Source organism: Roseococcus suduntuyensis, assembly GCF_014196305.1.
In the GTDB taxonomy this organism is placed as follows: domain Bacteria; phylum Pseudomonadota; class Alphaproteobacteria; order Acetobacterales; family Acetobacteraceae; genus Roseococcus; species Roseococcus suduntuyensis.
Genome location: NZ_JACIDJ010000006.1, coordinates 219,059 through 265,233, shown reverse-complemented (window position 1 = coordinate 265,233; position 46,175 = coordinate 219,059). Strand labels below are relative to the sequence as shown.

The window sequence follows — 46,175 nt, the reverse complement described above, 5'->3', positions numbered from 1 at the left end:
CACCCCAGCTCGCCAGCCCTCTCAGACCAACAAACCAAAGCAGATCACGTCAGCACTTACTATCTGCATAACCAGATGTGATTTTGAAACAACGAGGTATCTTCAACCGCGAAGCGATTGAAAGCACCTTTCCCAACCGTTTGGCTAGGACCCGGCTCCGACCGAGTGAGCCATCAAGCTTACCGAAACCGGCGGACTTGTCAACTCAAACCGTCCGAAGAACCGGAGGGACCGGATCGCTCCGGCCCCCCCTATCTATGGGGGACAGACGGTCCTGTAAATCCCCATCCGCACTCAAGCGCGCATGGCCCCCATGCACGAACCCGGGTTGCGGATTCGTGACACTGGAGGCGGTGGCGCGGTCAGCTGTCCGCGCGGATGTTGTTGTCCGTGATCACGCGGCCCCATTTCGCAATCTCCGCGTTGATGAAGCGGCCGCATTCCTCCGGGTTCGAAGCCACAACGTCGCAACCCTGCGCTTCGATGCGTTCCTTGATGGCGGGCTCGTTCAGCGCTCGCACCAGCGCCTCGTTCATCTGGTTCACCAGCGCGGGCGGTGTCCCTGCCCGGCCCAGCAGCGCCCACCAGGTCGGTGCCTCGAAATCCCCGAAGCCCTGCTGCGCGAAGCTGCGGGTGTTGGGCACATGGCGCGTTTCGCCCCTGGTGGTCACACCCAACGGACGCAGGGTGCCGGCGCGGATATGCTGGCTGACGATGACCACATTGGTCATGAACAGCGGCACATGGCCCGCCACGGCATCCTGCACGGCAGGCCCGCCCCCCCGGTACGGCACATGGACGATCCGGAAATTCCCCTGCTGCTGCAACAGTGTGGTCGACACATGCGCGAGGCCGCCCACGCCCGAGGTCGCGTAATTCAGCGCGTCCGGCTGTGCGCGCGCGGCCGCCACGACCTCCTCGAAGCTGCGGTAGGGCGTACTGTTGTGCGCGACCATGGCGAGCGGCCCCGAGGCCACATGACAACAGGGCACGAAGGCCTCCCCCGTGCGGAAGGGCAGGCGCATCACGGTCTCGTTGGTCGCCTGGGTGTCATATACGAAGAGCCAGGTGCTCCCGTCCCCCGGCGCACGCGAGGCCTCGATGGCCCCTGTCGCCCCCGAGGCCCCGCCCCTGTTGTCGATGATGACGGGCTTGCCCAACAATTCCGCCAGGCGCGACTGGTAGAGGCGCGCGATGGTGTCGGTGGACCCACCCGGGGGCCAGGGCACGATCAGCCGGATCGGGCGGTCGGGGAAGCCGGCCCCCAGGCTCTGGGCACGCAACACCAGGGGGGTGGCGAGGCCCGCGGCGGTGGCGGCCAGCAGGTGACGACGATTCATGAAGCGTTCCTCCAAGCTATGGAATGAGTGTTCCCGCGTGGAAGCCTTACCGCAAGCTGGTTTCTGCGGGGTTCACACCGAGGCTCCTACACCTCACAGGCGAAGTTATTTGCGACTCACTCGCAATTGCATTAGAAGGAGGGACCAACGGAGAGCACAGCATGGCGACACGAGGATTGCCCGCCTGGCCCCTCATCGGCCAGGAAACCGACACCTTGCCGGAACCGGAGCGGATGGTGCTGGACGCCGCGCGCGCCTGGGCCGGAAGCGGTTCGGCTGGCCCGATGGGCGAGGCCGCGCTGGTTTTGGCGGCAGCGGGAATGGAGGGGGCAGCGCTGCCCTTCGACGCGGCCTTGCGCGCCCTCCCGGGGCTGCACATGCAATGGCCGCTCTGTCCCGTCGTGTCCCGTGAGGAGGCCACGTTGCTGATGGGGCTGGCCGTGGTGCAGTCGGGCCGCCGGGCCGTGGCCCTGGCGCTTCTCCATCGCCTGGCTCCGCCGCTGAGCGCCTATCGCGCCGTGGCGGAGCTTTCGGTGATGGGATGCGTGTTTCGGCGCGGCGGGATTTGCCTCACAGCGCCGCTGTGAGGGTCAGTCGCCCTCGTGCTGCTCGGGGGCGGCGGCGCTGTTGAGCTGGATGTAGTTCTGCAGGCCCATCTGCTCGATCATGTCGAACTGGGTCTCGAGGAAATCCTCGTGCTCCTCCTCATTGGCGAGGATGGCCTTCAGCAGGTCGCGGCTGACATAGTCCCGCACACCCTCGCAATGGGCGATGCCTTCCTTGAGGTCGGCCAGCGCCTTCTGCTCGAGCTTGAGGTCGCACTCCAGCACCTCGCGCACGTTCTGGCCAATCAGAATGGGGTTCAACCGCTGCACATTCGGCAGGCCATTCAGGTAGAGGATGCGCTTGATGAGGTCATCCGCGTGGCGCATTTCCTCGATGCTCTCGGCATATTCATGCTTGGCGAGCTTCGTCACACCCCAATCGTCCAGCATGCGGGAATGCAGGAAGTATTGATTGATGGCAGTCAGCTCGTTGGTGAGCTGAATGTTGAGGTGTTCAATGACCTTCGGGTCGCCCTTGGGCATCGCCTGCCGCTCCTGATGTTGGCGCCGGGTATATGTCCCGGCGCCAAGCAGGATCAAGCACCATTCGCGGCCGTCGGTGCCTCGCGCAAGATTTGCAGCACCGTCGCGGTGCAGCACCCGCATTGGGCGCGCCCGCCGCAACAGGCATAGACATCCTTCGGCCGGGCGGCGCCGGCGGCGACGGCGGCGCGCACGTCACCGTCGCTCATGGCGTTGCAGAGGCAGATGATCATCGCCTCAGCGCCAGCCGGCGCGCTGCATCACGCGCAGCGCCTCGGGCGAGAGGGAGGCCGCGCGGGCCACGTTCAGCGTGTCGCGCTTGAAGTCGCCCAAGGACCGCAGGAAGGCGTTGGGCTGCACATCGGCGACCACCGGGTATTCATTGTTCCCGTCGGCGAAGATGGACTGAGCGGCGGGGCCGCTCAGGTATTCGAGGAAGGCCTTGGCCGCCTCGGGGTTTGGCGCGGTGCGGACCACGCCCGCGCCGGCCACGTTCACATGGGTGCCGCGGTCGCCCTGGTTGGGGAAGAGCACGGCCATGCGCTCGACAATGGCGCGGTCCTCCGCGCGCTGCGACCGCGAGAGGTTGCCCAGGTAGTAGGTGTTGGAAATGGCAAGCCGCCCCTGCCCGGCCGCCACGGCGCGGATCTGGTCGGTGTCGCCGCCCTGGGGCGGGCGGGAGAGGTTGGCGGCGAGCCCGCGCGCCCAGGCCTCGGTGGCCTCCGCGCCATTGGCGGCGATCATGCTGGCCGTCCAGCCGATGTTGTAGATGTTGCTGGAGCTGCGAACCGAGACCATGCCGCGGAACTCGGGCTTGGCCAGGTCCTCGTAGCGCGCCAGGCCCTCGGGCAGGCCGCGGGCGCGGTCATACATCACCACGCGCGCACGGGTGGAGAAGCCGAACCAATGCCCCTCGGGGTCCCGCAGCGAGGCCGGGATGCGCGAATTCAGCACATCGGACTGCACCGGGGCCAGCACGCCCAGCTCCTGCGCGCGCCCCAGGCGGCCGAGATCCACCGTGATGAGCACATCGGCCGGGGAATTGGCACCTTCGGAGCGGATTCGCTCCAGCAGCTGGTCGGCATTGGCCTCGATAAGACGGACGCGAACGCCGCTATCGCGGGTGAAGCCGTCATACAGCTCCCGGTCCGTGTCGTAGTGGCGCGAGGAGTAGAGGCTCAGCACCCGGTCTTGCGCGCGCACCAGCGAGGGGGCGGCGAGAAGCGCGGGGGTGGCGGTCAGGAGCAGTCGGCGTTGCATGGACATCCTCGAGTGAAGGCGTTCGGTTTGCATCTATCGCAACTGCGAGCCAGTCGCAAGAGAAACGCAAATCATTCGCAATTGCGAACGCTATCCTGCCCAAACCATCCCGCGCGGGCCTTGATCCGCCGCAAGGCCCGCGCGCGCCGCCTCGGAGACCGTTTGGGAACACTGGCGGCGGAGGATGCGCGAGGAATTTTTCGGCCCTGAAAGGCGCCGGCCTTGCCGATGCTGGTGGCATCGGCAAGGCCGGCAACGCATCAGCGGCGGAAAAGACCCGCACAGCCAACCCGTCAGCGTTCTCAAACGTTCTCTCAGCCGAGGCCGCGCAGGAACTTCGCCCGTGCCGAGGCCGCGGCCATCAGGAAGGAATGGTCATTGCCGCTCAGGATGAAGCGGGCGCCGAGGCTGATATAATCGCGCGCCGTGGCCTCGTCATAGACGCCACCCATGCCCATCACCTTGCCGTGCCTGGCGCAGGCAGCCCCCACCTTTTCATAGGCCGCACGCACCTCCGGGTGGGCGATCTGCCCAGGGATGCCCATTGTGGCCGTCAAGTCGCTGGTGCCGAACATCAGCACGTCCACCCCCGGAACGGCGGCGATGGATTCGGCGTTCGTCACCGCCTCGGGCGTCTCGATCATGCAGGCGATCAGGATGCTCTCGTTCAGCTCGGGCTGGGCCGTGGCGGGGGTCACCGCACCCAGGTCATAGGCGTAGGGCGGGCCGCCCCAGCTGCGCGCGCCGGTGGGCGGGAAGCGATAGGCCTGGACGATGACCGCGGCTTCCTCGGCATTGTCCACATGCGGCACGACCACGCCCATCGCGCCATTGTCGAGCGAGCGCGTGCCCTCGAAGATCGCATCCTTGCACACGCGCACAATCGGGGTGACGCCCTGGCTGAGGGCCGCCATGGAAATCTGCGCGGCATCGGCCACGCTCAGCGCGCCATGCTCCATGTCAATGAAAAGCCAGTCGAAGCCGGTGGCGGCGGCGATCATTCCCGTGGCGCTGCCGCGCAGGTGATGCACCCCGAAGCCGAGGGCGAGGCCGCCGGATGCGAGGCGCTGGCGGCAATGATTGGTCACGATGGGCATGGTGTTTCCTCCGATGACGCGAAGCGCAGCATCGGGGCGGCGGCGGGTCAACCGGCCAGGCTGCCCGCCACGATGGCCTCCACCGCCTCGACGCGGTCCGCCTCGGCGGCGGGCTTGTCGCGGCGGATGCGGGCGATGCGCGGGAAGCGCAGCGCATAGCCCGACTTGTGCCGCGTGCTGCGCTGCGCGGCGTCGAAGGCCACCTCCAGCACCAAGTGCCGCTCCACCTCCCGCACAGGGCCGAAGCGGGCGGTGGTGTGATCGCGAATCCATTTGTCGAGCCAGACCAGCTCCTCATCCGTGTAGCCGGAATAGGCCTTGCCGACGGGGACCAGCTCGTCGCCGCGCCAAACGCCGAAGGTGAAGTCCGAATAGAAGCTCGATCGCTTTCCATGGCCGCGCTGGGCGTACATCAGCACGCAGTCGAGCGTCAGCGGGTCGCGCTTCCACTTCCACCACGGCCCCTTCACGCGGCCGGGCGTGTAGGGGCTGTCGCCGCGCTTCAGCATCAGCCCCTCGATGGCGGCCGCGCGCGCGCCGTCGCGGATGGCGGCCAGTTCCTGCATGCTCCCGAAGCCGATGAGCGGCGAGAGGCTGGTGAGGGGCGGCCGCGCGCGCTCGTGCCAGGCTTCCAGCCGGGCGCGGCGGGCGTCGAAGGGCAGCGGGCGCAGGTCGTCTTCGCCCTCGAAGAGCAGGTCGTAGAGGCGCACCGCGGCGGGAAATTCCTTCAGCATCTTCGCCGTGACGGTCTTGCGGTTCAGGCGCTGCTGCAGGTCGGCGAAGGGCGCCACCTCGCCATCGCGCACCACCAGCAATTCGCCATCCGCCACCGCGTGGAAATCCATGGCGGCGATGATCTCAGGGAAGCTGCCCGAGATGTCCTCGCCCGAGCGCGACCACAGCCGCCGCCCGCCGGGCCCCGCCGTGAGCTGCACGCGAATGCCATCCCATTTCCACTCCGCCCGCCAATCCGGGGCATGCAGCGCCTCGAAATCCTTGGCTTCCAGCGGGTGGGCCAGCATCAGCGGGCGGAAGATGGGTTGGCCGGCGGGGTCCGGGCGCGGGCCCTTGCCTTCGAGCCAGGCGAAGAGCGGCAGGTAGGGCGGACGGACGCCGTGCCAGACCTCCTCGATCTCGCCCACCTCCTGGCCGGCCCACTCGGCCAGCGCCACCTTGGCGAGCCGGGCGGACGCCCCCACCCGCAACCCGCCCGTCACCAATTTGATGAGCGCGAGCCTGGCACCCGAATCCAGTGCGTCGAGCCATGCGGCGATGATGGCCGGCACCTCGCCGCGCCCCGCGCCATCCAGGGTGCGGACCACCTCGGCCAGGCCCGGGGGCGGCGCGTTGCTCCGCGCATCCTCGGGCCAGAGCAGGGCGATGGTCTCCGCCAGGTCGCCCACATAGTCGTAGCTCATGGCGAAGAGCACCGGATCGGTGCGCGTGGCGATGAGTTCGCGCAGCAGCGCGGGCTTGGCCGTGCGGAAGTTCAATTCGCCCGCCAATGCGGCGAGCCCGATGCCGCGATCCGGGTCCGGCTGGGTCGCGAACCATTGGCGAATGAGGGCGACCTTGCCGTTCCGCCCCGGGGTGAAGAGCAGGCGTTCCAGCAATTCGGCGAAGGCCGGGACGCTCATTCCGCGTCCTCCTCGCCGCGGCCCACCAGATGCAGCGCACGGCCGCGAATGCCCTGCTGGCCAAGGGCATGGATCAGCGCCTCCTCGCGTCCATGGGTGATCCAGACCTCACTTGCCTCCACTTCGGTGCAGGTTTCCAGCAATTCCGGCCAGTCGGCATGGTCGGAAATCACCATGGGAAGTTCCACCCCGCCCTGCTTGGCGCGCTGCCGCACGCGCATCCAACCGCTGGCGAGACAGGGCACCGGGTCGTTCAGCCGCCGCGCCCAGCGGTCGGCGATGGCCGAGGGCGGGGCCAGCACGATGGTGCCGGCCAGCTTGTCCTTGGTTGCGACCGTCGCCGGCACCAGCGGGCCGAGCGGCACGCCCAGGGTTTCATAGAGCGTGCAAAGCCGTTGCAGCGCGCCATGAATCGGGATGGGCGCGTCCCAGCCCGCCTCTCGCAGCAGCGCGATCAACCGCTGCGCCTTGCCCAGCGCGTAGCAGCCGATGACATGGGTGCGGTCCGGGAATAGGGCGAGGCTCGCCAGCAGCCGGCCGATTTCCTGCGCGGCGGGCGGATGGCGGAAGACCGGCAGGGCGAAGGTCGCCTCGGTGACGAAGACGTCGCAGCGCTCGGGCTCGAAGGGAGGGCAGGTGGGGTCGTGGCGGCGCTTGTAGTCGCCGCTGACCACGGCGCGGCTGCCCTGCCATTCCAGGCAGACCTGCGCGCTGCCCAGCACATGCCCGGCCGGGCGCAGCCAGACCCGCACGCCGTTGACCGTCAATGCCTCGCCATAGCCCAGGGCCTGCTGCGTGGTGCCGGCCCGGTCCTCGCCCATGCGTTCGCGCATGATGGCCAGCGTCTCGGGCGTGGCCAGGACATGGGCATGGCCGGGCCTGGCGTGGTCGCTGTGGCCATGGGTGATGATGGCGCGGTCCACCGGGCGGGTGGGATCCACGAAGAAACCGCCAGGCTCGCAATAGAGCCCCGCCTCGGTCACGCGCAGCCAGGTCTCGGGGTGGGGTGGCATTATCCGAATCATTTGCTCTGGTTTTCGTCCGTGTCCATGCTGCCTGCATTCAGGAGAACTCTATGCCGCGCTTGGAGGATGATCTGGCTGCCTCATTTCGCCAGGGCGTGCATCTGGCCCAGCGCGATCCCGCGGTCTCGTCCGAGGCCCTGCTCTTTGGTTGCCCCACCAGCCCAGGCGGGGTGTGCTTCCCGCTCTCCGCCCTCTGGGTCACGCGGCACATGTGGTATCGCGGCGAAGGCCCGGCGGGCCGCGCCGCCTACCTGGCGAGCGACAACAGCATGCGCGCCGCCATTGCCACCCATCGCGACGCCTCCATGCGCGCCCGCTTCACCCTTCCGCCCGCCAAGCCCTGGGAGAATTACCGCCTGCGGGTCTTGAACGCCTCACGCCTGGCCTGGATGCCGCTGCCACTGGGCGAGTTCCGCGCCGGAGGCAGAAGCTTCGATCGGCAGGCAGCGGGCATCCTGGCCAGCCTCACCTCCAGCCACAGCTATCATTTCATCTGCCTTCACGGCGGCGCGCCGGCAAAGGGACACGCCATGGCCTCCTACACGGCCAGCACCGTCTCGCAGGACCGGCCCTTGCTGTACCTGTTCGACCCGAACTGGGGCGAGTTCAAGGTCAGCGCCCGGCATGCCCAGCAGTTCCTGGCGCGGCTGCTGGCCTGGTATGATGGCCATCGGGAGTTCGGCCCGATGACCCAATTCTCACTGGGCCGGCTGAGGCTCCGGTCCTAAAGCCCGCGGCCCCCCTTTCCGCTGGATGCCGCAGATGGCATGCGAAGGCCCGGATGGTGGCCCTGCCCGACGCATTCCAGCACTGGTTCGCCGCACGGGGCTGGCATCCGCGCGCGCACCAGCTCGACATGGTGGCCGCGGCCGAGGCGGGGCGCTCAGCCCTGCTCATCGCGCCCACCGGCGGCGGCAAGACGCTGGCGGGATTCCTGCCATCCCTGATCGAATTGCACGCTGCCCCGCGCGAGGGGCTGCACACCCTGTATGTCTCGCCCTTGAAGGCTTTGGCGGTGGACATCGCGCGCAACCTGATGGCGCCCATCGAGGAGATGGGCCTTCCCATCCGCGTCGAAACCCGCACCGGCGACACCCCCGCCAACCGCCGCGCCCGCCAACGCGAGGCGCCGCCGCACATCCTGCTGACCACGCCGGAGAGCCTGGTCCTGCTGCTCTCCCTGCCCGAGGCGAACCACCTCTTCGCCGGGTTGCAGGCCGTGGTGGTGGACGAGGCGCATGCGCTGGCCGGCACCAAGCGCGGTGACCAGCTGGCACTGGGGCTGGCGCGCCTCTCGATGCTGGCGCCCGCGGCGCGGCGGGTGGGGCTTTCCGCCACGGTGAACCACCCCGAGGCGCTACGCGCCTGGCTCTCCCCCACCGCGCGGCCAGGGGATGTGGCGCTGATCCGCGCCGCCCCGGGCGCGGCGCCAAGGCTGGGCGTGCAATTGCCGGCCGGCCGCCTGCCCTGGGGTGGCCATATGGGCCTGGCTTCCGCGCCCGAGATCATGGAACGCATCACGGCCGCGCGCGTCACCATCGTCTTCGTGAACACGCGCGCCCAGGCGGAACTAATCTTCGCGGCACTTTGGAAGCTGAACGAGGAGGCGCTGCCCATCGCGCTCCACCACGGGTCATTGACCGTGGAACAGCGCCGCCGCGTGGAGGCCGCCATGGCGGAGGGAAAGCTGCGCGCGGTGGTCGCCACCTCCTCCCTCGACCTCGGCATCGACTGGGGCGATGTGGACCAGGTGATACAGGTGGGCGCGCCCAAGGGTGTCGCGCGGCTGCTGCAGCGCGTGGGCCGCGCGAACCACCGGATGGACGAGGCCTCCTCGGCCTGGCTCGTGCCCGCCAACCGCTTCGAGGTGATCGAGTGCGCGGCCGCCCTGGAATCGGTGGCCGCGGAGGAGCTGGATGGCGAACCACCCCGACCCGGCGGCCTGGATGTGCTGGCGCAGCATGTGCTGGCCATGGCCTGCCACGCGCCCTTCCACCCGGATGCGCTCTATGCCGAGGTGACGCGCGCGGCGCCCTATGCGGAGCTGTCGCGCCGCGACTTCGACGACGTGCTGCGCTTCGTGGAGGATGGCGGCTATTCGCTGCGCAGCTACGACCGCTTCCGCCGCCTGTTCCGCGACGCGGAGGGGATGGTGCATGTTCGCGGCCCGCTGGTGGCACGGCAGCTGCGGCTGAACCTCGGCACCATTGTCGAAGCCCCGCTGATGAAGGTGAAGCTGCGGGGCGGCCCCGTTCTGGGGGAGGTGGAGGAATGGTTCCTCTCCACCCTCTCGCCCGGCAACGCCTTCCTCTTCGCGGGCCAGGTGCTGCGCTTTGAACGCATCGCGGGTGTCACGGCGGAGGTGACGCGCGGCGGCGAGGGCGACCCGCGCGTGCCCGCCTATGCGGGCAGCCGCATGCCGCTCTCCACCCACCTCGCCAGCCGCGTGCGCGCCATCCTGTCCCGACCCGGCGCTTGGGACATGCTGCCCGAGAGCGTGCGCGAGTGGCTGCGCCTGCAACAGCTCAAAAGCGCCCTGCCCCGCGCCGACGGGCTGCTGGTCGAGACCTTCCCGCGCGGGGGCAAATGGTTCCTGGTGGCCTATTGCTTCGAGGGGCGCCTCGCGCACCAGACGCTGGGCATGCTGGCCACGAAGCGGATGGAGCGGCTGGGCTGGGGGCCGCTCGGCTATGTCGCGACCGATTATGTCATGGCCATATGGTCGGCTTTCGAACCGGCCGACCCGTCCGCCCTCTTCGTCGAGGATCTGCTGGGGGAGGAGCTGGAGGAATGGATCGCGGAGAGCAGCATGCTGCGCCGCACCTTCCGCAACATCGCGACCATCGCCGGGCTGCTGGACAAGCAACTGCCCGGCGTCGAGAAGAGCCGGCGGCAGATGAGCATGAATTCCGACCTGATCTACGACGTGCTGCGGCGGCATGAGCCTGACCACATCCTGCTGCGCGCCACCCGCGCCGAGGCGGCCTTTGGCCTGACAGACGTGCATCGCCTGGGCACCATGCTGTCCCGCGCCAAGGGCCGGGTGCAGCACATGCGGCTGGACCGCGTCTCGCCGCTGGCGGTGCCCGCGCTGATCGAGATCGGCCGCGAATGGGTGGCGGGGGGTGCTGAGGATGCGCTGCTGGCCGAGGTCGCCGCCCTGGTGGCCGAAGCCACCGATGGCGCCGAGATATTCGAAGGCCAATTGCCGGAAGCCCCCGAGGAACGACCCGCGCCCCCGCGCCGCAGCCGCTTCATCCGCAGCGCGCCACGCGGGAAGGTGGTGCGATGAGCCTTGCCCCCCTGCACATGGCGGGAGAGCGCATCATGCTCTGCCCGCTGGGCGTGGCGCTCTGGCCGGCGCGGGCCACGCTGATCGCGGCGGACCTGCACCTGGAGAAGGGCAGCCACTTCGCCGGGCGCGGCCGCCTGGTGCCGCCCTACGACACACGGGCCACGCTGGAGGCTTTGCAGCGCGCCCTGCGGCGCCATGCCCCGAAGCGCGTCATCCTGCTGGGCGACAGCTTCCACGACGCGAATGGCGCCACGCGCCTCTGCGCCGAGGATGCCGCGCTGCTGGGGAGACTCATGGGGGAGCGCGAGCTGATTTGGGTGCTGGGCAACCACGACCCGGTCGCTCCGGCAGGGCTGCCGGGAAGGGCCGTGGAGGAACTGCTGGAGGGGCCGCTCGTGTTCCGCCACATCGGGAGCCCGGCCCTCGCCCGACATGGGATGGGGGAACTCAGCGGGCATTATCATCCCAAGGCCAGCGTGCCGACGCGGGCGGGGCATGTGACCCGGTCATGCTTTCTGGGCGATGGGCGTCGTCTCGTCCTGCCGGCCCTGGGCGCCTATGCGGGCGGGCTGGAGGCGAGGGACGCGGCCTTCGCGCCCCTCTTCCCGCGCGGGGCGCGGGCATTCCTGCTGGGGCAGGAACGGCTTCACAGCCTGCCCGTCATGCCCCAGCGCGGTGTCGTCTCAGCCTGACCGCATCAGGCCCTGGCATCATCAGACCAGGATCGGCAGGCTGATCGGCCAGACCACGCCATTGGTGGCGCGGATTTCCGCGACCTCGATGTTGCGCTGACGGCCCTCGATGCTCAGGCCGCCGGCGCCCTGGCCACCCTGCATGGTGTCCAGCACGCGCACGGCCGTGCCGGGCTGCGCCTCGATCACGATGACATTGCCGTTGCGCGTCCGCAGCTCGGTGTTGCGGCCCATGATCGCCGACAGCCGCAGGTCGCTCTGCACAATATGGCTGTTGGCGAAGGCGCGCAGGCGCTCCGGATCGCCGGAGGACTGCTGCCCCGTCGGCTGGGCGGGGGCCAGCTGGGAGATGAAGCTCTGCGGCGCGCGGTTCAACGCAACGTCGTTCGGCGCCAGCAGGATGAAGGGACCCGCGCCGCGCAGCTGCTCGATCACGCCCGCGCGCTGCAGGAGGCCCAGGAACTGGTTGAACCCACCCGCGGAAGCGAGCGTGTCCACCACATTCGTCACTTGGCCGCCCTGGACGGAGGGGGTGGAGAGGGGCGCGGGCGCGGTGGTGGTGCCAACGGTCTGGGCGAAGGCGCCGCCGGCGACCAGGGTCGGCAGGGCGGCAAGCATCAGGCGTCGGTGAAGCATGGGGGGTTTCCTTCTGCGCATGTGTGGGTCCTGTTCGGACCCGTGGAAAACCAACGCCCAAGCTTTGTGCCGGTTGCGGGGTTCCGGCTCCGGCGGATCGGCCCCACATCTGCAATGACATGACACCCGCCCTCATCTGGTTCCGCCAGGACCTCCGCCTCGACGACAATCCGGCACTTCATGCGGCCCAGGATCGGCCGCTTCTGGCCTGCTACATCCTGGATGACGAGGCGGCCGCCGGATGGGCCCATGGCGGCGCCCAGCGTTGGTGGCTGCACCACAGCCTGGCCGCGCTGCGGGATGCGCTGGCGTCGCGCGGCGCCACGCTTCACTTGGCGGTGGGAAGGGCGGAGGCGGTGGTGCCACAGCTCGCCGCCGCCATTGGCGCCTCGGAAGTCCATGCGGGCCGGCTCTACGAACCCTGGGCGCGGCGGCGCGACGAGGCGGTGGCCAAGGCGCTGCAGGCGGAAGGGCGCCGGCTGGTGCTGCACAGCTCCAGCCTGCTGCACGAGCCGCACCGGGTCCGCACCGGACAGGGCAAGCCCTATTCGGTCTATACCCCATTCTCCCGCGCCATCTTCGCGCTGGGAGAGCCGCCCCCGCCCCTGCCCGCGCCGGGCAAGCTGCACGCCCCGGCCGATGCGGCCGAAGGGGTGCCGCTGGAAACGCTCGGCCTGCTGCCCGAGCGCGACTGGTGGCGTGAGTTCCCCCGCCATTGGACCCCGGGCGAGGATGGCGCGCGATCACGTCTCCGGCGCTTCGCCGCGCGCGCGCTGGAGGGTTACGACGGCGCCCGCAATACCCCGGGCGTGGAGGGCACTTCCGGCCTGTCACCCCACCTGCGCTTCGGCGAACTCTCGCCCCGGCAGGTCTGGCACGCGGCGCGGGAGGCCGGCGCCAAGGGCGAGGCCACCTTCCTGAAGGAGATTCTCTGGCGGGAATTCTCCTACCACCTGCTCTGGCACCGCCAGGAACTGCCCGAGGCGCCGCTCCAGGCCAACTTCGCACAATTCCCCTGGCAGCCGGACGCGAAGCTGTTGCGCGCCTGGCAGCGGGGCCGCACCGGCTATCCCATCGTGGATGCGGGGATGCGCCAGCTCTGGCGCATGGGCTGGATGCACAACCGCGTGCGGATGATCGCGGGCTCCTTGCTGGTGAAGCACCTGCTCCAGCCCTGGCAGGCGGGCGCCGCCTGGTTCTGGGACACGCTGCTCGATGGCGACCTCGCCTCCAACAGTGCCTCCTGGCAGTGGGTCGCGGGCTGCGGTGCGGATGCGGCGCCCTATTTCCGCGTGTTCAACCCGACGCTGCAAGGCGAGAAGTTCGACGCCGATGGTGCCTATGTCCGGCATTGGGTGCCCGAACTGGCAAAGCTGCCGGACAAGTATCTGCACAAGCCCTGGGAGGCACCGGACCTCGTGCTGCGCGGCGCAGGGGTGCGGCTGGGCGCGGACTACCCACGCCCCATCGTCGAACACGCCGCCGGGCGGGCACGGGCGCTGGACGCCTATGCGGCCTTGCGGGCCGAGGCCGCGCCGGCGTGACACCTGACCTGGCCGGGCTGCGGGAGAAGGGCTTCACCGGGCTGCGCGTGGTGGGCGATGTGCATGGCGACGCGCCGGCCTTCCGCGCCGCGCTGGAGGGCGCGCGCGCAGCGGGGCGCTTCGTCATCCAGTTGGGCGACCTGACGGATTACGGCCCGGACGCGCCCGGCGCGCTGCGGATGGCCTTCGCTATGCGGGAAGCGGGCGAAGGCGTCTTCCTGCTGGGCAACCATGACCACAAGCTGCGGCGCGCCCTGATGGGCGCCCGCGTCCGCAGCCCCGCTGAGGCCGTGCCGCGCACGCTGGACCAGCTGAGCGCCGCCGAGGATGGCGAGACCCTGGCACGCTGCGCCATCCGCCAGATCAGCCTTGCACCAGCCTGGCTGCGCCTTGGCCCCTGGATCTTCGTCCATGCGGCCTACCATCCGGCCATGCTGCTTGGCGCCTCCCCCGCCGCGGCGGGAGAGAGCAAGCCCGAGGGCGCCCTGGCCCGTGCGCTCTATGGCCAGGTGACGGGGCGCACGGCGTCGGATGGCTTCCCGGAGCGGGTTCTGCACTGGCTCGATTCCATCCCGCCCGGCATCACCGTCTATTGCGGGCATGACCAGCGCTCCCGCGACGGGCGGCCTTTGCCGCTGCGCGGGCGCTCCGGTGGGCAGGCCGTGTTCCTGGACACGGGGGCCGGCAAGGGCGGGCACCTGTCCTGGCTCGACCTGCCCTGGCCTGGGTGACCCGCGCGGTCAGAGCGCGCGCAGGGCCGTGCAGACGCGTTCCACCTGCTCATCCGTCAGTTCGGGGTACATAGGCAGGCTGAAGACCTCGCGCGCTGCGCGGGAGGTCTCGTCGCAATCGGCGGGACCGAGCGCCACGCGGCCCTCATAGGCCGACTGTTCGTGGACCGGCACGGGGTAATGGATGCCGGTGCCGATGCCCTGGGCCTTGAGCGCCGCCATGATGGCATCGCGCTCGGGGTGGCGCAGCACATAGAGGTGGAAGACATGCTCGCAGCCCGGACGGCGCACGGGCGGGGTCAGGCCCGTGCCCGCCAGCGCCGCGTCATAGGCGGCCGCGATCTGCTGGCGGCGGGCGTTCTGCGCGTCCAGGTATTGGAGTTTGACGCGCAGGATTGCGGCCTGAAGCTCATCCAGGCGCGAGTTGACCCCCACCAAGTCGCTGATGTAGCGGCGCTTCCAGCCATATTGCCGGATGGCCGCGATGCGGTCGGCCAGCTCGGCATCGGCGGTGGCGAGGATGCCGCCATCGCCCAGCGCGCCCAGGTTCTTGGTGGGGTAGAGGCTGAACGCAGCCGCCTCACCCAGCGTGCCGAGGCGCTGGCCCTGCCAGGCCGCGCCATGGGCCTGGGCACAGTCCTCGATGAGGCGCACATCGGCGGCGCGGCAGGCCTCCAGCATGGGCCCGAGGTCACAGGCCTGGCCATAGATGTGGACGGGGATGGCGGCGCGGATGGGCGGCAGGCCGGGCGGGGGCTCCTCCAGCACAGCCGCCAGCTCGTCGGCGTCCATGGTGTAGGTCTCGGGGTCGATGTCGAGCAGCAGGGGCGTGGCGCCAGCCATCTCGATGGCGGCCACGGTGGCGACGGCGGTGTGGCTCACTGTGGCAACGGTGCAGCCCGGGCCGATGCCCATGCCGCGCAGGATGAGCATCAGCGCATCCGTGCCATTGGCGCAGCCCACGGCGCGCGGCAGGCCCAGCCACTCGGCGAATTCCCGCTCGAAGGCCTCGCCCTCAGCGCCCAGGATGTACCATCCCGAGGCGAGGGCACGGGCCACGGCGGCATCGATCTCGGGCTGCAAGGCCCGATAGCCCGCACCCGGGTCGGCGAAGGGCAGCATGGCATGGGGGGCGTTCATCGGTGGGTCGTCCTTCAGAAGGCGTAGTCGGCCATGCGCGCACGATACCATTCGAGGCTGCGCTTGAGGCCATCATCCAGGGAAACGCGCGGCGCCCAGCCGGTGGCGGCGCGGAAGGCACGGTCGTCGGCGTGGTAGCTGCCGATGTCGATGGGGGCGCGGTCGGCCGGGAACTCGCGGGTGACGTAGCTTCCCTCGCCGCCATTGGCCTTGATGAGCAACTCCGCGAGGTCCAGCAGCGAGATGGGCGGCGCGCCGCCGAGGTTGAAGGCACGCCCCGTCACATCGCTCTTGCCGGCCTGTTCAGCGGCCGTGAGGAAGGCGCGGGTCACGTCGTCCACATAGGCGAGGTCGCGCAGCTGGGCGCCGCCCCACACCTCGAAGGATTCGCCTTCCAGCACCCGGCGCATCCAGATGCCAAGGAAGGTCTGCCGCGCATCGGCGATGCGAAGCCGCGGGCCATAGCAGTTGGTCAGGCGCAGCGAGACCACGGGCCGGCCCAGCACGCGGCTTTCCAGCAGCCAATACTGCTCGCCCGCCCATTTGGAGACACCATTGGCGTCGGGTGGGTTGACGGGGTGCAGCTCGTCCACCGGCAGGCTGATGGGGCGGCCGTAGAACTGGCGCGTGGAGGCATGGACCACCGCGGCCTCCGGCGCCGCCTCGCGCATGGCCTGCACCAGCCGCACCTGAGCCACGGCGTTGATGGCGATGTCCGCCACCGGGTCACGCTGGCCGCCCATATGGCTGGTCTGGGCGGCCAGGTTGAACAGTACCTCGGTGCCCTGGCAGAGCGTGGCGAGTTCCGTGTCGCGCAGATCCCCGCGCACCAGCATCACTCCGGCACCTTCCAGATTGGCGGGGTTGGCGCCGCCATCGGGCAGCATGGCGTCGAGCGCGGTGACCCGCGCCCCGAGCCCCGCCAGGGCATGGCAGAGGTTGGAGCCGAGGAAGCCTGCGCCGCCGGTCACGAGGACGCGCTTGCGGTGCCAGAAATCAGGGGTGCCGGGTGTCACTTGCGTTCTTCACTTTGCTTATGCTGTCACATCATGATCGGCAATGCGGCGAAATGGGGGTGAAGGGGTGGCGGAATCTACGCTACACGAAACGCTGCCACGACCCTTCCGTTGCCCGCCGCCGGAGTCCGGCCGGGCGCTATCCTGCGATGGCGGCGATGCCCGTAATTTCCACCCTCCACGCCGGATCCACCAAGGGGGCCTGGATGGTCATGCGGGCGGGCTTGGCGGTGGGGTCCAGCCAGGCGTCCCATGCGCGGTTCATCGCCGGCGCGTCGCGGATATCGGCCAAGATGATCTGCACGCTCAGCAAGTTCTTCTTGCTGGTGCCGGCCTCGGCCAGCAGCGCATCGATTTGCCGCAGGATGTCGGCGGTCTGGCCTTCGGCATCGAGGGTGGCGTCATCGGCCACCTGCCCCGCGAGATAGACCAGCCCGCCATGAACCACGGCACCCGACAGGCGCCCCTCTTCGGCCAGACGTTGAATCATTCTATGGTTCCTTCATCCCTGAACGCGGCGATGCGTCCCATGCAAAATCTATCCGACCGGGCGGTGCTGGCCAGCCGGTACATTCTGGTGGTCTTCTATCTCGGCCTCGCGGTGGCGCTGGCGGCCTATGCCGTGCGCTTCCTGGTGAAGGTTTGGAAGTTCGCGGCGGACACGCTGACCCCCACCTCTGACGCGCAGATGCTGCTCGGCCTGCTCTACCTGGTGGACAGCGCGCTGGTCGCCTCACTGGTCGCGATGGTCGCCATCTCCTCCTATGACAGCCTGGTCTCGCGGCTGACGGATGCGAAGGGCGCCTCCAAGATCGAGTGGGTGTCCAACCTCGACCCGGGCAACCTCAAGCTGAAGGTCGGCATCGCCATCGTGGCGATCAGCTCCATCCACCTGCTGCAGAAATTCATGGACATCGCCTCGCTCTCGGACCGGGAACTGGGCTGGGCCATCGGCATCCATGTCACCTTCGTGGCCGGCGCGCTGGGACTGGGGCTGCTGGATCGCATGCAGTCCCAGGCCAAGCTGCTGGCGAAGGATGCGCGGGCCAAGGAGTAGCTACACCTCCTCCACATTGGCCACGCCGGGCAGCACCTTGAGCGCCTGCATCATCCGCGGCGAGACATTCCAGCCGCCCGGCAGCGTGATCTCCACATCCTGGCCGGGCCCAAGTTGCGGCACGAGGCTCACGCGCCCGCGGCCGCGCCCGTCGCGCTCCAGCAGAGCACGGATATCGGGCAGGGCGCTGGCGGCTTCCAGGATGATGCGCATCCCCTGCCCCACCCCGGCCGCCGCCTTGTCCAGCGCCTCGATGTCCTGGGCGGTGAGGCGCAGCGCCTCGCCCTCCAGCCGGACCTCGGCCGTGACGAGCACGGCCTTCCCATCCTCCAGCAATTCGCGTGCGCGGTTCAGCACCTCGCTGAAGAAGGTGACCTCATAACCGCCCGTCTGGTCGGAGAGGCTGACCCAGGCCATGCGGCTGCCGGTCTTGGTGTTGCGTTCCTTGCGCGCGGTGACGGTACCGGCGAGCTTCAGCCGCGTGGACCCCGCCCGCGCCTTCTCCGCGATGAGGGCCGAGGGCGTGCAGCCCAGCCGGCGCAGCGCCATCTTGTAGGTGTCGAGCGGGTGGGCGGAGAGGTGGAAGCCCACCGCCTCCGCCTCGAAGCCCAGCTTGTCCAGGGTGGGCCAGTCCGGCATCTCGGGCAGGCGCAGCATGGGCGGGCCCTGCTCCACCTCGGCGAAGAGGCCGATCTGGTTGCTGGCGCGGTCCTCCGCGCTGGCTTGCGCGCGCCGCAGCACGGTCTCCGCACCGGCGACCAGGCGCGCACGGTTGCCTTCCAGGCTGTCGAAGGCGCCGGCCTTGGCCAGGTTCTCCAGCTGCATCTTGTTGAGCAGCCGCGGGTCCACCCGGGCGGCGAAATCGGCCAGGCTGGTGAAATCTCCGCCCTGACCGCGCGCGTCCACAAGGTCGCGCATGGCGGCCAGCCCCACCCGCTTGATGGCGGCGAGGGCGAAGCGGATGGCGGGCTTGCCGTCATGCGCCTCAATGGTGAATTCAGCGGCGGAGCGGTTGATGTCCGGCGGCAGCACCTTGATGCCGAGGCGCGCGGCCTCCTGCATGTGGGAGGCGAGCTTGTCGGTCTTGTCCATGTCCAGCGTCATGGAGGCGGCGAGGAAGGCGACGGGGTGGTTCGCCTTCAGCCAGGCCGTCTGGTAGGCCACCAGCGCATAGGCCGCGGCGTGAGATTTGTTGAAGCCGTAATTGGCGAATTTCTCCATGAGGTCGAAGACCTCGCCGGCCTTGGCCGCCGAGACGCCGTTCTTCGCGGCGCCCTCGCAGAAGATGTCGCGCTGCTTCGCCATCTCCTCCTTGTTCTTCTTGCCCATGGCGCGGCGCAGCAGGTCGGCGCCGCCGAGCGAATAGCCCGCCATGGCCTGGGCGATCTGCATCACCTGTTCCTGGTAGACCATGATGCCATAGGTCTCGCCCAGGATGTCCTGGATGGAGGGGTGCGGCGCCTCCCACGTCTCGCCATGCTTGCGGGCGCAATAGGCCGGGATGTTCTCCATCGGGCCGGGTCGGTAGAGCGAGACGGCGGCGATCAGGTCCTCGAAGCGATCGGGGCGCATGGACCGCAGGCAGTCCCGCATCCCCTGGCCTTCGAACTGGAACACGCCCGCCGCATCGCCGCGCGCCAGCATGGCATAGGTGGGCGCGTCATCGAGCGGCAGGGCGTCGATGTCCACCGTGATGCCCTGCGCCTTCAGCAGGGCCACGGCGCGTTGCAGCACCGTCAGCGTCTTGAGACCCAGGAAGTCGAACTTCACCAGCGAGGCGTTTTCGACATGCTTCATCGAATACTGGGTGATGAGATGCGGCGAACGCGGGTCGCGGTAGATGGAGGTGATCTCGATCAGCGGCCGCCGGCCGATGACCACGCCCGCCGCGTGGGTGGAGGCGTTGCGATAGAGCCCCTCCACCTGCAGCGCGATGTCGAGCAGCCGCGCCACGGCCTCGTCGCTCGCCTGCATGTCCTTGAGGCGCGGTTCGCCCGCGATGGCATCCTTCAGGCTGACCGGGTTGGCGGGGTTGTTCGGGATCAGACTCGCGATGCGGTCCACCTGGCCATAGGGCATGCCCAGCACGCGGCCCACGTCGCGCACCGCCGCCTTGGCCTGCAGCTTGCCGAAGGTGATGATCTGCGCGACGCGCTCCTCGCCATATTCGCGGCGGACATAGTCGATCACCTCGTCGCGCCGGTCCTGGCAGAAGTCGATGTCGAAGTCCGGCATCGAGACGCGCTCGGGGTTCAGGAAGCGCTCGAACAGCAAACCAAAGCGCAGCGGATCGAGGTCGGTGATGGACAGCGCCCAGGCCGCGACGGAGCCCGCGCCCGAACCGCGGCCCGGCCCCACCGGGATGCCCTGCGCCTTCGCCCACTGGATGAAGTCGGCCACGATCAGGAAGTAGCCCGAGAACCCCATCTGCTCGATGACGGTGAGCTCGTATTCCAGCCGTTCGGCGTGGACGGGCGGCACGCCCTCGGGGAAGCGGCGCGCGAGGCCCGTGCGGGCCATGTCGGCCACCGTCTCGGCCTCGGTGCGGCCGGGCTGGACCTTGGGGCAGATCGGCAGTTCGGGCTTCTTCACCTCGGCCATCACGGCGCACATCCGCGCGATGGCGAGCGTGTTGTCGCAGGCCTCGGGGAGATCCTGGAACAGGGCGCGCATCTGGTCCGCGGGCTTGAACCAGTGGTGGGGCGTGACACGCCGGCGCTGCGCCTCGGTGATGAGCCGGCCCTCGGCGATGCAAAGCAGCGCGTCATGCGCCTCGTGCATCTTGGCCTCGGCGAAATAGACGTCGTTGGTGGCGACGATGGGCAGCGCCGCCTCATCGGCCAGACGCAGCAGGCCGGGTTCGAGGGCGGCCTGGCGGTCGGTGTGGTGGCGCATCAGCTCCACCGCGAGGCGCCCGTCGAAGCCCTCCCGCAGCGCGTGCAACACCTGCCCCGCCGCATCGCGCCGCCCCTCGGCCAGCAGGCGCGACAGCGGGCCATGGTCGCCCCCCGTCAGCAGGAAGATGCCCGCCCCATGGGCAAGAAGCTGGTCCAGCGTGACAGCGGGCTTTCCCGAGATGTCGGTGCCCAGCCAACCCAGCGAGGAAAGTCGCTGGAGATTGCCCCAGCCCTCCGCATCCATGGCGAGCGCGGTCACCACATCCGCGCCGTTGCGGTTGGGGTCGCTGTGCGACTCCCCGCGCGAGAGCCAGAGCTGGCAGCCCATGATGGGCTGGATGCCCTTGCCGGCCGCCGCCTGCGCGAATTCCAGCGCGCCGAAGAGATTGGCCGTGTCGGTCAGCGCCACCGCCGGCATGTTCGCGGCCAGCGCCAGCGCCGAGAGCTTCTCGGCCTTGATGGCGCCCTCGCTCAGCGAATAGGCGGAGTGGGTGTGGAGGTGGACAAAGCCCATGCGCGACTCCGAGACTGCGCCCAGTGTAGCGCGCCGGAGGCCGTGACGCCCCCTTGGGCGGCGCCGCGGCTTTGCCGCGGCAACGCGGTGCCCCCGCCCAGGATCAACGCCAGGCCGGGGCCCCCACGAAACCGCGAAGCGATTTCGTGGGGAAGCGAAGCGTCAAAGCCCGAACTGGCTGACGAACTTCGTGTTCAGATAGGCGTCGATGGCCTCCGAACCGCCCTCGGTGCCATAGCCGCTGTCGCGCACGCCGCCGAAGGGCACTTCCGGAAGCGCGAGGCCCAGGTGGTTGATGGTCATCATGCCCACCTCGACCCCGGCCGCCAGCGCCTGCGCCGTCTTGCCGCTGCTGGTGAAGGCGTAGCTGGCCAGGCCGAAGGGCAGGCGGTTGGCTTCGCCCACCACTTCCTCCAGGTCCTTGAAGGGGCGCATGAGGGCGACGGGGCCGAAGGGCTCCTCGTTCATGGCGCGCATGTCGGTCGTGGCGCCGGCCACCACCGTCGGCTCGAAGAAATAGCCCTTGTTGCCGATGCGGTTGCCGCCGGTGACGATCTCGGCACCCTTGCCCTTCGCGTCGGCGATCAGCGTTTCCATCACCGGCACGCGGCGCTCATTGGCCATGGGCCCCATGGTGGTACCGGCAGCCATGCCGTCGCCCACCTGGATGGCCTTGGCGTGGCTCACGAAGCTGGCCACGAACTGGTCGTACACCTTCTCCTGCACCAGGAAGCGCGTGGGGCTGACGCAGACCTGCCCAGCGTTGCGGAACTTGGCGATGGCGAGCGTCTTGGCCGCGAGCTCCACATCGGCGTCGTCGAAGATCATGGCCGGCGCATGGCCGCCCAGCTCCATCGTCACGCGCTTCATGTGCTGCCCGGCCATGGCGCTCAGCATCTTGCCCACGGGCGTGCTGCCCGTGAACGTCACCTTGCGGATGGTGGGGTGCGCGATGAGGTAGCTGCTGATCTCGCTGGGCACGCCGTAGACGAGGCCGATCACGTCGCCCGGCACGCCCGCTTCCAGGAAGCACTTGATGAGTTCGGCGGGGCTGGCCGGCGTCTCCTCCGGGGCCTTCACGATGATGGAGCAACCGGCGGCCAGCGCGGCCGACAGCTTGCGCACCACCTGGTTGATCGGGAAGTTCCAGGGCGTGAAGGCGGCGACGGGGCCCACCGGCTCCTTGATCGCGAGCTGGTAGATGCCCGGGCCGCGCGCCGGGATCACCTGGCCATAGGTGCGGCGCGATTCCTCGGCGAACCACTCGATGATGTCGCCGGCGGCCATCACCTCCATCTTGGCTTCGGCGACGGGCTTGCCCTGCTCCAGCGTCATCAGCCGGGCGATGGCGTCGGCACGGCTGCGAAGCAGGTCGGCGGCCTTGCGCATGGTCTTGCTGCGCTCATAGGCGCTGACCTTGCGCCAGGCGGCGAAGCCACGCTCGGCGGCCTCCAGTGCCGCGTCCAGATCGCGCTGGCTGGCATGGGCGACGGTGCCGACCACTTCCTCGCTGGCGGGGTTGAGCACGTCGATCGTCTTGCCGCCCTCACCACCGCGCCACTGGCCGGCGATGTGAAGCTGGACATTGGGGTATTCGGCCATGTCGTGTTTCCTTCCTGGCTGTGGAGCAAAGGTGGGGCGGCGCGGCGCCGCTGTCCACCGCCCCTCAGCCGGGGATGATGCGCCCGTCCCGCAGGGTCACCACGCGGTCCATCCGGGCCGCCAGTTCCGGGTTGTGCGTGGCGATGAGAGCGGCAAGGCCCCTGCCCCGTGCCTCGGCCAGCAACTGCGCGAAGACGATGCCGGCCGTGGTCGCGTCCAGGTTGCCCGTGGGCTCGTCGGCCAGCAGCAGGGCCGGGCTGTTGGCGAGCGCACGCGCGATGGCCACGCGCTGCTGCTCGCCCCCCGAAAGCTTGCCCGGGCGGTGGTCGAGGCGCGCGGCGAGGCCAAAGGTCCCCAGCAGCTCCGCGGCCCGCGTCCGCGCCTGACCGGCGGCCACGCCGGCCGTCATCTGCGGCAGCATGACGTTCTCCACCGCCGTGAACTCGGCCAGCAGGTGATGGAACTGGTACACGAAGCCGATGGTGTTGCGGCGGATGGCCGTGCGGGCGCCATCATCTAGCGTGCCGGCGGCCTGGCCCGCGATGAAGACCTCGCCGGCGTCGGGCCGTTCCAGCAGCCCCGCGAGGTGCAGCAGGGTGGACTTGCCGGTGCCCGAGGGGGCGACCAGGGCCACGATCTCACCGCGGGCGATGGTGAGGTCGGCGTCGCGCAGCACCTCCAGCGCGCCGGCCTCGGTGCGGTAGCGCCGGGCGACGCCGGCGAGACGAAGAGGATCACTCATTGCGCAGCATCTCCACCGGATCGGTGCGCGCCGCGCGCCAGGAAGGATAGATGGTGGCCAGCAGCGAGAGCGACAAAGCCAGCGCCACCACCTGCGCCACCTCGCGCCAGTTCAGCACGGCGGGAAGCTGGGTCAGGAAGTAGATCTCGGCGCTGAACAGCTCGGCCCCCGACAGCGTCTGGATGAACTGCCGGATGCTCTCGATGTTCAGGCAGAACACCACCCCCAGGATGAAGCCGAGCGTGGTGCCCACCACCCCGATCAAAGCGCCGCACAACAGGAAGATGCGCAGGATGGCGCCCTGCGTGGCGCCCATGGTGCGCAGCACCGCGATGTCGCGCCCCTTGTCCTTCACCAGCATGATCAGCGAGGAAATGATGTTGAAGGCCGCCACGATGATGATGAGGGTGAGGATCAGGAACATGACGTTCCGTTCCACCTGCACCGCGGCGAAGAAACTGGAATTGGCGTCCTGCCAGTCCAGGATGCGCACGGGTCGGTCCAGGGCCGCGCGGATGGCCTGGTTCACCGCGCGCACCCGCGTGGGGTCTTCCACGAAGACCTCGACCTGGGTGGCGGCATCGCCCGTCTGGAAATAGAGCTGGGCGGCCTGCATCGGCATGAAGACGTAGCCGCTGTCGTATTCGTTCATGCCCACTTCAAAGAGCGCCACCACCCGATAGGCGCGCAGGCGCGGCACGGTGCCGATGACGGTGGTGCGGCCCTGCGGGCTGACCAGGGTGACGCGGTCACCCACATTCACACCGAGCCTGAGCGCCAGCCGCGTGCCGATGGCCACCGCGTCATCGCCCTCGAACTGCGCGAGGCTGCCGGCGCGGATGTTGTCGGCGATGATGCGGCGCGCGCGCAGATCGTCAGGCCGGATGCCTCGGGCGAGGCCGCCCGTGGCACCTCCAGCGTCGCTGGTGACCAGAAGCTGGCCCTCGACCACCGGGGTCGCGATCGTCACGCCGGGGACTCGGCGGATGGCCGCGGCCACGGCGTCGAACTCGGTCAGGTTGCCCCGCTCGGCCGCATAGACGCCCATATGGCCGTTCAGCCCCAGGATGCGGCCCAGCAATTCCTGCCGGAACCCACCCATGACGGACATCACGATGATCAGCGTCGCCACCCCCAGCATGATGCCGAGGAAGGAGAAGGTCGCGATCACCGAGGTGAACCGATCACTTTTCCGCGAGAGCAGGTAGCGCGCCGCGACCTTGCGTTCGAAGGCGTTGAACATCAGGCGCCCAACTTGGCCAACGCCTCGTCGAAGCTGCATTCAAGGCGTTCGCCCGTCATGCGGCGCTTCAACTCGACGCGGCCGGCGGCCGCCCCGCGCGGGCCGATGATGGCCTGCCAGGGGAAGCCCATCAGGTCGGCGTCATTGAACTTCACGCCCGCGCGCTCCGGCCGGTCGTCATAGATGGCCTGGTTGGGGAAGGCGGCATGCAGCTTCTCGCAGAGCGCGTCACAGGCGGCGTCCCCAGGCTTGAGATTCAGGATGGCGAGCTTCCAGGGCGCGACGGCGTCGGGCCACTTGATGCCGGCCTCGTCGTGGTTGGCCTCGATCAGCGCGGCCACCAGGCGGGAGACGCCGATGCCGTAGCTGCCCATCTCGGGCACCACCGCCTCGCCATTCGGCCCGGCGACGGAGAGGCCCATGGGCTGGGAATACTTGGTGCCGAAATAGAAGATGTGGCCGACCTCGATGCCGCGCCCGGTGCGCTGGCGCTCGGCGGGGACCTTGGCCCATTCGGCCTCGTCCTGCATCTCCTCGGTCGCGGCATAGGCGGAGGTGGCGAGGTTGAAGCAGGCCTCCATGTCGGCCTGGCTGTCGAAGTCGAAGGCCTTGGCGGCCCAGTCAATCTCCTCCAGAGCGGCGTCGTAGAAGACGGTGCTCTCGCCCGTCTCGGCCAGGATGATGAATTCGTGGCTGAGATTGCCGCCGATGGGGCCGGTATCGGCGCGCATCGGCAGGGCGCGCAGGCCCATCCGCTGGAAGGTGCGGAGGTAGGCGTAGAGCATCTGGCGGTAGCTGTGGCGGGCACCCTCGGCCGTCAGGTCGAAGGAATAGGCGTCCTTCATCAGGAATTCGCGGCCGCGCATCACGCCGAAGCGGGGGCGCACCTCATCCCGGAACTTCCACTGGATGTGGTAGAGGTTGCGCGGCAGGTCCCGGTAAGAGGTGGCATAGCCACGGAACACGTCCGTGATCATTTCCTCATTGGTGGGGCCGTAGAGCATCTCGCGGTCGTGCCGGTCGCGGATGCGCAGCATCTCCTTGCCGTAATCCTCGTAGCGGCCGGAACGCTGCCAGAGTTCGGCGGGCTGGATGGTGGGCATCAGCACCTCCTGCGCGCCGGCGCGGTCCTGTTCCTCGCGCACGATGTCGGCCACGCGGTTCAGCACGCGCAGGCCCGCGGGCAGCCAGGTGTAGATGCCGGCCGAGGTCTGCCGGATCAGCCCCGCGCGCAGCATGAGGCGATGCGAGACGATCTGCGCCTCGGCAGGCGTTTCCTTGAGCGTGGGCAGGAAGGCACGGGTAAGGCGCAAGGTCTGGTTCCCGGGAAAGTGCCACATGGGGCAGGTCGCGTCTGCTGTAGCGCAGATCGGGCCGGCCTCAAATCGCCCTGGCCGGGCGGCGACATCGCTGCGGAACCCACGCGCCGCACGCAAGAATGCTGCGCCGCAGCATCAAATTAATCCCAAAAATGTCTTGATGTTCGGGGGCGCAACCAGTTAAAAAAAAGAAAGGGCCACCCCCGTCAGGGAGCGGCCCAAGTTAAGGGAGGAAACGCCAGTCACACGGCAGAAAGAGGAAAGCCCTCTCTCTGACGTGGAAAATGCCGCAAAGGCCCGGTGTCGCTCAACGGCAAAACGGGTCAGCAGACGGCGAAAAAACGGGCAACCCAACGCGATTGCCCAAAACGCAGGCGGCAAGCTGGTAAAAATCCAGCAGCCGCCTTTTTCTTGTGCGGATCTCAGCGATCAGGGATCGCCAGCCACTCATCGCGGAAGCTGATGATGTTGCTGTCCACCAGCAGAACGATGGCCACCCAGAGCACCACCGAGATGACGGTGGTCCAGAGCAGCTTTCGCCAGATCATCGGCTTGGTGGGTGCGCCCCGCCAGCCGCCGGCCTCGATGTCGCCCTGCACATCGGGCTTCACCCCCACCGGCAGCACGCAAAACAGCACCGTCCACCACACCAGGGCGAAGATGACGAAGCTGATGAACCAACCCATCGAAAACGTCATGGCCTAGACCCGCAGAAGGTGGACTTCGACATTTGGCCGCTTGCGCAGGCGCCGGCCCAGCGCGCGGCGCAGCACACCGCGGGCCGCCTCCATCAGCGAGTCGTCCTCGCGGCGCAGCCCCTTGGGCAGGTCGTTGATGCCGCGGGCCAGCTCATCGGCCAATTGCTGCGGCTCCGGCCCCTCGGCGTCGAACAGGCCGGGGGCGGAGACACGCGGGCGGCCCATGACCCGCCCCTCCGCATCCACCGCCAGGCTTGCCATCACGATCCCGTTGAACAGCATGCGCTTGCGCGCGCCGATCAGCCCGCCCTGCAAGGGCAGCAGCCGGTTGCCATCCACCGCAAGGCGCCCAACGGGCACGCTGCCCGCGACCTCGGGCTTGTTGCCGCTGAGGCGCACCAGGTCGCCATCCTCGATCAGGATGGGTTCGGCCCCGCAATCGCGCGCCAGGGCGGCGTGTTCGGAAAGATGCCGCCACTCGCCATGCACCGGGATGGCGAAGCGCGGCTTCACCAGGGCGTAGAGGCGCTTCAGCTCATCCCGCGCCGGATGGCCGGAGACATGCACCGCATGGTCATCGGCCGTCATCACCCGGCAGCCGCGGCGCGACAGCTCGTCCTGGACGCGCAGGATGGCGCGCTCGTTTCCCGGGATCATGCGCGAGGAGAAGATGACCGTGTCGCCCTTGCCCAGCGAGATGTTGGGGTGGGTGTCGCCCGCGATCTTGGCGAGCGCGCTGCGCTCCTCGCCCTGGCTGCCGGTGCAGATGATGAGCAGGTTGTCGTCAGGCAGCGAATCCGCCTCCTCCTCGGAGAGGAAGTCGGGCACGGCTTCGAGATAACCGCATTCCCGCGCGGCCTGCACGGCGTTGCGCAAGGACCGCCCGAACAGCGCCACGTCGCGCCCCGCCGCGATCCCGGCAAGGGCGATCGATTCGATTCGGGCCAGGTTGGTCGAGAAGCAACTGACCGCCACGCGCCCCTTCAGCCCCCTGATGAGAGCGGCGAAGTTGCGACGCACATCAGCCTCGCTGCCCGAATGGCCTTCCACCATGGCGTTGGTGCTGTCGCACACCATGGCCAGCACGCCCTCCTCGCCCAGGCGCGCGAAGCCGGCCTCGTCCGTGGGCGGGCCGATCAGCGGGTAGGGGTCGAGCTTCCAGTCACCGGTATGGACCACCATGCCATGGCGCGTGCGGATGGCAACGGCGCTGGCCTCCGGCACCGAATGTGCGACGCGCAGGAATTCGAGGTCGAAGGCCCCGAAGCTGCGCCGGCCGGGCGCTGGGATGGTGATGATCTGCACCTCCTGCGACAGGCCGGCCTCCGCCAGCTTGCGCCGCAGCACCGCGGAGACGAAGGGCCCCGCCACCACCGGGCAGCGCAGCGAGGGCCAGAGATGGGCCACCGCGCCCACATGGTCCTCATGCGCATGGGTGATGACCAGCGCTTGCAGCACATCGCGCCGCTCGGCCAGCCAGGCTGGGTCGGGCACCATGATGTCCACGGCCGGGTTGTCCGGGCCGCCGAAACCGATGCCGCAATCCACGGCCAGCAACTGGCCATCGCAGCGATACACGTTGAGGTTCATCCCGATTTCCCCGGTGCCGCCGAGGGGGATGAAGGCAAGGTCGTTCATATCTTGGGAATTCGTCACATCATGTCTTTTTGTGAGATGGGGGCGGGATTACGGCCTGCCAACAGGCGAAGCCCCTCAAGGGTGATGTCCTGGTCCACGCGGGAGATCATGGTGGTGCCCTCGGCCAGCAGAGGCGCGAGGCCGCCGGTGGCGATCACCTTCATGCCTGGGAGCTCGGCCTCGCCGCGGATGCGGGACACGATGCCCTCGATCAGTCCCACATAGCCCCAGAAGATGCCGGATTGCATGGCGGCCACCGTGTCGCGCCCGATGGCCGATTGCGGGCGGCCGATGCCGATGCGCGGCAGCCGGGCGGCCGCGCGGTGCAGCGCCTCGATGGAAAGGTTGATGCCCGGCGCGATGACGCCGCCCAGATAGGCGCCGTCGGCCGCGACCACGTCGAAGGTGGTGGCCGTGCCGAAATCGATGACGATGAGCGGGCCCGAGTAATGGTGATGCGCCGCCAGCGCGTTCAGCAGACGGTCCGCCCCCACCTCCTGCGGCCGTTCCACGTCGATGTGGAAGCCCCAGTCGAGGGTGGAACGCGCCACCAGCGGCTCCGCCCCGAACCAGTCACGGCTGAGGCGGCGGAGGTTGTAGAGCGCGGCCGGCACCACCGTGCCGATGACGCAGCGCGTGATGTCCGCGGGGCGCAACCCCGCATGCTGCATCAGGGTCAGCAGCCACACGGCGTATTCGTCGCTGGTGCGCTGCGGATCGGTGGCGATGCGCCAGCGGCCGCGCCATTCCGCCCCGTCATGCACGGCGAAGACCACGTTGGTGTTGCCGGCATCCACGGCCAGAAGCATTCAGACCTCTCCCAACTCGCCCGCATGGAAGCTGCGCGGGCCTTCTTCCGTGAGCAGGCGCAGCGCGCCCGCCTCGGTGAGACCTTCGTAGCGCCCCCGGATGAAACTGTCGCCCTGCCGCACCGAAAGGGGCGTGCCCGGCGGGGGGCCAGCTGCCATCCAGGCAGCGCGGATGGGCGCGAAGCCCTCCCGCGCCTGGCGGTCCAGCCACTGGCCCAGCGCCTCCAGCAGCGCCCAGGCGAAGCGCTCGGGCGGGATGGGGCCGAGGCAGGCGGTGGCGCGGCCCTCGACCGGGGGCGCGTGGGCCAGATTCACGCCAATGCCGAAGATGACATGCGCGATCGCCCCGCCGGGCCGGAGCGAGGCCTCGGTGAGGATGCCGGCCACCTTCGCCTCGCCCAGCATGAGGTCATTGGGCCAGCGCAGCCGCACGGCGGCATGGGACACGGCCACCTGGTGCAGCGCGACGGCGGCAAGCAGGGCGAACTGCCCGGCTGCGCGCGCCTCGGCCTCGGGCCGCACCAGGATGGAGATGGCGAGGTTGCCGGGGCGGTTGCTCCAGCCACGGCTGGCGCGGCCGCGCCCAGCCGTCTGAAGGCGGGCCATGATGGCAAGGCCCGCGGGTTCCCCCGCCTCGGCGCGTTCGGCCACCAGGGTCTGGGTGCTGGGCAGGCTCTCCTCGATGGAGAGCCGCCAGGCCAGCCCGCTCACCCGATCAGCGCCGCCACCGCCTGGCGCGCGGCCGCGAGCAGCGGCGCGGGCATCAGGAAGAAGAACATGGTGAAGAGGCCCGTGCCGGCCAGCACGAAGGAGACGCCGGCGGTGCGCGCATCGAGAGCGCCCGCGGGGTGATCGAAATACATCACCTTCACCACGCGGAGGTAGTAGTAGGCCGAGACCACGGACGACAGCACGGCCACCACCGCCATCAGCCAGAAGCCCGCCTCCACCGCCGGCAGCAGCACATAGAGCTTGGCGAAGAAGCCCGAGAGCGGCGGAATGCCCGCCATGGCGAACATGAAGATGGCCATGCCGAGCGCCATCGCGGGGTCGGTGCGGCCGAGGCCCGCCAAGTCCTGGATGTTCTCGACCGCGCGGCCATTGCGCCGCATGGCCACCAGCACGCTGAAGGCGCCCAGGCTCATCATCAGGTAGATGGGCGTGTAGATCAGCACGCCGCGCAGGCCGGCCTCGGTGCCGACGGCAAGGCCCATCAGCACGAAGCCCGTGTGGCTGATCCAGGAATAGGCCATCAGCCGCTTGATGTTGGTCTGGCCGATGGCCGCGAAGGCACCCAGGATCATGGAGGCGATGGAGGCCAGCACGATCACCTGCTGCCACTGGTCCACCGCGCCGCCGAAGGGACCGGACAGCACCCGCACGATGGCCGCGATGGCGCCGACCTTGGTGGCCGTCGCGAAATAGGCGACGACGCTGGTGGGCGCGCCTTCGTAGACGTCGGGCGTCCACATATGGAAAGGCACGGCCGCGACCTTGAAGCAGAGGCCAGTGATGATGAAAACGATGCCCACCACCACGCCCGCCGAGATCGGCGCGCCGCCGCCCAACGTCTGGCCCAGCTGCGCGAAATTGGTGGTGCCCGCGAAGCCATAGACCAGCGACATGCCGTAGAGCATGAGGCCCGAGGACAGCGCGCCCAGGACGAAATACTTGAGGCCGGCCTCGGAGCTGCGGGCGTTGTCGCGGTGGAAGGCGGCCATGACGTAGAGCGGCAGCGACAGCAGTTCGAGCCCCAGATAGAGACTCATCAGGTCATTGGCCGAGATCATGACCATCATGCCCAGCGTCGCGAACAGCACGAGCACGGGGTATTCGAAGCGCGACAGGCCTTCGGCACGATTCCAGTCCAGCGCCAGCAGCAGCGCCAAGGCGGCGCCCGCCAGCACCAACACCTTCATGAAGCGGGCGAAGGCGTCGGCAATATATTGCCCAGCGAAGGCCATGCCATCGGGCTGCGCCAGCACGAAGGCGCCGGCGAGCAGGAAGGCGCCCAGCACCATCATGGTGCAGGGGAAGGTCATGTCGCGCCGGGGCAGCACGCCGGCCACCAGGATGGCGAGGCCGGAGAGCGCCAGCACGATCTCCGGCAGGGCGAGGGTCCAGTTCATGGCTTACAGCCCCGCGAAGCGCGACGCGGCGGAAATGGCGGCCTGATGCTGGGCCACCATCTGCGCCACCGTGGCGGAGAAGAAGGAGAGGAAGGATTGCGGATAGACGCCCATCCACAGCGTCAGCACGATCAGCGGCGCGAAGGTCGTGTATTCGCGCGGGCTGAGGTCGAGCAGGCGCTTGAGGTCCTCGCGCGTGATCCGCCCGAAAGCCACGCCGCGGTAGAGGCGCAGCATATAGCAGGCCCCCAGCACCATGCCCGTGGCGGCGCCGAGTGCCACCCAGGGGTTCACCGCCCAGGCGCCCACGATGACCAGGAACTCGCCCGGGAAGCCGGCCGTGCCCGGCAGCGCCACCGAGGCCATGGTGAAGAGCATGAACACCAGCGCATAGGCGGGCATGATCTTGGCGACCCCGCCATAGCGCGCGATCTCGCGCGTGTGCTCGCGGTCATAGAGCACGCCCACGCAGAGGAAGAGCGCGCCCGAGACCACGCCATGCGCCAGCATGGTGAAGAGCGCGCCCTCGATGCCCTGCTGGTTGAAGGTGAAGATGCCCAGCGTGACGATGCCCATATGCGCCACGGAGGAATAGGCGATGAGCTTCTTCATATCCTGCTGCGCGAGCGCGACCAGGCTGGTGTAGACCACCGCCACCACGCTCAGCACATAGATCATCGGCGCGAAATACTGCGACGCGTCGGGCAGCATGGGCAGGCTGAAGCGAAGGAAGCCATAGGCGCCCATCTTCAGCAGCACGCCGGCCAGGATGACGGAGCCCGCCGTCGGCGCCTCCACGTGCGCGTCCGGCAGCCAGGTGTGGACGGGCCACATCGGCACCTTCACCGCGAAGGAGGCGAAGAAGGCCAGGAAGATCCAGACCTGCATCGCGAAGGGAATGTCGAACTCGTAGATCTCGGGGATGCTGGTCGTGCCCGACTGGTACCAGATGGCGATGATCGCCAGCAGCATCAGCACCGAGCCGAGGAAGGTGTAGAGGAAGAACTTGTAGGCCGCGTACACCCGCCGCGCCCCGCCCCACACGCCGATGATGAGGAACATCGGGATCAGCACGGCTTCGAAGAAGATGTAGAACAGCATGAAGTCCAGCGCGCAGAACATGCCGACCATCATGGTCTCGAGGACCAGGAAGGCGATCATGTATTCGCGCACGCGGTTCTGCACCGACTCCCACGAAGCCAGGATGCACAGCGGCGTCAGCGCGGTGGAGAGCAGCACGAACAGCACCGACACGCCGTCCACGCCCATCATGTAGGAGACGCCGTAATCGGGCAGCCACTCCAGCCGCTCGACGAACTGGAAGTCCGGGCTGTTGCGGTCGAACTGGAACCACAGCACCAGCGACAACGCGAAGGTGACGAGGCTGGTCCAAAGCGCGGTCCAGCGCGCGTTGGAGGCGACCACCGCCTCCTCGCCCCGCACGGTGAGGATGACCAGCACCCCCAGCAGCGGCAGGAAGGTGACCAGGGAGAGAATGGGGAAACCCGCGGCGTTCATGGCTCAGCGCCCCGTCAGGAAGAGGGTCACGAAGACCACAAGGCCGATGATCATGGCAAAGGCATAACTGGCGACCTTGCCCGTCTGCAGCCGCACCGTGCCGCGCGAGGCCCCGGCGGCGAGTGCCGCCGCGCCATTGGGCATGCCGTCGATGATGCGCGCATCGCCCACCTGCCAGAGCTGCACCGCGAGGCGCCGCGCCGGCTGGACGAAGATGCGGTCATACAGCTCGTCGAAATACCACTTGTTCAGCAGGAAGCGGTACGGCCCGGGGGCCGCCGCCGCCACCCGGCCGGGGATGTGCGGCAGGAAGCCATAGATCAGGATGGCGAGCAGGATGCCGCTGATGGCCACCGTCTTGGCCAGCGTCGGCACCCAATGCGGCGCATGGTGCAGCGCCTCCATCATGTCCTTGGCCGGCAGGTTGTAGATGGCGCCGTTCCAGAAGGCGGTCGCCGCATCACCGATGAAATAGGGCGCAAAGACGAAGCCCGTGGTGATGGCACCGACGGCCAGCAGCAGCAGCGGCACCAGCATCACCAGCGGGCTTTCGTGGACGTGCTCCATGGTGTGGTGGTCGGCGCGGGGCTTGCCGTGGAAGGTCAGGATCAGCAGGCGCCAGGAATAGAAGGCGGTCAGGAAGGCTGCCACCGCGCCGCAGACGAAGGCATACATGCCCACACCCGTACCGGCCGCGACCGCGCCCTCCAGAATGGCGTCCTTGGAGTAGTAGCCCGCGAAGAAGGGAATGCCCGCCAGGGCCAGCGAGCCGATCCACATCACCGCATAGGTGACGGGGATCTTCTTCCAGATGCCGCCCATCTTGCGAATGTCCTGCTCATCGGACATCGCGTGGATCACGCTGCCGGCGCCCAGGAAGAGCAGCGCCTTGAAGAAGGCGTGGGTGAAGAGGTGGAACATGGCCGCCTGATAGAGCCCCACACCCGCCGCGAAGAACATGTAGCCGAGCTGCGAGCAGGTGGAGTAGGCGATGATGCGCTTGATGTCGTTCTGCACGCACCCGATGGTGGCCGCGAACAGCGCGGTCGAGGCGCCCACCACCGTCACGATGGCCAGCGCCACCGGCGCGAATTCCATCACCGGCGACATGCGGCAGATCAGGAAGACGCCCGCCGTCACCATCGTCGCCGCATGGATCAGCGCGGAGACGGGCGTCGGCCCCTCCATCGCGTCCGGCAGCCAGGTGTGCAGGCCAAGCTGCGCCGACTTGCCGCAGGCGCCCAGGAAGAGCAGCACGCCGATCAGTTCGAGCGAGGGGATGCCCAGGAACACGTCGTTCACATGGTTCTGAACGGCGCCGAAGATGGCGTCGAATTCCAGGCTGCCGAAGGTGAAGAAGGTCAGCGCCATGCCCAGCATGAAGAAGACGTCGCCCACCCGGTTCACGATGAAGGCCTTCATCGCGGCGGCGTTCGCGCTGTCCTTCTCATACCAGTAGCCGATGAGCAGATAACTCGCGAGGCCGACACCCTCCCAGCCGAAGAAGAGCTGCACCAGGTTGTCCGCCGTCACCAGCATCAACATCATGAAGGTGAAGAGCGACAGGTAGGCGAAGAAGCGCGAGGGCGTCGCGTCATGCGACATGTAGCCGATCGAGTAGAGGTGGATCAGCGTCGAGATCAACGTGACCATGCCGACCATGATCGCGGCCAGCGTGTCGTAGCGCAGCGACCAGGAGAACGAGAGCTCTCCCACCTGCATCCAGGTGAAGAGCACCACCGTCTGCGGCTGGCCGCCGAGCGCCACCTGCCAGAAGGCCAGCAGGCCGCAGATGGCCGCCAGCGCCATGAAGAAGACCGTGGACCACATGGCCACCCGGTCGCCGAGCCAGCGCCCCAGGAAGCCGCTGACACAGGCGCCCAGCAGCGGGAAGAAGACCGCCCCAACGAACATCGTTCTAGCCCTTCAGGGTCGAGATGTCCTCGACCTCGATGCTGCCGCGGTTGCGGAAGTAGATGACGACGATGGCGAGCCCGATGGCCGCCTCGGCCGCTGCCACGGTCAGGATGAACATGGCGAAGACCTGGCCCGTGAGGTCGCCGAGCTGCGCCGAGAAGGCCACCAGGTTCAGGTTCACCGAGAGCAGGATCAGCTCCACGCTCATCAGGATCACGATGACGTTCTTGCGGTTCATGAAGATGCCGAAGACGCCCAGCACGAAGAGGATCGCGCTAACCACCAGGTAGTGGGTGAGGCCGATGTCGAGCATCAGTGGTGCCCCCCCTCATGCGTGACGGGCTTGGGTGCTTCCTTCGCCGGCGGCGGCAGGGGCCGCAGGATGTCCTCGCGCCGGATGCCCTCGCCGAGTTCAGGCCGCGCCATGGCGACCGTGCTGGTCCGCGCGATCTGCGTGGCCACGTCCTGGCGCTTGGTGCCCGGACGTTCGCGCAGGGTGAGCACGATGGCGCCGATCATCGCCACCAGCAGGATCAGCCCCGAGATCTGGAAGAGGTAGATGTGGTCCGTGTAGAGGATGCGCCCGATGGCCTCGGTGTTCGTGATGCCTTCCGGCATCGGCGCCATGCGCAGCGCCGCCGCATCGGGCGCGAAGCGCCACACCGACAGCACCAGCAGCAGCTCCAGGAAGAGGATGCCGCCCACGACCGCGCCAATCGGCGCGTAGCGCTGCACGCCCTCGCGGAGCTGGGCGAAGTCCACGTCCAGCATCATCACCACGAAGAGGAACAGCACCGCGACCGCGCCCACATAGACGATGACCAGGATCATCGCGAGGAACTCGGCGCCCGCGATCAGGAACAGCGCGGCCGCGTTGAAGAAGGCCGCGATCAGCCAGATCACCGAATGGACCGGGTTGCGCGCGGTGACGACCGTCACCGCCGACGCGATCAGGATGAAGGCGAAGAAATAGAAGGCGAGCCCTGCGATCATCGCACCCGTCCTTCCGTGAAGCTGGCCATCTCAACAAACCTTCCCAGGGCCGCTTCGGCGCGGCCGTCTTGCATCACCTGTAGGGGGCATCCAGTTCCAGCCGCTTGGCGAGTTCGCTTTCCCAGCGGTCGCCATTGGCCAGCAGGCGCTCCTTGTCGTACATCAGCTCTTCGCGCGTCTCGGTCGCGAACTCCATGTTCGGCCCCTCAACGATGGCATCCACCGGGCAGGCCTCTTCGCACATGCCGCAGTAGATGCACTTGGTCATGTCGATGTCGTAGCGCGTGGTGCGGCGGCTGCCATCCTCGCGCGGCTCGGCCTCGATGGTGATGGCGAGCGCGGGGCACACCGCCTCGCACAGCTTGCAGGCGATGCAGCGTTCCTCGCCATTGGGATAGCGGCGCAGCGCGTGCTCGCCCTTGAAGCGCGGCGAGAGCGGCGTCTTCTCATAGGGGTAGTTCAGCGTCGCCTTGCGGCTGAAGAAATAGCGCAGCGTCAACGCCATGCCGCCCACGATCTCGGTGAGCAGGAAGGAGCGCGCGAAACGGTCCAATGTGGTCATGCCGGCAGCCACCCCGTCAGCTTGAGAACCGCGGCCGTCAGCACCAGCCAGAGCAGGCTGAACGGCAGGAAGACCTTCCAGCCCAGCCGCATCAGCTGGTCATAGCGGTAGCGCGGGAAGGTGGCGCGCGCCCAGATGAAGACAAAGAGGCAGGCGGCCACCTTCAGCGCGAACCAGATGGGCGAAGGCACCCAGTTGAAAGGCGCGATGTCCAGCGGCGGCAGCCAGCCCCCCAGGAAGAGGATGGTGGCCAGCGCGCTCATCAGGATCATGTTCGCGTATTCGCCGAGGAAGAACAGCGCGAAGGACATGCTGCTGTATTCGACGAAGAAGCCCGCCACCAGCTCGCTCTCGCCCTCCGGAAGGTCGAAGGGCGCCCGGTTGGTCTCGGCCAGCGCGCTGATGAAGAAGATCACGAACATGGGGAAGAGCGGGATGACGAACCACACCGTCGTCTGCGCGCGGACGATCTCGGTCAGGTTCAGCGACCCCACGCAGAGCAGCACGGTCACGATCACGAAGCCGATCGAGACCTCGTAGCTCACCATCTGCGCGGCGGAGCGCAGCGCGCCCAGGAAGGCGTATTTCGAATTGGACGCCCAGCCCGCGATGATCACGCCATAGACGCCGAGCGAGCTGATGGCGAAGAGGTACAGGATACCCACATTGATGTCGGCGATGGCCCAGCCATCCGCCACCGGGATCACCGCCCAGGCGATCATGGCCAGCACGAAGGTCAGGATCGGCGCCGCCAGGAAGAGCACCCGCGAGGCGCCCGACGGGATGATCGTCTCCTTCATCAGCATCTTGATGGCGTCGGCGAAGGGCTGGAGCAGCCCGAAGGGCCCCACCACATTCGGCCCGCGGCGCATCTGCATCGCGGCCAGCACCTTGCGCTCGGCCCAGGTCAGGTAGGCCACGCCGATCAGCACCGGCACCAGCAGGGCCAGCGCCTGCGCCACCGTCAGCGCGAGCACGCCCAGCGGCGTGTTGAGGAACTCCGTCATCGCCTCACTCCGCCGCCAGCAGCGGCTTGGGCTGCAGGTAGGTCGCCGCGCACTCGGCCATGGTCGGGCTCGCGCGCGTGATGGGGTCCACCTGCCAGTAGTTCTGGATGGGAAGCTGGAAGGGCGCCATGCCCAGCGCGCCCGTCGCCACCGGCCCCGCATCATCGGTGCAGCCGGGCAGCGGGCCCTGGTCCAGCCGCGCGAAGACGGGGTGCGCCGCGGCCATCTCGGCCCGCAGCGCCTCCAGCGAATCATAGGGCAGCGTCACACCCAGCATCTGGGAGGCGGCGCGGATGATCTTCCAATCCTCGCGCGCCTCGCCGGGCGGCGTCACGGCCATGCGGCCGCGCTGCACGCGCCCCTCGGTGTTGACGTAGGTGCCATCCTTCTCGGTGTAGGCGGCACCCGGCAGGATCACGTCGGCGCGCGCGGCCACGGCCTCGCCGTGATGGCCCTGGTAGATCACGAAGGTGCCGGGCGCGATGCGTGACGCATCGAAACCATCGGCGCCCAGCAGCCACAGCGCGTCCACGCCGCCGCTCAGCATGCCCGCGAGGTCCTGCCCGCCCTCACCCGGCAGGAAGCCGAGGTCGAGCGCCGCCACCTGGCCACCGAACTGGTGCAGGACATTGAACCCGTGCCAGTCCTCGCGCAGACCGCCCGCCTGCTTCGCCAGATCCCAGGCGGCGGCCAGCACCGCCGCGCCATCCTCGCCCGCCAGCGCGCCACGGCCCAGGATGACCATGGGGTTCTTGGCGCCCTCGAGGAAGGCGCCCGCCTCGCGCAACGCCAGCGCCTGGGTGGGATAGGTCAGGTCCGCCATGGGACCGACCACGCCCACGCGCAGGGCACCCGTCATCCAGCGCTTGCGGATACGCGCATTCAGCACCGGCGCCTCGACGCGCGGATTGCTGCCGATGATGACGATGGCATCCGCCTGCTCGATGCCGGCGATACCCGTGTTGAACAGGTAGTAGTCCGGCCGCGACGCATTGAGCTTCGCGCCATCCTGGCGGCAATCCAGGTTCGTGCTGCCCAGCGCGGCCATCAGGCCCTTCAGGGCGAACATGGCTTCGGCGTCCATGGTGTCGCCCGCGATGGCGCCGACGCGCTTGCCCGGCAGGGCGCGCGCGATGGCGCCCAGCGCCTCGGCCCAGCTGGCTGGCTGCAGCTTGCCGTCGCGCCGCACCCAGGGGCGGTCGAGGCGGTTGCGCTTCAGCCCGTCGAAGGAGAAGCGGCCGCGATCACCCAGCCATTCCTCGTTCACGTCGTCATGCACGCGCGGCATGATCCGCAGCACCTCGCCGCCCCGCACATCCACGCGGATGGCGGCGCCCACGGCGTCGAGCACGTCCACGCTGTCGGTCTTCCGCAGCTCCCAGGGGCGGGAGACGAAGGCGTAGGGCCGGCTGGTCAGCGCGCCCACCGGGCAGATGTCGATCAGGTTGCCGGAGAGTTCGCTGCTCAGCGCCTTCTCGACGTAGGTGCCGATCTCCATGCCCTCGCCGCGGCCCGTGGCGCCCATCTCGGGCACGCCCGCCACCTCGGCCGCGAAGCGGACGCAACGCGTGCAATGGATGCAGCGGTTCATCACGGTCTTGATGAGCGGCCCGACATACTTGTCCTTCACCGCCCGCTTGCCCTCGTCATAGCGCGAGAGGTCGCGGCCATAGGCCATCGCCTGGTCCTGCAGGTCGCATTCGCCACCCTGGTCGCAGATGGGGCAGTCCAGCGGGTGGTTGATCAGCAGGAATTCCATCACGCCGCGCCGCGCGTTGCGCACCACGGGCGTGTCGGTGAAGACCTTCATCCCATCCATGACCGGATAGGCGCAGGAGGCGACGGGCTTGGGCGCCTTCTCGACTTCCACCAGGCACATGCGGCAATTGCCGGCGACCGACAGCCGCTCATGATAGCAGAAGCGCGGCACTTCCTTGCCCGCGGCCTCGCAGGCCTGGAGCACGGAGGCGCCGTTCGGGACCTCGACCTCGATGCCGTCCACGGTGACCTTGGCCATCGTGCTTACTCCGCCGCCAGAGGGGTTGTCGTGGCATGACGCTCGCGGATGCGCCGCTCCATCTCGGGCCGGAAGTGCCGGATCAGCCCCTGGATGGGCCAGGCCGCCGCATCGCCCAGCGCGCAGATGGTGTGGCCTTCGACCTGCCGCGTGACCTGTTCGAGAATGTCAATTTCCTCGATCTCGGCGTCGCCGCGCACCATCCGGTCCATCACGCGCTTCATCCAGCCCGTGCCTTCGCGGCAGGGCGTGCACTGGCCGCAGCTTTCATGCTTGTAGAAATGCGCCAGGCGGGCGATGGCGCGCACCACATCGGTGGACTTGTCCATCACGATGACGCCCGCCGTGCCGAGGCCCGACTTGTGCTCACGCAACGCGTCGAAATCCATCAGCACGTCGTCGCAGATGTGCTTGGGCAGCAGCGGCACGGACGAACCGCCCGGGATCACCGCGAGCAGATTATCCCAGCCGCCGCGCACGCCGCCGGCATAGCGGTCAATGAGTTCCCGCAGAGGGATGCTCATCTCGGCTTCGACATTGCAGGGCTTGTTCACATGGCCCGAGATGCAGAACACCTTGGTGCCCGCATTGCGCTCCCGCCCGAAGGAGGAGAACCAGCCGGGGCCACGCCGCAGGATGGTCGGCACCACCGCGATGGTCTCGACATTGTTCACCGTGGTCGGGCAGCCATAGAGGCCCACCGCCGCCGGGAAGGGCGGCTTCAGGCGCGGCATGCCCTTCTTGCCTTCGAGACTCTCGATCAGCGCCGTCTCTTCGCCGCAGATATAGGCGCCGGCGCCGCGATGGACGTAGAGCTCGAAATCATAGCCCGAGCCGCACGCGTTCTTGCCCAGCAGCCCGGCCTCATAGGCCTCGGCGATGGCGGCTTCGAGCACCACGCTCTCGTTGTAGTATTCGCCGCGGATGTAGATGTAGCCGGCGCTGGCCCCCATGGCGAAGCCCGCGATCAGGCAGCCCTCGATCAGCTTGTGCGGATCGTGGCGGATGATGTCGCGGTCCTTGCATGTGCCAGGCTCGGATTCATCGGCATTGACCACCAGGTAGCAAGGGCGGCCATCGGTCTGCTTGGGCATGAAGGACCACTTCATGCCGGTGGGGAAGCCCGCGCCGCCGCGGCCGCGCAGGCCCGAATTCTTGACCTCGTCGATCAGCCAGTCGCGGCCCTTCGCGATGTACTCGCGTGTGCCGTCCCAGTCGCCGCGCATGCGCGCGGCCGAGAGGTTCCAGGGCTGCGTGCCATAGAGGTTGGTGAAGATGCGGTCCTTGTCCGAGAGCGCCATGGCTCAATCCTCCGAACCGGTGAGAACCATGGGCCCGCCCACGGGGGCCGCCGCCTGACGGCCGATGGCGCTGCCATGCGGCGGACGTTCGCCGCGCTTCAGCGCCTCGATCAGCCGCACGGTGCTGTCGTGGTCCATGTCCTCGTAATAGTCGTCATCCACCTGCAGGATGGGCGCATTCACGCAGGCACCGAGGCATTCCACCTCGGTCAACGTGAACAGCCCGTCCGCGCTGGTGTCGCCATAGCCCTTGAGGCCGCCCGCGCTCTTGCAGGCCGCCAGCACGTCGTCGCTGCCACGCAGCATGCAGGGTGTGGTGCCGCAGACCTGCAGGTGATAGCGGCCGATCGGCTTGGTGTTGAACATCAGGTAGAAGGTCGCGACCTCATAGACGCGCATGGGCGGCATGGAGAGGCGCTGCGCGATCACGTCCATGGCCACCCGCGGCACCCAGGCGCTGCCGGTCACGCGCCCCATCTGCCGCTGCACAATGTAGAGCAGCGGGATGACGGCGCTGGCCTGCTTGCCGGCCGGATAGCGCGCGATGATCTTCTCGATCTCGGCCTCGCTGGCCGCGTCGAAGGCGAATTCCGTGGGTTGCGCCGCCTCGGCCTTGCCCACCGCGTGCGTGGCGCGGAAACCGCCACCGGGACCATGCCCGCTCATCGGTCGATCTCCCCGAAGACGATGTCGAGACTGCCGATGATGGCCACCGCATCCGCCAGCATGTGGCCCTTGCTCAGCGCCTCGATGGCCTGGAGATGCGCATAGCCCGGCGCGCGGATCTTGCAGCGGTAGGGCTTGTTGGTGCCATCGGCCACGAGATAGACGCCGAACTCGCCCTTCGGCGCCTCGATCACGGAATAGGTCGAACCCTGCGGCACGTGATAGCCTTCGGTGTAGAGCTTGAAGTGGTGGATGAGCGCCTCCATCGAGCGCTTCATCTCGCCGCGCGTGGGCGGCACGATCTTGTTGTCCGCGATCTTGATCGGGCCTGGCTTCATCTGCGCCAGGCACTGGTCGATGATGCGCATGGACTGCCGCATCTCCTGCATCCGCACCAGATACCGGTCATAGCAATCGCCATGGCGGCCCACGGGGATGTCGAACTCCATGCGGTCATAGACCTCATAGGGCTGCGACTTGCGCAGATCCCAGGCCACGCCGCTGGCGCGCAGGCAGGGGCCGGAGAAGCCCCAGGCCATGGCGTCCTCGGCCGACATCACGCCGATATCCACGGTGCGCTGCTTGAAGATGCGGTTCTCGGTCAGCAGGCCTTCCAGGTCGTCGAGGAAGGCCGGGAAGGCGCGCGCCCAGTTGTGGATCTTCTCGGGCAGGGCGGCCGGGATGTCCTTCGCCACGCCGCCGGGGCGGAAGTAGTTCGCGTGGTAATGGCTGCCGGACGTCATCTCGTACATTTCGAGCAGGTGTTCGCGCTGCTCGAAGCCCCAGAGCGAGGGCGTGATGGCGCCGCAATCCAGCGCATAGGTCGTCACGTTCAGCAGGTGGTTCAGGATGCGCGTGATCTCGCTGAACAGCACGCGGATGTAGCGCGCGCGCTCCGGCACGTCCGCGTCAATGCCCAGCAGGCGTTCCGTGGCGAGCGCGAAGCCATGCTCCATCGCCATGGGGCTGACGTAGTCCAGCCGGTCGAAATAGGGCAGCGCCTGCAGGTAGGTCTTGTGCTCGATCAGCTTCTCGGTGCCGCGGTGCAGCAGGCCGATATGCGGGTCGGCGCGCTCCACCACCTCGCCCTTCATCTCCAGGATGAGGCGCAGCACGCCATGCGCGGCCGGGTGCTGCGGCCCGAAATTGATGGTGTGGCTGTCCACCTCGACGGTGGTGGTCGCCGCGTTGTTCGTGGTGACGCTCACTTCTGGTCGCCCTTCGTCCCGTCCACGGCCAGGCCGGGGATGCGGTTCAGATGCACCTTCTCGTCGCCCGGCAGGGTGGTCATTGCCTCCCACGGGCTCAGGAAGTCGAAGCTTCGGAAATCCTGCGTCAGCTTCACGGGTTCCTGCACGACGCGCCCAGCCTCGGCGTCGTAGCGGACCTCCACATGGCCGGTCAGCGGGAAGTCCTTGCGGAGCGGGTGGCCCTCGAAGCCGTAATCGGTCAGCAGGCGCCGCAGGTCATCGAGGCCCGCGAAGACCACGCCATACATGTCCCAGCACTCGCGCTCGAACCAGGTGGCGCTCGGCCAGAGCAGGGACACGCTCGGCACGGGCAGCGTCTCGTCCGTCGTGGTGATGACGGTGACGCGCGCATTCCGCGTGAGGCTGAGCAGGTTGTAGACCACGTCGAAGCGCTCGGGCCGCTCCGGCCAGTCCACGCCGCAGATGTCCATGCATTGCGCGAAGTCGAGCTCGGGCGCGTCGCGCAGCACGATGAGCAGCGGCAGCAGCGCCTCGCGGTGCACATGCAGCACAAGCTCATGCCCAAACCGGGCACGGCCATAGGTGACGGGCACCCGGTCGGCGAGGGCGGCGCGGATGGCCTCTTCGAGCGCGTCAACCACGGAGGATGGTCCCCGTCCTGCGGATCTTCTTCTGGAGCTGGAGGATGCCGTAGACCAGCGCCTCCGAGGTCGGCGGGCAGCCGGGCACGTAGATGTCCACCGGCACGATGCGGTCGCAGCCGCGCACCACGCTGTAGGAATAATGGTAATAGCCGCCGCCATTGGCGCAGCTGCCCATGGAGATGACCCAGCGCGGCTCGCTCATCTGGTCGTAGACCTTGCGCAGCGCGGGGGCCATCTTGTTGGTCAGCGTGCCGGCGACGATCATCACGTCCGACTGCCGCGGCGACCCGCGGGGGATGATGCCGAAGCGGTCCAGGTCGTAGCGCGCCATGTAGGCGTGGATCATCGGCACGGCACAGCAGGCCAGGCCGAAGGTCATCGGCCAGAGGCTGCCGGTGCGGGCCCAGTTCACCACCTTGTCCAGGTTGGCGACGACGAAGCCCTTTTCCTCGATCTCGCCGGTGACGGCGCGGATCACGGCGTCCTGCTCGGCCCCCGGGGGGGTCGCGGCCTTGTTCCAGCTGATCTCGTTCATGGCGCTCACTCCCAGTCCAGCGCGCCTTTGCGCCACTCGTAGATGAAGCCAACCGTCAGCACGAAGAGGAAACTCATCATGGAGAAGAACCCCAGCCAGCCGATCTGCCCCAGCGTCACCGCCCAGGGGAAAAGAAAGGCCACCTCCAGGTCGAAGATGATGAAGAGGATGGCGACCAGGTAGAATCGCACGTCGAAGCGCCGGCGCGTGTCGTCGAAGGGGGCGAAGCCGCACTCATAGGCCGACAGCTTCTCGGCATCGGGCTTCTGCCGGGCCAGCAGCATGCTGCCGCCCACCATGGCGAGCGCGATGCCACCCGCGATTCCCAGGAAGACCAGGATCGGGAAATACTGCGCGAGCAGGGGCTGGGTCATTGTCCGGCCTTGCCTTTGTAAACTTTGCCTCAAGAGACGCGTGAGCCGCGCTTGGTCCCACCCCTGTTCCCGGGGGCGTGACGCGGCGCACCATACAGAGGCGCGCCCATTTCCGCCATAGGCCCGCATACGGATGACCGGGATGCAAGGACCAGTTCACGGAGCCGCCTGGGCGTGCCTCAGCGGTCGAAATGATCAAGCTTTGAAAGGAAAGGAAGCCCTAATGGGCGGTCCGCTTGTGCGGTGTACTGGCGCGAGTGACGGGGCTCGAACCCGCGACCTCCGGCGTGACAGGCCGGCGCTCTAACCGACTGAGCTACACCCGCGCAGTGCTGGGGCGTTTAGGCCCCGAACCGGCACCTGTCAACCAAGGGGCCGGCATTTTCAGATGGTTTCGTGGTGGGCGCTGACGGGGTCGAACCGCCGACATCCTGCGTGTAAAGCAGGCGCTCTACCTCTGAGCTAAGCGCCCGCCCGCGAAGTGGCGCCCCGGGCAAGCCCAGGGCGCGCAACTCAGTTGACCGCGTCCTTGAGGCCCTTGCCGGCCTTGAAGCGGACGGTGGTGGAGGCGGGGATCTTGATCTCCTCGCCGGTGCGCGGGTTGCGGCCCTTGCCGGCCTTGCGCTTGCTGGTGCTGAAGGTGCCGAAGCCCACCAGACGGACCTCCTGCTTCTTCTTCAGCGCCTTCGTGATGGCCTCGAACACCGCGTCCAGCACGTCGCCGGCCTTGGCCTTGGAGAGTTCACCCGAGTCCGCGACAACGGCCACCAGGTCCTGCTTGTTCATGGGATGATCCCCTTTCCGTGAAACTGTCGGCGACGGGACCGATTCCCCGTCCGCGAACCGAAGCGGACAGTAGGGGGCGGTTTTCCGCCACGTCAATCACGGCGTGACCGGATTCCTGGCGGATTGCCGCGGTTTTCTGGGGGAAACCCCGCTGCGCCGCGGCATCGCGGCCGGCCGTGACCCGGATCGGGAGGGGGTGCGCCCCTCCCTGTCCTGGCGTTAATGCGGGCGGACGCCGCTCTCGGCCGCGGGCGGCGTCACAGGCGCCTCCTCCGGCTCCACCCAGGTGATGGCCTCGGGCGCCCGGACGAGCGCCTTGCCAATGACCTGGTCGGCATGGCTGACCGGAATGATGGTCAGCGCCTTCCGGACGGATTCCGGAATGTCCACCAGGTCCTTCTCATTGTCCTTCGGGATGAAGACCGTGGTGATGCCCGAACGCAGGGCCGCCAGCAGCTTCTCCTTCAGGCCGCCAATGGGCAGCACCCGACCGCGCAGCGTGATCTCGCCCGTCATGGCCACGTCGCGCCGCACCGGGATGCCCGTCAGCACCGAGATGATGGAAGTGGCCATGGCCACACCCGCACTCGGCCCGTCCTTGGGCGTCGCGCCCTCGGGAACGTGGACATGGATGTCGCGCTTCTCGAACAGCGTGGGCTTCAGGCCAAACTGCGCCGAACGCGAGCGAACATAGGAGAGTGCCGCACTCACGCTTTCCTTCATCACGTCGCCGAGCTGGCCCGTGGGCTTGATGTTGCCCTTGCCGGGCACCACCACGCTCTCGATGGAGAGGATGTCGCCCCCCACCTCGGTCCAGGCGAGGCCGGTGACGACGCCCACCATGTCCTCGCTCTCGGTCTCGCCATAGCGGAACTTCTTCACGCCAGCGTATTTCTCGAGGTTCTTGCGGGTGATGGCGACCTTCTTGGCCTTGCCGCTCACGATCTCCTTCACGCATTTGCGGGCCAGCCCGCCCACCTCGCGCTCCAGGCTGCGCACGCCGGCCTCACGCGTGTAGTAGCGGATGAGGTCGCGCAGCGCATCGTCCGTCACCGACCATTCGCCCGGCTTCAGCCCATTCGCGTCGGTCACCTTCTTCATCAGGTGCCGCTTGCAGATCTCGAGCTTCTCCTCCTCGGTGTAGCCGGGGATGCGGATGATCTCCATGCGGTCCAGCAGCGGCTGGGGCATGCGGAGCGAGTTGGCGGTGGTGACGAACATCACGTCCGAAAGGTCGTAGTCCACCTCCAGGTAGTGGTCCGCGAAGGTCGAGTTCTGCTCGGGGTCCAGCACCTCCAGCAGCGCGCTCGACGGGTCGCCGCGCCAATCGGCACCGAGCTTGTCGATCTCGTCCAGCAAGAAGAGCGGGTTGGAGGTCTTGGCCTTCTTCATGCCCTGGATCACCTTGCCGGGCATGGAGCCGATATAGGTGCGCCGGTGGCCGCGCACCTCGGCCTCGTCCCGCACGCCGCCCAAAGACATCCGCACGAAGGCG

Annotated in this window: 43 protein-coding genes and 2 tRNA genes (1 of these 45 cut by a window edge); 7 read left to right on the top strand and 38 right to left on the bottom strand. The window is 68.2% G+C overall.

What is annotated here, in order from left to right; genetic code table 11:
• Nucleotides 1-362 precede the first annotated feature (362 nt).
• A complete protein-coding gene (locus tag GGQ83_RS16620) occupies nucleotides 363-1,340 on the bottom strand; it encodes a tripartite tricarboxylate transporter substrate binding protein (RefSeq protein WP_221223534.1) in 978 nt (325 codons plus the stop codon).
• Nucleotides 1,341-1,501: 161 nt separating this feature from the next.
• Here GGQ83_RS16620 and GGQ83_RS16615 point away from each other — a divergent pair, with 161 nt between their 5' ends.
• Nucleotides 1,502-1,927 carry a hypothetical protein gene (locus tag GGQ83_RS16615; protein WP_184386027.1) on the top strand — a complete coding sequence of 142 codons (426 nt, stop codon included), beginning with the start codon at nucleotides 1,502-1,504 and terminating at the stop codon, nucleotides 1,925-1,927.
• A 3-nt stretch (nucleotides 1,928-1,930) separates the two neighbouring features.
• Here GGQ83_RS16615 and bfr read toward each other — a convergent pair whose 3' ends face one another.
• From bfr to GGQ83_RS16585, 6 genes are all read right to left on the bottom strand, one after another.
• Entirely contained in the window at nucleotides 1,931-2,428 is a 498-nt protein-coding gene (bfr, locus tag GGQ83_RS16610) for a bacterioferritin (RefSeq protein WP_184386025.1), read from the bottom strand.
• Nucleotides 2,429-2,481: 53 nt separating this feature from the next.
• A complete protein-coding gene (locus GGQ83_RS16605; protein ID WP_184386023.1) occupies nucleotides 2,482-2,661 on the bottom strand; it encodes a (2Fe-2S)-binding protein in 180 nt (59 codons plus the stop codon).
• Nucleotides 2,662-2,665: 4 nt separating this feature from the next.
• Nucleotides 2,666-3,688 (bottom strand): Fe(3+) ABC transporter substrate-binding protein, encoded by a 1,023-nt coding sequence (locus GGQ83_RS16600; RefSeq protein WP_207018253.1) that lies wholly within the window; start codon nucleotides 3,686-3,688, stop codon nucleotides 2,666-2,668.
• Nucleotides 3,689-4,002: 314 nt separating this feature from the next.
• Nucleotides 4,003-4,785: an HpcH/HpaI aldolase family protein gene (locus GGQ83_RS16595; protein ID WP_184386019.1), complete on the bottom strand. Its 783-nt coding sequence runs from the start codon at nucleotides 4,783-4,785 to the stop codon at nucleotides 4,003-4,005.
• 47 nt (nucleotides 4,786-4,832) lie between these two features.
• Complete coding sequence (locus tag GGQ83_RS16590; RefSeq protein ID WP_184386017.1) at nucleotides 4,833-6,422, bottom strand: cisplatin damage response ATP-dependent DNA ligase; 1,590 nt, start codon at nucleotides 6,420-6,422, stop codon at nucleotides 4,833-4,835.
• Complete coding sequence (locus tag GGQ83_RS16585; RefSeq protein ID WP_184386016.1) at nucleotides 6,419-7,435, bottom strand: ligase-associated DNA damage response exonuclease; 1,017 nt, start codon at nucleotides 7,433-7,435, stop codon at nucleotides 6,419-6,421. Before GGQ83_RS16585 ends, GGQ83_RS16590 begins: the two co-directional genes overlap by 4 nt.
• Before the next feature lie 62 nt (nucleotides 7,436-7,497).
• Here GGQ83_RS16585 and GGQ83_RS16580 point away from each other — a divergent pair, with 62 nt between their 5' ends.
• From GGQ83_RS16580 to pdeM, 3 genes are read left to right on the top strand one after another with little or no spacing between them, the layout of a single operon-like run.
• A complete protein-coding gene (locus GGQ83_RS16580) occupies nucleotides 7,498-8,175 on the top strand; it encodes a YopT-type cysteine protease domain-containing protein (protein ID WP_184386014.1) in 678 nt (225 codons plus the stop codon).
• A gap of 53 nt (nucleotides 8,176-8,228) precedes the next feature.
• Complete coding sequence (locus tag GGQ83_RS16575) at nucleotides 8,229-10,739, top strand: ligase-associated DNA damage response DEXH box helicase (RefSeq protein ID WP_184386012.1); 2,511 nt, start codon at nucleotides 8,229-8,231, stop codon at nucleotides 10,737-10,739.
• Nucleotides 10,736-11,434, top strand: coding sequence for a ligase-associated DNA damage response endonuclease PdeM (pdeM, locus tag GGQ83_RS16570; protein ID WP_184386010.1), 699 nt, complete (start codon nucleotides 10,736-10,738; stop codon nucleotides 11,432-11,434). Before GGQ83_RS16575 ends, pdeM begins: the two co-directional genes overlap by 4 nt.
• Nucleotides 11,435-11,455: 21 nt before the next feature.
• On the opposite strand, the gene GGQ83_RS16565 is transcribed toward pdeM, so the two are convergent.
• Entirely contained in the window at nucleotides 11,456-12,070 is a 615-nt protein-coding gene (locus tag GGQ83_RS16565) for a fasciclin domain-containing protein (RefSeq protein WP_184386008.1), read from the bottom strand.
• Between the two features lie 119 nt (nucleotides 12,071-12,189).
• On the opposite strand from GGQ83_RS16565, the gene GGQ83_RS16560 reads away from it, so the two are divergent.
• On the top strand, nucleotides 12,190-13,614 hold the full coding sequence (locus GGQ83_RS16560) for a cryptochrome/photolyase family protein (RefSeq protein ID WP_184386006.1): 1,425 nt from the start codon (nucleotides 12,190-12,192) through the stop codon (nucleotides 13,612-13,614).
• A complete protein-coding gene (locus tag GGQ83_RS16555) occupies nucleotides 13,611-14,345 on the top strand; it encodes a metallophosphoesterase (RefSeq protein ID WP_184386004.1) in 735 nt (244 codons plus the stop codon). The genes GGQ83_RS16560 and GGQ83_RS16555 overlap by 4 nt, the downstream gene beginning before the upstream one ends.
• A gap of 9 nt (nucleotides 14,346-14,354) precedes the next feature.
• Here GGQ83_RS16555 and GGQ83_RS16550 read toward each other — a convergent pair whose 3' ends face one another.
• The 3 genes from GGQ83_RS16550 to GGQ83_RS16540 form a co-directional block, all read right to left on the bottom strand.
• Entirely contained in the window at nucleotides 14,355-15,485 is a 1,131-nt protein-coding gene (locus tag GGQ83_RS16550; protein ID WP_242535166.1) for a DegT/DnrJ/EryC1/StrS family aminotransferase, read from the bottom strand.
• 14 nt (nucleotides 15,486-15,499) lie between these two features.
• Complete coding sequence (locus tag GGQ83_RS16545; protein ID WP_184386002.1) at nucleotides 15,500-16,501, bottom strand: NAD-dependent epimerase/dehydratase family protein; 1,002 nt, start codon at nucleotides 16,499-16,501, stop codon at nucleotides 15,500-15,502.
• Between the two features lie 139 nt (nucleotides 16,502-16,640).
• A complete protein-coding gene (locus GGQ83_RS16540; RefSeq protein WP_184386000.1) occupies nucleotides 16,641-16,991 on the bottom strand; it encodes a RidA family protein in 351 nt (116 codons plus the stop codon).
• A gap of 39 nt (nucleotides 16,992-17,030) precedes the next feature.
• Here GGQ83_RS16540 and GGQ83_RS16535 point away from each other — a divergent pair, with 39 nt between their 5' ends.
• Nucleotides 17,031-17,558 carry a YqhA family protein gene (locus tag GGQ83_RS16535; RefSeq protein WP_184385998.1) on the top strand — a complete coding sequence of 176 codons (528 nt, stop codon included), beginning with the start codon at nucleotides 17,031-17,033 and terminating at the stop codon, nucleotides 17,556-17,558.
• Here GGQ83_RS16535 and dnaE read toward each other — a convergent pair whose 3' ends face one another.
• The 27 genes from dnaE to lon form a co-directional block, all read right to left on the bottom strand.
• Complete coding sequence (dnaE, locus tag GGQ83_RS16530; RefSeq protein ID WP_184385996.1) at nucleotides 17,559-20,969, bottom strand: DNA polymerase III subunit alpha; 3,411 nt, start codon at nucleotides 20,967-20,969, stop codon at nucleotides 17,559-17,561.
• A 162-nt stretch (nucleotides 20,970-21,131) separates the two neighbouring features.
• On the bottom strand, nucleotides 21,132-22,571 hold the full coding sequence (locus GGQ83_RS16525; protein ID WP_184385994.1) for an NAD-dependent succinate-semialdehyde dehydrogenase: 1,440 nt from the start codon (nucleotides 22,569-22,571) through the stop codon (nucleotides 21,132-21,134).
• A gap of 64 nt (nucleotides 22,572-22,635) precedes the next feature.
• The gene (locus GGQ83_RS16520; RefSeq protein ID WP_184385992.1) at nucleotides 22,636-23,313 is read right to left on the bottom strand and encodes an ABC transporter ATP-binding protein; all 678 of its coding nucleotides are present in this window, start codon (nucleotides 23,311-23,313) and stop codon (nucleotides 22,636-22,638) included.
• Complete coding sequence (locus tag GGQ83_RS16515) at nucleotides 23,306-24,556, bottom strand: lipoprotein-releasing ABC transporter permease subunit (protein WP_184385990.1); 1,251 nt, start codon at nucleotides 24,554-24,556, stop codon at nucleotides 23,306-23,308. Before GGQ83_RS16515 ends, GGQ83_RS16520 begins: the two co-directional genes overlap by 8 nt.
• Nucleotides 24,556-25,869 carry a proline--tRNA ligase gene (proS, locus tag GGQ83_RS16510; protein WP_184385987.1) on the bottom strand — a complete coding sequence of 438 codons (1,314 nt, stop codon included), beginning with the start codon at nucleotides 25,867-25,869 and terminating at the stop codon, nucleotides 24,556-24,558. The genes GGQ83_RS16515 and proS overlap by 1 nt, the downstream gene beginning before the upstream one ends.
• A gap of 428 nt (nucleotides 25,870-26,297) precedes the next feature.
• Nucleotides 26,298-26,561, bottom strand: coding sequence for a DUF1467 family protein (locus GGQ83_RS16505; protein ID WP_184385985.1), 264 nt, complete (start codon nucleotides 26,559-26,561; stop codon nucleotides 26,298-26,300).
• A 15-nt stretch (nucleotides 26,562-26,576) separates the two neighbouring features.
• On the bottom strand, nucleotides 26,577-28,211 hold the full coding sequence (locus tag GGQ83_RS16500) for a ribonuclease J (protein ID WP_184385983.1): 1,635 nt from the start codon (nucleotides 28,209-28,211) through the stop codon (nucleotides 26,577-26,579).
• Nucleotides 28,212-28,225: 14 nt separating this feature from the next.
• Entirely contained in the window at nucleotides 28,226-29,020 is a 795-nt protein-coding gene (locus tag GGQ83_RS16495) for a type III pantothenate kinase (RefSeq protein ID WP_184385981.1), read from the bottom strand.
• Nucleotides 29,021-29,731, bottom strand: a complete 711-nt coding sequence (locus GGQ83_RS16490; protein ID WP_311728476.1) for a biotin--[acetyl-CoA-carboxylase] ligase — start codon at nucleotides 29,729-29,731, stop codon at nucleotides 29,021-29,023. It abuts the gene before it with no gap.
• Nucleotides 29,728-31,149: an NADH-quinone oxidoreductase subunit NuoN gene (gene nuoN, locus GGQ83_RS16485; RefSeq protein ID WP_184385979.1), complete on the bottom strand. Its 1,422-nt coding sequence runs from the start codon at nucleotides 31,147-31,149 to the stop codon at nucleotides 29,728-29,730. The genes GGQ83_RS16490 and nuoN overlap by 4 nt, the downstream gene beginning before the upstream one ends.
• Nucleotides 31,150-31,152: 3 nt before the next feature.
• A complete protein-coding gene (locus GGQ83_RS16480) occupies nucleotides 31,153-32,667 on the bottom strand; it encodes an NADH-quinone oxidoreductase subunit M (protein WP_184385977.1) in 1,515 nt (504 codons plus the stop codon).
• Between the two features lie 3 nt (nucleotides 32,668-32,670).
• A complete protein-coding gene (gene nuoL / locus GGQ83_RS16475) occupies nucleotides 32,671-34,581 on the bottom strand; it encodes an NADH-quinone oxidoreductase subunit L (RefSeq protein ID WP_184385975.1) in 1,911 nt (636 codons plus the stop codon).
• Between the two features lie 4 nt (nucleotides 34,582-34,585).
• Complete coding sequence (gene nuoK, locus GGQ83_RS16470) at nucleotides 34,586-34,897, bottom strand: NADH-quinone oxidoreductase subunit NuoK (protein WP_184385973.1); 312 nt, start codon at nucleotides 34,895-34,897, stop codon at nucleotides 34,586-34,588.
• On the bottom strand, nucleotides 34,897-35,577 hold the full coding sequence (locus GGQ83_RS16465; protein WP_184385971.1) for an NADH-quinone oxidoreductase subunit J: 681 nt from the start codon (nucleotides 35,575-35,577) through the stop codon (nucleotides 34,897-34,899). Before GGQ83_RS16465 ends, nuoK begins: the two co-directional genes overlap by 1 nt.
• A 73-nt stretch (nucleotides 35,578-35,650) precedes the next feature.
• The gene (nuoI, locus tag GGQ83_RS16460) at nucleotides 35,651-36,139 is read right to left on the bottom strand and encodes an NADH-quinone oxidoreductase subunit NuoI (RefSeq protein ID WP_184385969.1); all 489 of its coding nucleotides are present in this window, start codon (nucleotides 36,137-36,139) and stop codon (nucleotides 35,651-35,653) included.
• Entirely contained in the window at nucleotides 36,136-37,146 is a 1,011-nt protein-coding gene (gene nuoH / locus GGQ83_RS16455) for an NADH-quinone oxidoreductase subunit NuoH (RefSeq protein ID WP_184385967.1), read from the bottom strand. The genes nuoI and nuoH overlap by 4 nt, the downstream gene beginning before the upstream one ends.
• A 4-nt stretch (nucleotides 37,147-37,150) precedes the next feature.
• A complete protein-coding gene (nuoG, locus tag GGQ83_RS16450) occupies nucleotides 37,151-39,163 on the bottom strand; it encodes an NADH-quinone oxidoreductase subunit NuoG (RefSeq protein WP_184385965.1) in 2,013 nt (670 codons plus the stop codon).
• Between the two features lie 5 nt (nucleotides 39,164-39,168).
• A complete protein-coding gene (gene nuoF, locus GGQ83_RS16445) occupies nucleotides 39,169-40,464 on the bottom strand; it encodes an NADH-quinone oxidoreductase subunit NuoF (protein WP_184385956.1) in 1,296 nt (431 codons plus the stop codon).
• A gap of 3 nt (nucleotides 40,465-40,467) precedes the next feature.
• Nucleotides 40,468-41,130: a complex I 24 kDa subunit family protein gene (locus tag GGQ83_RS16440; protein ID WP_184385954.1), complete on the bottom strand. Its 663-nt coding sequence runs from the start codon at nucleotides 41,128-41,130 to the stop codon at nucleotides 40,468-40,470.
• Complete coding sequence (locus GGQ83_RS16435; RefSeq protein WP_184385952.1) at nucleotides 41,127-42,338, bottom strand: NADH-quinone oxidoreductase subunit D; 1,212 nt, start codon at nucleotides 42,336-42,338, stop codon at nucleotides 41,127-41,129. Before GGQ83_RS16435 ends, GGQ83_RS16440 begins: the two co-directional genes overlap by 4 nt.
• Nucleotides 42,335-42,982, bottom strand: a complete 648-nt coding sequence (locus GGQ83_RS16430; protein WP_184385951.1) for an NADH-quinone oxidoreductase subunit C — start codon at nucleotides 42,980-42,982, stop codon at nucleotides 42,335-42,337. The genes GGQ83_RS16435 and GGQ83_RS16430 overlap by 4 nt, the downstream gene beginning before the upstream one ends.
• The gene (locus GGQ83_RS16425) at nucleotides 42,975-43,520 is read right to left on the bottom strand and encodes a NuoB/complex I 20 kDa subunit family protein (RefSeq protein ID WP_184385949.1); all 546 of its coding nucleotides are present in this window, start codon (nucleotides 43,518-43,520) and stop codon (nucleotides 42,975-42,977) included. Before GGQ83_RS16425 ends, GGQ83_RS16430 begins: the two co-directional genes overlap by 8 nt.
• Nucleotides 43,521-43,525: 5 nt before the next feature.
• On the bottom strand, nucleotides 43,526-43,894 hold the full coding sequence (locus GGQ83_RS16420) for an NADH-quinone oxidoreductase subunit A (RefSeq protein WP_184385947.1): 369 nt from the start codon (nucleotides 43,892-43,894) through the stop codon (nucleotides 43,526-43,528).
• Nucleotides 43,895-44,143: 249 nt separating this feature from the next.
• Nucleotides 44,144-44,220, bottom strand: a tRNA-Asp gene (locus GGQ83_RS16415).
• A 71-nt stretch (nucleotides 44,221-44,291) separates the two neighbouring features.
• Nucleotides 44,292-44,366, bottom strand: a tRNA-Val gene (locus tag GGQ83_RS16410).
• A 41-nt stretch (nucleotides 44,367-44,407) separates the two neighbouring features.
• The gene (locus GGQ83_RS16405; protein WP_184385946.1) at nucleotides 44,408-44,680 is read right to left on the bottom strand and encodes an HU family DNA-binding protein; all 273 of its coding nucleotides are present in this window, start codon (nucleotides 44,678-44,680) and stop codon (nucleotides 44,408-44,410) included.
• A gap of 219 nt (nucleotides 44,681-44,899) precedes the next feature.
• A protein-coding gene (lon, locus tag GGQ83_RS16400) for an endopeptidase La (RefSeq protein ID WP_184385944.1) crosses the window boundary here: on the bottom strand, nucleotides 44,900-46,175 show its 3' portion. It continues 1,121 nt past the right edge of the window; the window shows 1,276 of its 2,397 coding nt (coding positions 1,122-2,397); the start codon falls outside the window, past its right edge; it ends in the stop codon at nucleotides 44,900-44,902.

Coding starts and splice junctions, on each gene's coding strand:
- GGQ83_RS16620 (WP_221223534.1), bottom strand. CDS start 1,340: ATGAATCGTCGTCACCTGCTGGCCGCCACCGCCGCGGGCCTCGCCACC.
- GGQ83_RS16615 (WP_184386027.1), top strand. CDS start 1,502: ATGGCGACACGAGGATTGCCCGCCTGGCCCCTCATCGGCCAGGAAACC.
- bfr (WP_184386025.1), bottom strand. CDS start 2,428: ATGCCCAAGGGCGACCCGAAGGTCATTGAACACCTCAACATTCAGCTC.
- GGQ83_RS16605 (WP_184386023.1), bottom strand. CDS start 2,661: ATGATCATCTGCCTCTGCAACGCCATGAGCGACGGTGACGTGCGCGCC.
- GGQ83_RS16600 (WP_207018253.1), bottom strand. CDS start 3,688: ATGCAACGCCGACTGCTCCTGACCGCCACCCCCGCGCTTCTCGCCGCC.
- GGQ83_RS16595 (WP_184386019.1), bottom strand. CDS start 4,785: ATGCCCATCGTGACCAATCATTGCCGCCAGCGCCTCGCATCCGGCGGC.
- GGQ83_RS16590 (WP_184386017.1), bottom strand. CDS start 6,422: ATGAGCGTCCCGGCCTTCGCCGAATTGCTGGAACGCCTGCTCTTCACC.
- GGQ83_RS16585 (WP_184386016.1), bottom strand. CDS start 7,435: ATGCCACCCCACCCCGAGACCTGGCTGCGCGTGACCGAGGCGGGGCTC.
- GGQ83_RS16580 (WP_184386014.1), top strand. CDS start 7,498: ATGCCGCGCTTGGAGGATGATCTGGCTGCCTCATTTCGCCAGGGCGTG.
- GGQ83_RS16575 (WP_184386012.1), top strand. CDS start 8,229: ATGGTGGCCCTGCCCGACGCATTCCAGCACTGGTTCGCCGCACGGGGC.
- pdeM (WP_184386010.1), top strand. CDS start 10,736: ATGAGCCTTGCCCCCCTGCACATGGCGGGAGAGCGCATCATGCTCTGC.
- GGQ83_RS16565 (WP_184386008.1), bottom strand. CDS start 12,070: ATGCTTCACCGACGCCTGATGCTTGCCGCCCTGCCGACCCTGGTCGCC.
- GGQ83_RS16560 (WP_184386006.1), top strand. CDS start 12,190: ATGACACCCGCCCTCATCTGGTTCCGCCAGGACCTCCGCCTCGACGAC.
- GGQ83_RS16550 (WP_242535166.1), bottom strand. CDS start 15,485: ATGAACGCCCCCCATGCCATGCTGCCCTTCGCCGACCCGGGTGCGGGC.
- GGQ83_RS16540 (WP_184386000.1), bottom strand. CDS start 16,991: ATGATTCAACGTCTGGCCGAAGAGGGGCGCCTGTCGGGTGCCGTGGTT.
- GGQ83_RS16535 (WP_184385998.1), top strand. CDS start 17,031: ATGCAAAATCTATCCGACCGGGCGGTGCTGGCCAGCCGGTACATTCTG.
- dnaE (WP_184385996.1), bottom strand. CDS start 20,969: ATGGGCTTTGTCCACCTCCACACCCACTCCGCCTATTCGCTGAGCGAG.
- GGQ83_RS16525 (WP_184385994.1), bottom strand. CDS start 22,571: ATGGCCGAATACCCCAATGTCCAGCTTCACATCGCCGGCCAGTGGCGC.
- GGQ83_RS16520 (WP_184385992.1), bottom strand. CDS start 23,313: ATGAGTGATCCTCTTCGTCTCGCCGGCGTCGCCCGGCGCTACCGCACC.
- GGQ83_RS16515 (WP_184385990.1), bottom strand. CDS start 24,556: ATGTTCAACGCCTTCGAACGCAAGGTCGCGGCGCGCTACCTGCTCTCG.
- GGQ83_RS16505 (WP_184385985.1), bottom strand. CDS start 26,561: ATGGGTTGGTTCATCAGCTTCGTCATCTTCGCCCTGGTGTGGTGGACG.
- GGQ83_RS16500 (WP_184385983.1), bottom strand. CDS start 28,211: ATGAACGACCTTGCCTTCATCCCCCTCGGCGGCACCGGGGAAATCGGG.
- GGQ83_RS16495 (WP_184385981.1), bottom strand. CDS start 29,020: ATGCTTCTGGCCGTGGATGCCGGCAACACCAACGTGGTCTTCGCCGTG.
- nuoN (WP_184385979.1), bottom strand. CDS start 31,149: ATGAACTGGACCCTCGCCCTGCCGGAGATCGTGCTGGCGCTCTCCGGC.
- GGQ83_RS16480 (WP_184385977.1), bottom strand. CDS start 32,667: ATGAACGCCGCGGGTTTCCCCATTCTCTCCCTGGTCACCTTCCTGCCG.
- nuoL (WP_184385975.1), bottom strand. CDS start 34,581: ATGTTCGTTGGGGCGGTCTTCTTCCCGCTGCTGGGCGCCTGTGTCAGC.
- nuoK (WP_184385973.1), bottom strand. CDS start 34,897: ATGCTCGACATCGGCCTCACCCACTACCTGGTGGTTAGCGCGATCCTC.
- GGQ83_RS16465 (WP_184385971.1), bottom strand. CDS start 35,577: ATGATCGCAGGGCTCGCCTTCTATTTCTTCGCCTTCATCCTGATCGCG.
- nuoI (WP_184385969.1), bottom strand. CDS start 36,139: ATGACCACATTGGACCGTTTCGCGCGCTCCTTCCTGCTCACCGAGATC.
- nuoH (WP_184385967.1), bottom strand. CDS start 37,146: ATGACGGAGTTCCTCAACACGCCGCTGGGCGTGCTCGCGCTGACGGTG.
- nuoG (WP_184385965.1), bottom strand. CDS start 39,163: ATGGCCAAGGTCACCGTGGACGGCATCGAGGTCGAGGTCCCGAACGGC.
- nuoF (WP_184385956.1), bottom strand. CDS start 40,464: ATGGCGCTCTCGGACAAGGACCGCATCTTCACCAACCTCTATGGCACG.
- GGQ83_RS16440 (WP_184385954.1), bottom strand. CDS start 41,130: ATGAGCGGGCATGGTCCCGGTGGCGGTTTCCGCGCCACGCACGCGGTG.
- GGQ83_RS16425 (WP_184385949.1), bottom strand. CDS start 43,520: ATGAACGAGATCAGCTGGAACAAGGCCGCGACCCCCCCGGGGGCCGAG.
- GGQ83_RS16420 (WP_184385947.1), bottom strand. CDS start 43,894: ATGACCCAGCCCCTGCTCGCGCAGTATTTCCCGATCCTGGTCTTCCTG.
- GGQ83_RS16405 (WP_184385946.1), bottom strand. CDS start 44,680: ATGAACAAGCAGGACCTGGTGGCCGTTGTCGCGGACTCGGGTGAACTC.